Annotated in this window: 59 protein-coding genes (2 of these 59 cut by a window edge); 30 read left to right on the forward strand and 29 right to left on the reverse strand. The window is 67.0% G+C overall.

All coding sequences use genetic code 11. The annotated features are described in order from the left end of the window. The 3 genes from JNK84_RS11490 to JNK84_RS11500 form a co-directional block, all read left to right on the forward strand. Positions 1–1,891: the 3' portion of a glycosyl hydrolase 2 galactose-binding domain-containing protein gene (locus JNK84_RS11490; protein ID WP_293424169.1), read on the forward strand. The gene continues 569 nt to the left of window position 1, outside the view; the window shows 1,891 of its 2,460 coding nt (coding positions 570–2,460); the start codon falls outside the window, past its left edge; the stop codon is at positions 1,889–1,891. Then, a complete protein-coding gene (locus tag JNK84_RS11495; RefSeq protein ID WP_293424171.1) occupies positions 1,888–3,627 on the forward strand; it encodes a hypothetical protein in 1,740 nt (579 codons plus the stop codon). Before JNK84_RS11490 ends, JNK84_RS11495 begins: the two co-directional genes overlap by 4 nt. 65 nt (positions 3,628–3,692) lie before the next feature. Further along, on the forward strand, positions 3,693–5,135 hold the full coding sequence (locus JNK84_RS11500) for an undecaprenyl-phosphate glucose phosphotransferase (RefSeq protein ID WP_293424173.1): 1,443 nt from the start codon (positions 3,693–3,695) through the stop codon (positions 5,133–5,135). Between the two features lie 71 nt (positions 5,136–5,206). Here the strand turns inward: JNK84_RS11500 and JNK84_RS11505 are convergent, their stop codons facing one another. Further along, complete coding sequence (locus JNK84_RS11505; RefSeq protein ID WP_293424175.1) at positions 5,207–6,280, reverse strand: glycosyltransferase; 1,074 nt, start codon at positions 6,278–6,280, stop codon at positions 5,207–5,209. Between the two features lie 28 nt (positions 6,281–6,308). Beyond that, positions 6,309–7,313 carry a glycosyltransferase family 2 protein gene (locus tag JNK84_RS11510; RefSeq protein WP_441343241.1) on the reverse strand — a complete coding sequence of 335 codons (1,005 nt, stop codon included), beginning with the start codon at positions 7,311–7,313 and terminating at the stop codon, positions 6,309–6,311. Positions 7,314–7,545: 232 nt separating this feature from the next. Here JNK84_RS11510 and JNK84_RS11515 point away from each other — a divergent pair, with 232 nt between their 5' ends. The 4 genes from JNK84_RS11515 (at position 7,546) to JNK84_RS11530 (ending at position 11,981) form a co-directional block, all read left to right on the forward strand. Further along, positions 7,546–8,355, forward strand: a complete 810-nt coding sequence (locus JNK84_RS11515) for a polysaccharide deacetylase family protein (protein WP_293424179.1) — start codon at positions 7,546–7,548, stop codon at positions 8,353–8,355. Between the two features lie 115 nt (positions 8,356–8,470). Next, positions 8,471–9,949: a GumC family protein gene (locus tag JNK84_RS11520; RefSeq protein WP_293424181.1), complete on the forward strand. Its 1,479-nt coding sequence runs from the start codon at positions 8,471–8,473 to the stop codon at positions 9,947–9,949. A 2-nt stretch (positions 9,950–9,951) separates the two neighbouring features. Continuing rightward, positions 9,952–10,758, forward strand: coding sequence for a WecB/TagA/CpsF family glycosyltransferase (locus JNK84_RS11525; RefSeq protein WP_293424183.1), 807 nt, complete (start codon positions 9,952–9,954; stop codon positions 10,756–10,758). 89 nt (positions 10,759–10,847) lie between these two features. Next, a complete protein-coding gene (locus tag JNK84_RS11530; protein WP_293424185.1) occupies positions 10,848–11,981 on the forward strand; it encodes a hypothetical protein in 1,134 nt (377 codons plus the stop codon). Between the two features lie 50 nt (positions 11,982–12,031). Here JNK84_RS11530 and JNK84_RS11535 read toward each other — a convergent pair whose 3' ends face one another. Together JNK84_RS11535 and JNK84_RS11540 are read right to left on the reverse strand one after the other, a co-directional pair. Further along, the gene (locus JNK84_RS11535) at positions 12,032–13,459 is read right to left on the reverse strand and encodes a lipopolysaccharide biosynthesis protein (protein WP_293424187.1); all 1,428 of its coding nucleotides are present in this window, start codon (positions 13,457–13,459) and stop codon (positions 12,032–12,034) included. Next, entirely contained in the window at positions 13,459–14,562 is a 1,104-nt protein-coding gene (locus JNK84_RS11540) for an endo-1,4-beta-xylanase (protein ID WP_293424189.1), read from the reverse strand. The genes JNK84_RS11535 and JNK84_RS11540 overlap by 1 nt, the downstream gene beginning before the upstream one ends. Positions 14,563–14,741: 179 nt before the next feature. Here JNK84_RS11540 and JNK84_RS11545 point away from each other — a divergent pair, with 179 nt between their 5' ends. Beyond that, a complete protein-coding gene (locus JNK84_RS11545) occupies positions 14,742–15,716 on the forward strand; it encodes a quinone oxidoreductase family protein (RefSeq protein WP_293424191.1) in 975 nt (324 codons plus the stop codon). Between the two features lie 77 nt (positions 15,717–15,793). On the opposite strand, the gene JNK84_RS11550 is transcribed toward JNK84_RS11545, so the two are convergent. From JNK84_RS11550 to JNK84_RS11560, 3 genes are all read right to left on the reverse strand, one after another. Continuing rightward, complete coding sequence (locus JNK84_RS11550) at positions 15,794–17,311, reverse strand: TMEM43 family protein (protein WP_293424193.1); 1,518 nt, start codon at positions 17,309–17,311, stop codon at positions 15,794–15,796. 95 nt (positions 17,312–17,406) lie between these two features. After that, on the reverse strand, positions 17,407–18,129 hold the full coding sequence (locus tag JNK84_RS11555; RefSeq protein ID WP_293424195.1) for a response regulator: 723 nt from the start codon (positions 18,127–18,129) through the stop codon (positions 17,407–17,409). Positions 18,130–18,132: 3 nt separating this feature from the next. Beyond that, positions 18,133–18,687 carry a MarR family winged helix-turn-helix transcriptional regulator gene (locus JNK84_RS11560; RefSeq protein ID WP_293424197.1) on the reverse strand — a complete coding sequence of 185 codons (555 nt, stop codon included), beginning with the start codon at positions 18,685–18,687 and terminating at the stop codon, positions 18,133–18,135. Between the two features lie 192 nt (positions 18,688–18,879). On the opposite strand from JNK84_RS11560, the gene JNK84_RS11565 reads away from it, so the two are divergent. Beyond that, positions 18,880–19,767 carry a branched-chain amino acid aminotransferase gene (locus JNK84_RS11565; protein ID WP_293424199.1) on the forward strand — a complete coding sequence of 296 codons (888 nt, stop codon included), beginning with the start codon at positions 18,880–18,882 and terminating at the stop codon, positions 19,765–19,767. A 61-nt stretch (positions 19,768–19,828) separates the two neighbouring features. Here JNK84_RS11565 and JNK84_RS11570 read toward each other — a convergent pair whose 3' ends face one another. The 6 genes from JNK84_RS11570 to JNK84_RS11595 all read right to left on the reverse strand — a co-directional run bounded on the left by JNK84_RS11570 (position 19,829) and on the right by JNK84_RS11595 (position 25,453). Then, a complete protein-coding gene (locus tag JNK84_RS11570; RefSeq protein WP_293424201.1) occupies positions 19,829–20,185 on the reverse strand; it encodes a tRNA-binding protein in 357 nt (118 codons plus the stop codon). Positions 20,186–20,277: 92 nt separating this feature from the next. Further along, positions 20,278–21,036 carry a TetR/AcrR family transcriptional regulator gene (locus JNK84_RS11575; protein ID WP_293424203.1) on the reverse strand — a complete coding sequence of 253 codons (759 nt, stop codon included), beginning with the start codon at positions 21,034–21,036 and terminating at the stop codon, positions 20,278–20,280. Between the two features lie 54 nt (positions 21,037–21,090). Beyond that, complete coding sequence (gene proC, locus JNK84_RS11580) at positions 21,091–21,939, reverse strand: pyrroline-5-carboxylate reductase (protein WP_293424205.1); 849 nt, start codon at positions 21,937–21,939, stop codon at positions 21,091–21,093. Positions 21,940–22,008: 69 nt separating this feature from the next. Further along, a complete protein-coding gene (locus JNK84_RS11585; RefSeq protein ID WP_293424207.1) occupies positions 22,009–22,512 on the reverse strand; it encodes a YbjN domain-containing protein in 504 nt (167 codons plus the stop codon). A 560-nt stretch (positions 22,513–23,072) separates the two neighbouring features. Further along, on the reverse strand, positions 23,073–25,136 hold the full coding sequence (locus JNK84_RS11590; RefSeq protein WP_293424209.1) for an elongation factor G: 2,064 nt from the start codon (positions 25,134–25,136) through the stop codon (positions 23,073–23,075). Positions 25,137–25,294: 158 nt separating this feature from the next. Further along, positions 25,295–25,453, reverse strand: a complete 159-nt coding sequence (locus tag JNK84_RS11595; RefSeq protein WP_293424211.1) for a hypothetical protein — start codon at positions 25,451–25,453, stop codon at positions 25,295–25,297. A 296-nt stretch (positions 25,454–25,749) separates the two neighbouring features. On the opposite strand from JNK84_RS11595, the gene JNK84_RS11600 reads away from it, so the two are divergent. Together JNK84_RS11600 and JNK84_RS11605 are read left to right on the forward strand one after the other, a co-directional pair. Continuing rightward, positions 25,750–26,064: a hypothetical protein gene (locus tag JNK84_RS11600; protein ID WP_293424213.1), complete on the forward strand. Its 315-nt coding sequence runs from the start codon at positions 25,750–25,752 to the stop codon at positions 26,062–26,064. A gap of 28 nt (positions 26,065–26,092) precedes the next feature. Beyond that, the gene (locus JNK84_RS11605; protein ID WP_293424215.1) at positions 26,093–27,202 is read left to right on the forward strand and encodes a PQQ-dependent sugar dehydrogenase; all 1,110 of its coding nucleotides are present in this window, start codon (positions 26,093–26,095) and stop codon (positions 27,200–27,202) included. 1 nt (position 27,203) lies between these two features. On the opposite strand, the gene JNK84_RS11610 is transcribed toward JNK84_RS11605, so the two are convergent. The 3 genes from JNK84_RS11610 to JNK84_RS11620 all read right to left on the reverse strand — a co-directional run bounded on the left by JNK84_RS11610 (position 27,204) and on the right by JNK84_RS11620 (position 28,652). Further along, positions 27,204–27,959, reverse strand: coding sequence for a class I SAM-dependent methyltransferase (locus JNK84_RS11610; protein WP_293424217.1), 756 nt, complete (start codon positions 27,957–27,959; stop codon positions 27,204–27,206). Beyond that, complete coding sequence (locus JNK84_RS11615; RefSeq protein WP_293424219.1) at positions 27,956–28,315, reverse strand: DMT family protein; 360 nt, start codon at positions 28,313–28,315, stop codon at positions 27,956–27,958. Before JNK84_RS11615 ends, JNK84_RS11610 begins: the two co-directional genes overlap by 4 nt. Positions 28,316–28,388: 73 nt before the next feature. Beyond that, on the reverse strand, positions 28,389–28,652 hold the full coding sequence (locus JNK84_RS11620; RefSeq protein WP_293424221.1) for a SemiSWEET family sugar transporter: 264 nt from the start codon (positions 28,650–28,652) through the stop codon (positions 28,389–28,391). Positions 28,653–28,758: 106 nt separating this feature from the next. On the opposite strand from JNK84_RS11620, the gene msrP reads away from it, so the two are divergent. Continuing rightward, positions 28,759–29,724 (forward strand): protein-methionine-sulfoxide reductase catalytic subunit MsrP, encoded by a 966-nt coding sequence (msrP, locus tag JNK84_RS11625; RefSeq protein ID WP_293424223.1) that lies wholly within the window; start codon positions 28,759–28,761, stop codon positions 29,722–29,724. 19 nt (positions 29,725–29,743) lie between these two features. Then, on the forward strand, positions 29,744–30,163 hold the full coding sequence (locus JNK84_RS11630) for a hypothetical protein (protein ID WP_293424225.1): 420 nt from the start codon (positions 29,744–29,746) through the stop codon (positions 30,161–30,163). Here the strand turns inward: JNK84_RS11630 and JNK84_RS11635 are convergent. Both JNK84_RS11635 and JNK84_RS11640 read right to left on the reverse strand, forming a co-directional pair. Continuing rightward, positions 30,160–30,501, reverse strand: a complete 342-nt coding sequence (locus JNK84_RS11635) for a hypothetical protein (protein ID WP_293424227.1) — start codon at positions 30,499–30,501, stop codon at positions 30,160–30,162. The genes JNK84_RS11630 and JNK84_RS11635 overlap by 4 nt on opposite strands. Before the next feature lie 5 nt (positions 30,502–30,506). Further along, positions 30,507–31,385 carry an MBL fold metallo-hydrolase gene (locus JNK84_RS11640; RefSeq protein WP_441343232.1) on the reverse strand — a complete coding sequence of 293 codons (879 nt, stop codon included), beginning with the start codon at positions 31,383–31,385 and terminating at the stop codon, positions 30,507–30,509. A gap of 340 nt (positions 31,386–31,725) precedes the next feature. Between JNK84_RS11640 and JNK84_RS11645 the strand changes: the two genes are divergently transcribed. The 3 genes from JNK84_RS11645 to JNK84_RS11655 all read left to right on the forward strand — a co-directional run bounded on the left by JNK84_RS11645 (position 31,726) and on the right by JNK84_RS11655 (position 32,928). After that, positions 31,726–32,085: a septal ring lytic transglycosylase RlpA family protein gene (locus tag JNK84_RS11645; protein ID WP_293424229.1), complete on the forward strand. Its 360-nt coding sequence runs from the start codon at positions 31,726–31,728 to the stop codon at positions 32,083–32,085. A 152-nt stretch (positions 32,086–32,237) separates the two neighbouring features. After that, complete coding sequence (locus JNK84_RS11650; protein WP_293424231.1) at positions 32,238–32,555, forward strand: hypothetical protein; 318 nt, start codon at positions 32,238–32,240, stop codon at positions 32,553–32,555. 79 nt (positions 32,556–32,634) lie between these two features. Beyond that, on the forward strand, positions 32,635–32,928 hold the full coding sequence (locus JNK84_RS11655; RefSeq protein ID WP_293424233.1) for a hypothetical protein: 294 nt from the start codon (positions 32,635–32,637) through the stop codon (positions 32,926–32,928). Between the two features lie 181 nt (positions 32,929–33,109). Here JNK84_RS11655 and carA read toward each other — a convergent pair whose 3' ends face one another. Further along, the gene (gene carA / locus JNK84_RS11660) at positions 33,110–34,312 is read right to left on the reverse strand and encodes a glutamine-hydrolyzing carbamoyl-phosphate synthase small subunit (RefSeq protein WP_293424234.1); all 1,203 of its coding nucleotides are present in this window, start codon (positions 34,310–34,312) and stop codon (positions 33,110–33,112) included. A gap of 106 nt (positions 34,313–34,418) precedes the next feature. On the opposite strand from carA, the gene JNK84_RS11665 reads away from it, so the two are divergent. Together JNK84_RS11665 and JNK84_RS11670 are read left to right on the forward strand one after the other, a co-directional pair. Then, positions 34,419–34,871, forward strand: coding sequence for a GatB/YqeY domain-containing protein (locus JNK84_RS11665; RefSeq protein ID WP_293424236.1), 453 nt, complete (start codon positions 34,419–34,421; stop codon positions 34,869–34,871). 4 nt (positions 34,872–34,875) lie between these two features. After that, positions 34,876–35,343 carry a DUF6644 family protein gene (locus tag JNK84_RS11670; RefSeq protein WP_293424238.1) on the forward strand — a complete coding sequence of 156 codons (468 nt, stop codon included), beginning with the start codon at positions 34,876–34,878 and terminating at the stop codon, positions 35,341–35,343. 7 nt (positions 35,344–35,350) lie between these two features. Here the strand turns inward: JNK84_RS11670 and JNK84_RS11675 are convergent, their stop codons facing one another. Then, positions 35,351–35,701, reverse strand: coding sequence for a DUF6152 family protein (locus tag JNK84_RS11675; RefSeq protein WP_293424239.1), 351 nt, complete (start codon positions 35,699–35,701; stop codon positions 35,351–35,353). A gap of 139 nt (positions 35,702–35,840) precedes the next feature. Then, the gene (locus JNK84_RS11680; protein WP_293424241.1) at positions 35,841–36,722 is read right to left on the reverse strand and encodes a YiiG family protein; all 882 of its coding nucleotides are present in this window, start codon (positions 36,720–36,722) and stop codon (positions 35,841–35,843) included. Positions 36,723–37,010: 288 nt separating this feature from the next. Here JNK84_RS11680 and JNK84_RS11685 point away from each other — a divergent pair, with 288 nt between their 5' ends. Beyond that, a complete protein-coding gene (locus JNK84_RS11685) occupies positions 37,011–37,178 on the forward strand; it encodes a Flp family type IVb pilin (RefSeq protein WP_293424243.1) in 168 nt (55 codons plus the stop codon). A gap of 104 nt (positions 37,179–37,282) precedes the next feature. Here JNK84_RS11685 and greA read toward each other — a convergent pair whose 3' ends face one another. The 3 genes from greA to JNK84_RS11700 all read right to left on the reverse strand — a co-directional run bounded on the left by greA (position 37,283) and on the right by JNK84_RS11700 (position 42,013). Further along, a complete protein-coding gene (greA, locus tag JNK84_RS11690) occupies positions 37,283–37,759 on the reverse strand; it encodes a transcription elongation factor GreA (RefSeq protein WP_293424931.1) in 477 nt (158 codons plus the stop codon). A 104-nt stretch (positions 37,760–37,863) separates the two neighbouring features. Further along, a complete protein-coding gene (gene carB / locus JNK84_RS11695; RefSeq protein ID WP_293424245.1) occupies positions 37,864–41,178 on the reverse strand; it encodes a carbamoyl-phosphate synthase large subunit in 3,315 nt (1,104 codons plus the stop codon). A 265-nt stretch (positions 41,179–41,443) separates the two neighbouring features. Then, complete coding sequence (locus JNK84_RS11700; RefSeq protein ID WP_293424247.1) at positions 41,444–42,013, reverse strand: hypothetical protein; 570 nt, start codon at positions 42,011–42,013, stop codon at positions 41,444–41,446. A 187-nt stretch (positions 42,014–42,200) separates the two neighbouring features. On the opposite strand from JNK84_RS11700, the gene JNK84_RS11705 reads away from it, so the two are divergent. Continuing rightward, entirely contained in the window at positions 42,201–42,920 is a 720-nt protein-coding gene (locus JNK84_RS11705) for a response regulator (protein ID WP_293424249.1), read from the forward strand. Beyond that, positions 42,920–44,242 carry an ATP-binding protein gene (locus JNK84_RS11710; protein ID WP_293424251.1) on the forward strand — a complete coding sequence of 441 codons (1,323 nt, stop codon included), beginning with the start codon at positions 42,920–42,922 and terminating at the stop codon, positions 44,240–44,242. The genes JNK84_RS11705 and JNK84_RS11710 overlap by 1 nt, the downstream gene beginning before the upstream one ends. 27 nt (positions 44,243–44,269) lie before the next feature. On the opposite strand, the gene JNK84_RS11715 is transcribed toward JNK84_RS11710, so the two are convergent. The 4 genes from JNK84_RS11715 to JNK84_RS11730 form a co-directional block, all read right to left on the reverse strand. Continuing rightward, a complete protein-coding gene (locus tag JNK84_RS11715) occupies positions 44,270–45,043 on the reverse strand; it encodes an SGNH/GDSL hydrolase family protein (protein WP_293424253.1) in 774 nt (257 codons plus the stop codon). A gap of 14 nt (positions 45,044–45,057) precedes the next feature. Next, a complete protein-coding gene (locus JNK84_RS11720; RefSeq protein ID WP_293424255.1) occupies positions 45,058–46,257 on the reverse strand; it encodes an OpgC family protein in 1,200 nt (399 codons plus the stop codon). Between the two features lie 139 nt (positions 46,258–46,396). After that, positions 46,397–47,299 carry an alpha/beta fold hydrolase gene (locus tag JNK84_RS11725; RefSeq protein ID WP_293424257.1) on the reverse strand — a complete coding sequence of 301 codons (903 nt, stop codon included), beginning with the start codon at positions 47,297–47,299 and terminating at the stop codon, positions 46,397–46,399. Between the two features lie 31 nt (positions 47,300–47,330). Further along, positions 47,331–47,810: an Lrp/AsnC family transcriptional regulator gene (locus JNK84_RS11730; protein WP_293424259.1), complete on the reverse strand. Its 480-nt coding sequence runs from the start codon at positions 47,808–47,810 to the stop codon at positions 47,331–47,333. Positions 47,811–48,005: 195 nt separating this feature from the next. Between JNK84_RS11730 and JNK84_RS11735 the strand changes: the two genes are divergently transcribed. The 7 genes from JNK84_RS11735 (at position 48,006) to JNK84_RS11765 (ending at position 52,739) form a co-directional block, all read left to right on the forward strand. Next, the gene (locus tag JNK84_RS11735; RefSeq protein ID WP_293424261.1) at positions 48,006–48,644 is read left to right on the forward strand and encodes a 2OG-Fe(II) oxygenase; all 639 of its coding nucleotides are present in this window, start codon (positions 48,006–48,008) and stop codon (positions 48,642–48,644) included. A 248-nt stretch (positions 48,645–48,892) separates the two neighbouring features. After that, on the forward strand, positions 48,893–49,855 hold the full coding sequence (trxB, locus tag JNK84_RS11740; protein WP_293424263.1) for a thioredoxin-disulfide reductase: 963 nt from the start codon (positions 48,893–48,895) through the stop codon (positions 49,853–49,855). Positions 49,856–49,872: 17 nt separating this feature from the next. Next, on the forward strand, positions 49,873–50,763 hold the full coding sequence (locus tag JNK84_RS11745; protein WP_293424265.1) for a LysR family transcriptional regulator: 891 nt from the start codon (positions 49,873–49,875) through the stop codon (positions 50,761–50,763). 327 nt (positions 50,764–51,090) lie between these two features. Beyond that, on the forward strand, positions 51,091–51,321 hold the full coding sequence (locus JNK84_RS11750) for a hypothetical protein (RefSeq protein ID WP_293424267.1): 231 nt from the start codon (positions 51,091–51,093) through the stop codon (positions 51,319–51,321). Between the two features lie 47 nt (positions 51,322–51,368). Beyond that, positions 51,369–51,590, forward strand: a complete 222-nt coding sequence (locus JNK84_RS11755; RefSeq protein WP_293424269.1) for a hypothetical protein — start codon at positions 51,369–51,371, stop codon at positions 51,588–51,590. Positions 51,591–51,642: 52 nt separating this feature from the next. Then, positions 51,643–51,882, forward strand: coding sequence for a hypothetical protein (locus JNK84_RS11760; protein ID WP_293424271.1), 240 nt, complete (start codon positions 51,643–51,645; stop codon positions 51,880–51,882). A gap of 158 nt (positions 51,883–52,040) precedes the next feature. Next, positions 52,041–52,739: a hypothetical protein gene (locus JNK84_RS11765; protein ID WP_293424273.1), complete on the forward strand. Its 699-nt coding sequence runs from the start codon at positions 52,041–52,043 to the stop codon at positions 52,737–52,739. A gap of 3 nt (positions 52,740–52,742) precedes the next feature. Here the strand turns inward: JNK84_RS11765 and JNK84_RS11770 are convergent, their stop codons facing one another. Further along, positions 52,743–53,021: an accessory factor UbiK family protein gene (locus tag JNK84_RS11770; RefSeq protein WP_293424275.1), complete on the reverse strand. Its 279-nt coding sequence runs from the start codon at positions 53,019–53,021 to the stop codon at positions 52,743–52,745. Between the two features lie 119 nt (positions 53,022–53,140). On the opposite strand from JNK84_RS11770, the gene lgt reads away from it, so the two are divergent. Both lgt and JNK84_RS11780 read left to right on the forward strand, forming a co-directional pair. Then, complete coding sequence (gene lgt, locus JNK84_RS11775; RefSeq protein ID WP_293424932.1) at positions 53,141–53,953, forward strand: prolipoprotein diacylglyceryl transferase; 813 nt, start codon at positions 53,141–53,143, stop codon at positions 53,951–53,953. Then, a protein-coding gene (locus JNK84_RS11780) for a class I SAM-dependent methyltransferase (RefSeq protein ID WP_293424277.1) crosses the window boundary here: on the forward strand, positions 53,953–54,415 show its beginning. The gene runs 629 nt beyond the window's last position; 463 of the gene's 1,092 nt are visible here — the first part of the coding sequence; it begins with the start codon at positions 53,953–53,955; its stop codon lies off the right edge, out of view. Before lgt ends, JNK84_RS11780 begins: the two co-directional genes overlap by 1 nt.

Raw genomic sequence — 54,415 nt, forward strand, 5'->3', positions numbered from 1 at the left:
CGCGCCGTTCCGCGTGCGCTCAACCCGGTTGGTGGCGGGCCTGCACGACGATCTCGGCGTCCTGGACGCGAGCATCACGCTGGATGGTACGGTCACGGAACCGGTCGAACTGCTTTGCGCCGGCCACGCTCATGCATTGCACCGCTCGGACGAGGCGAGCTGGTCGGGCCGCCTGACCATGGACGGCATCGCGCCGTGGTGGCCATACACCCATGGTGAACCGGCGCTGCACGATGTGGCGATCCGCGTCGGCAGCACCGTCGTCGGCCTCGGCCGGGTGGGCTTCCGTGCGCTCGCGGTTGACCACGGCGCCGATGGCAAGGGCTTCGCGCTTGTCGTCAACAAGGAACGCATCTTCTGCCGCGGCGCGTCGTGGATGCCGGCCGATCCAGCCGCTCCCGCAGCCCGGGATCCGCGTCATCTGCTGACGCTCGCCCGCGACGCCGGCATGAACATGATCCGCCTGTCTGGCACGATGACGCCGGAATCGGACGCTTTCCACGATCTTTGCGACGAGTTCGGCATCCTCGTCTGGCATGACCTGCCGTTCGCCAATTTCGATTATCCAGCCGCCGATCCGGCCTTTGCGGCGCTGGTCGAGGCGGAAGTGCGCCAGTTGCTCGACCGACGGCAGGGAGCGCCTTCGCTCGCCGTCATCTGCGGCGGCAGCGAGATCGCCCAGCAGGCGACCATGCTCGGCCTGACGCCGCAGCAGGCCGCGATGCCGCTGTTCGAGGAGACCTTTTCCGCCATCACGGCCGAATCCGTGCCGCAGGCGGCCTATGTCCCGCACACGCCCTGGGGCGGCGCCCTGCCCTTCACCACGGATGAAGGCGTCACGCACTATTTCGGCGTCGGCGCCTATCGCCGGCCGCTGGAGGATGCACGCCGCGCCGAGGTGCGCTTCGCCAGCGAGTGCCTCGCCTTCGCCAACGTGCCCTCGCCCGCAGCGCTCCGTCGCGATGACCTGAACAACCCCGCATCGGTGGGATGGAAGCGCGGCGTTCCCCGCGACGCCGGCGCAGACTGGGATTTCGAGGACGTGCGGGACCATTACGTCCGCGCGCTCTACGGCGTCGACCCCGAAGCCCTGCGAAGCGCTGACCCCGCCCGTTATCTTGCTCTCGGCCGCGCCGCGCCGGCGGAACTCATGGAAGCGGTCTTCGCCGAGTGGCGCCGCGCAGGTTCGCCCTGCGGCGGCGGCCTCGTCTGGTTCCTCAACGACCTCATGCCCGGCGCGGGCTGGGGCGTTCTCGATCACGCAGCCATGCCGAAATCGACCTATCACGCCCTGAAGCGGGCCTTTCGCCCTGTGCACCTCGGCCTCACAGACGAGGGGCTGAACGGTCTCGGCATCCACCTCACCAACGAGACCGCCGAATCCCGCCGGTTGGTCCTGTCGCTCGCGAGCTACGGCGAGGGGCCGCACCCGCTCGCCAAAACCGCAACGGAAATGACCCTGACGCCCGGCTCCGCGACGAGCACGACCAGTCACGCTCTTCTTGGCCGCTTCTTCGATATCGCCAACGCCTACCGCTTCGGCCCACGCGCTCATGAGGTGACACTCGCGCGCCTGGCGGATGCCGAGACAGGCGCGCTGGTTGCCGAGGCCGCACACGTGCTGCCCGGTTGCGCCGCCGAGCCGCGCGATATCGGCCTTGCCGTCCAGACCGGCGGAACACCGGACGCCCCGATTCTGACGATCACCTCGGAGCGTCTGGCCCGGTTCGTCACGATCGACGACGAGCGGCTCTGCCCGGACGACGAGGGTTTCTGCCTTGCGCCGGGAGAGTCCCGTCTCGTGCCGCTGCGCGGCGCGCCCGGTCCTGCGCCCCGTGGTGCGGTTGCCGCCCTGAACAGCCACCCGGTCGCCTACGGGGTCGCCGCATGATCCCGGTCACGTTCGACGGCATGCTCGGCAAGCTGTATCTGCCGTCAGGTCCCGCCTCCGGGCTCGGGGTCGTTGTGGTGCCGCCCCACGGGCTGGAGGCGCTGGCGGCCACCAAGAGCCTGCGCATCCTCGCGGATGGGCTCGCAGCCGCTGGTCACGCCGTGCTGCGTTATGATCTGCCGGGAACCGCCGACTCGCTCGGCGGCGATGGTGATCCGGACCGCGTGCCTGTCTGGACGGCGAGCGTCGCGACCGCTGCCGGGATGCTGCGCGAATGCGCCGGCACCGGCGGGACTATCGTTCTCGGCCTGCGATTCGGCGCGCTGATCGGAACGCTCGGCTCTGAGGCGATCCCAGACCTCGCCGGCCTCGTCCTGCTCGATCCGGTCGTCCGCGGCCGTCTGTACGCCCGCGAACTCGCCATCACCGCCCGGGCGGTCGCCGAGGGCGCACGGCTTGACCCGGATGCGACCTCGACGCCGGAGGGCCTTCTGGTCGGCGGCCATCTGACCACGCCGGAAACGCTCAAGGCCATCGGCGGCCTCGACCTCGGCAAGATTCCGGCCCCTGCGGCTCCGGTCATGATCCTGCACCGCAAGGGCGCGGCCGATGCAGCCGCGCTCGCCTCTGTTTGGGCCACGCAGACCATCGTCACGGCGGCAGAAGCGACCGGATTCGACGGCATCTCCATCAGTCCCACCATGGCGACCACGCCGCACGAGGCTTTCGGGACGGCGATCGACTGGACCGAGACGCTGCCTCGCCGCGCCCTGACCACGCCGGGCGCGATCGGCGCTGCGAGCCTGTCCGGCCCGGAATTCGTCGAAAATGCGATCACCTTCGGCGAGGGCGGCCGATTGTTCGGCGTGTTCTGTGATCCGGTCGATCCCGATCCGGCGAAGCCGGCCGTCCTGATCGTCAATGCCGGCCGCAATCCGCATGTGGGCTGGGCCCGATCCGGCGTCGATCTTGCCCGACGGCTGGCGGCGGATGGCGTCGCATCCCTGCGCATCGACCTCGCGGGCATCGGCGACGGCGTCGACCGCCCGGGTGCCCCCGACGCCGTCGAAAGCGTGCTCTATCACCCCGCGACGGAGCTCGATACCGCCGCCGCCATCGACCTTCTCGCCGCGCACAGGCCCGGTCCTATCGTGCTTTCGGGCGCGTGCAGCGGCGCCTATCTCGCCTTCCATAGCGCCGCGCGCGATCCGCGCATCGCCGGGCTCGTCCTCGTCAACATCCAGCGCTTCGTCTGGCGCAAGGGCGAGACGGTCGCAGAGGCCATCGCCTCGGCCTATCCTCTTGCTTCCAGCTATGTCGCCAAGGTGTGGAGCGCGCGCTCCTGGCGGCGCGTGCTGACCGGCGAGCGCAAGCTCTGGCCGCTCGTGCGCGAGTTCGCCCGCCGCGCGACAAGCCGGCTGCGCGCGGTCGTGCCGTCGAGCGAGACCCGACGCGCCCGCGCGATGATGTCCCGCCTTCAGGCGCGCGGCGTACGCGTCGAACTGTTCTTCAGCGCGGATGATCCCGGCCTCGGCGACCTCGCGCTCCATTTCGGAGCAGGCGGACGCCGCCTCGCCAACGATCCGCGCATCGTCATGACGCTGGTTGCCAGTTCCGATCACGACCTGACGCCGCCGGCCGCAAGGCAGGCGCTGTTCGAGCGCGTTCTGGCAGCAACACGCGCGGTCCAGAGTTCGGCCGGAAAACAGGTCGCTCACGGCACAACTTCTGCTTGAGCTTAGGCGAACATGCGGTAGGCGTCCCACTCTGGGACGTTTCGCGAAGTCGTCGAGTATGTCTGATGACGCTGAAGGATCTTGAAGTTCCGGTCGGTTCCATCGCCTGGCGCAGCCGCGGGGGCTACGCCTGGTCGCGTTTCGGCCTGATGACCGCCACAGCCCTCCTCGACTGGATCGTGGTCGCCGGCTGCTCGTATGTTGTCTCGCTGCTCTACACCCGCCTGACCGCCGGCGAATTCTGGACCGCACAGCCGCAGGCCGACCTCGCGCTGCTGCTCGCGAGCCTTTTCGTTCTCCTCAGCGCGCTGAAGGGCCAGTATCAGGTCGCCAATTATGTCGGCGCGCGCCGCACCTTCGGCACCACGCTGACGCTGTGGGCGGCGACCTTCGTCACGCTGATGGCCTTCGCCTTCGCGACCAAATCCACCGACGTCTTCTCCCGCGTCGCCGTGGTCGCGACCTTCTTTGCCGGTCTGCCCGCCGTGCTGCTGGTTCGCGGCGGCGCCGGCCGGCTGATGACGCTCGGCTCGAAGATCGGGGTCATCCCGGCGCGCCGGGTCATGCTGGTCGGCCGAGAGAACGACGTCACCTCGTTCGCGTTGCGTTACCAGCCCTGGAACGCGGGCATGCACGTCGCCGGAACCGGCCTCCTGACGCCCGGCGAGACCGAACCCAGCCGGGGCGATATCGCCCGCATCGTCGCGCAAGCGCGCGAGATGCAGCTCGACGACGTCATGATCATCGTGCCCTGGTCGGAGGTCGGCACGATCGACATGCTGATCGAGGCCTTCATGCGCATGCCGGTAACCGTCCATCTCGGCCCGGAGCGCATCTTCGATCGTTTCGAGCACATTCACATCGCCAAGGCAGGCGGCATTGCCAGCCTTCAGCTCGGCCGGCCGCCGCTCTCCGCCGGCGAGATCATGGTCAAGCGCGCCCTCGACATCGCGCTCGGCTCGTTCGCGCTGTTCCTGTTCACGCCGGTCCTGCTGCTGGTCGGCCTCGCCATCAAACTCGACAGCCCTGGCCCGGTCCTGTTCCGCCAGCGGCGCCTCGGCTTCAATCAGCGCGCCTTCCAGATCGTCAAGTTCCGGACCATGACGGTCCAGGACGACGGCGACGTGATCCGGCAGGCGACCCGCAACGACCAGCGCATCACCCGCGTCGGCCGTTTCCTCCGCCGCTGGAACCTCGACGAACTGCCGCAACTGCTCAACGTGCTCGCCGGCCAGATGTCTCTGGTGGGCCCGCGTCCGCATGCCATCGCCCACGACCGCCAGTTCGACGACCGGATCAGCCTCTATGCCCGCCGCCACAATGTGAAGCCCGGCATCACCGGCTGGGCGCAGGTGCATGGGTTGCGCGGCGAAACCGACACCGAGGCGAAGATGCAGGCCCGCGTCGAGCACGACCTCTACTACATCGACAACTGGTCGATCATGCTCGACATCGAGATCCTGTTCCGCACCGTCTTCTCGCGGAAGGCCTACGACAACGCCTTCTGATCGATACATCGAGCACAACGACAAAAGCCCGGCGCAAGCGCCGGGCTTTTTGTTTGCCGGCTTTCTCGGGCCTACCGGGCGATGATGCGCTCGACGGCCTCGCGAGCGTCCTGCCACGCCGCCGCGACATCGACGCCACCCAGCGGTTGCCTGGCATCACGCGCAGCGACAATCGCATCGGCCAGCGCGGCTGGCGTCGCGTCGTACTGGGCGAGCACCAGCGACCCGTCCGCAATCAGCCGCTGATAGGTCGGATGATGATCGAAGGCCCCCGGCTTTTCCGGCGCATTGACGATGACCGGCCGTCCCGTCATTGCGCAGGCAAGGACGCTTCCACGTCGCGCCGTCAGCCCCTCCGTGAACGAGTAGAGGAACAGGTCGCAGGTATCGAGGATACCGAAAACCTCGGCATCGGTCGCGACATAGCCGGTGACCATCATCCGGTCGACGAGACCGAGTTCCGCCGCGCGCGCCCGGAACTGCTCCTCCACCCGGTCCTGCCCTTTCACAAAGGAGCCGACGAAGGCGCAGAACACATCGAGGCCCCGGCTGCGGAGCGCCGCGGCCACTTCCAGCACCGCCGTCGACTGCTTCTTCGGATAGATCGAGCCGAAATGACCAATCACCAACCGACCTGCCGCCTTCTCCGCCGCAACCCGCGCCGAGTGCGCCGTCGCCGTCGTGACCGCAGGCCGCGACAGGTTCGGCGGGATCGGCACGATGCCACGCATCCCGGTTGCGAGACGGCTCGCCGGGCTGGCGGCAAACTGCGCGGCGACCTCGGGTGACGAGAACAGGATCGCCGTCGCGAGCGGCAGCAGCGGCGCGTAGCTGGCGCGGCGCTTCCAGTCGAGATCGTCCCATTCGTGCAGGACGACGACCACGTCCGCGCAGCGCCGCCGGGCGACGGCAGCAGCGAGCGCGGGTTCGATCAACCTCTTCTTCCAGGCGACGACGGGTAGATTGAGAATCAATGCCTGGGCGCCCTCCAATGCCCGTGCGAGGCGGCTGGCGCTGGTGTCGAGCACATGGGTTCGCGCACCAGCGGTTTCGGCCAGGCGGCGTGCGAACGCCTCGACACCGCAGGGCGTCGCACTGTCCGATACCAGAACGAGCATGGATGTGGACGAAGCTGCCGCGTTCATGCCGCCTGCCCTGTCGACCGAAAGGTCATCAGCCCTTGTCCTTGGCGCGGTAGGGCTGCTGCTCGATGCCGGCCGCCGCCATCAGGCGACCGAACGAAACGGCGAGAGGATGCATGGCAACCAGCGGGTTGCGCGTCGCAGCGAGCTGGCCGACTGCGCGGAATAGCGCCAACGGCACGATCGCGACATCCTTGGAGAGGACCTTCAGCCGGCCGGCAAGGCCGTCCGTCTGCTTGACCTCGACCGCCCGATTGATCGAGCCGATCCTGAGACCGCGCTTCAGAACCCAGCCGAAGCGCGCCCGCTCTCCCGGCACCGTTTCGCTGATCAGCGCTTCCTGCACCCAGTGGGAGCGCAGCCCCGCCCGCTTCGCGCGTGTGAAGAAGTCGAGGTCGCCGCCACCGAGGAAATTGAAGCGCGGGTCGAGCGCGGGTTGGCCGAGGCGCTCAAAGACACGGCGACGGATCAGGCAATTGCCCGTGCCGTAGATCATCGGAACCGGCCCGGTACTGTCGTGGCTCGGCCAGAAGACAGGATGCCGGCGGAGCAGGCCGGGCGCGTCCTCGCGGAAGCGCGGCACTACAGGCCCGCCGACGATATCGGCGCCACTCGCCTCGGCGCCGGCCACCATGGCGTCGAGCCAGCCCGCCGACGCGATCTCGTCATCGTCGATCATCAGGAGATGCTCGGCATTCGGGAAATGCGCGAGGGCAGCGGCGAAACCGGCATTGATCGCATGGACGTTGCCCTGTCGCGGCTCCACCAGCGCAACCCCCGCGAGGGTTCCGGGCGTGAGCCACGAGGCGGCAACGCCGAACCCTTCGCGGCCGACCGCATCGTTCTCGACCACCAGCACGGCGAAGCGGACCGCCGTCCGCTGGGCCGCCAGCGATGCGAGCGTCTCGGCCAGCATGGCCGGCCGGCGGAACGTCGGCACGACCGCCACGGCCCGAACCGCGGCCGCGTCGAGACCGGGGCTGGCGACCGCACCCGGCGGCATGGCAACCGTCCGGTCGGTCCTCATCGGGGACATCTGCATCGTGGCAATCTCATTCTGGCGCAGCATGGGTCGCGCTCCGCTGCTCGATCAAGGGGCTCTGGCACGCGGGAGCAAGTCTCCTGCCGCGTGCCATGTGTCGTGACGCCGCCGCTGGCCCACGCCTTGCGAGGCCGGCGCAGGTCGGCTCGAATGATCCCGCAGCGGGACATCCGCGCCCGGACGCGAGAGGCGAAACCGCATCATGCAGGCGGACCACGAGACCCGAATGCAGCGAAGGCCCATTCCTCCAGCCGCCGCGCTGTCGCCGTTCGATGACGGCGACGATGCGACTTTCCGGCGCCTGTCCGACCGTATCGTTCACACGATCGCGCGGCGCGTCCCGTTCCGCACGGCAACAATCAACCTCGAACGCCCGATCGTCTCCTTCAGTTTCGATGATTTTCCCGCTTCGGCTCACGAGACCGGCGCCCGCATCCTCGGGGATCATGGTGCCCAAGGCACTTTCTATGCGGCGAGCGGCCTCATCGGCCAGAAGCGCGCCCTGTGGACCATCGCCGGAGCGGATGCGATCCGCGACCTCCACCATCACGGGCATGAGATCGGGCTTCACACGCAAAGCCACCGGCCGTCATTTCTGATGAGCCGTCGGCAGTTCGGCGCCGACCTCGCGGCCAATCGCGCGGCCCTGCGGCGCATCCTGCCGAACCTCGCGAACGAGACCTTCGCCTATCCGTTCGGCCTGTCCACGCTGTCGCAGAAGCGGGCTCTGAGCCGCCTCGCGCGCGCCAGCAGGTCCGTTCAGCGCGGGCTCAATGTCGGCACGGTCGATCTCGACTTCATCCGCGCCTACGAACTGACGGATCGCGGGCTCTCGCTCGATGAGCTGACGCACATTCTAGACGATGCGGCCGCCCGCAACGGCTGGCTCGTGTTCCTCACGCACGACATCGCCGACCGGCCGACCCGCTTCGGCGCATCGCCCGCGCTTCTGACCGCGGCCCTGCTGGGCGCCGCACGACGCGGCATGGACGTGCTGCCGATCCGCGACGCGCTGACCCGCATCGGCGTGTCCTGAAACGCCACTGCAACCGCTGGCCCCGTCCTTGCGCGGTAGGAACGGAGAACAATCTCCGTGTATCAATCCGGGACGGACGTCCCCGCACCGGATTGCGAGTCGAGGGGTCTGCCCCATGTACGAAGACGGTCGCACCAGTCCCGTTCCCGCGCGCCCCGCCGAGCCGAGGTCCGCTGCCACTGCCTCGCCGAACATCATCGCCGAGGTTGCCCGCCGCTGGATTCTGATCGCCGTCCTCGGGCTCGTTGGCTCCGGTATGGCCTACATGGCGTCCCGGATGATCGCGCCGCGCTTCATGTCGACGGCCCAGATCTTCGTCGATCCGCGTGGCCTGCAAGTCTTCGACAACGAGCTGACGCCGCGCCAGCAGGACTCCAACACGGCCATCAATTTCGTCGAGAGCCAGGCGCGCATCGTCACCTCGCAGAGTGTGCTCGCGCGCGTCATCGACGGCGAGCGGCTGACCGAGGATCCCGAATTCAACGGCCAGGGCGGCGCGTCGTGGGCGGCCAACCTGCTCGGCTCGCTCGGCTTGCGCCGCGGCGGCGAGGAGAGCCTCCAGGCCCGCGAGCGCCTCGCGCTGAACGCGCTCTATGACCGCGTCATCGTGCGCCGGCCGGAGCGCACCTTCGTCATCGAGGTGACCGTGCGCGCGGGCGATCCCGACAAGGCGGCGCGCCTCGCCAATGCGGTGGCCCACGCCTATATCGACAGCCAGACCGAGGCCCGCTCGGAGACGGCCCGCCGCGCGACGCAGGCGCTGACCAACCGCCTCGACGAATTGCGCTCCCGCGTTCGCACCGCCGAGGAGCGCGCCGAGGACTTCCGCCGCCGCAATGGTCTCGTCGGCACCCGCACGCAGCTCGTTTCCGAACAGCAGCTGACTGATGCGAACACCCAGCTCGCACAGGCGCAGGCGCGCGCGGGCGAAGCCCTCGCCCGCAACGAGCAGATCCAGCGCGCGCTCCGCTCGAACGGGGCAGCCAGCGCCCTGCCCGAGGCTGTCATCTCGCCGACCATTGCCGCGCTGCGCGGCCAGCAGGCGGAAGCGCGCCGGCGGCTTGCCGACGCCTCCACCGAATACGGCCCGCGTCACCCGACAGTGCGGAACGCGCAGGCGCAGGTTTCCGACCTCGATCGCGCCATCACCGAGGAACTCGCCCGCATCGCCCAATCCGCCCGCGCCGACCTTGACCGCGCGCGCGCCGCCGAGACGAGCCAGCGGCGGGCCGTCGACCAGCTGATCACGCAGGCCTCCGACGCCGGCCAGGCCTTCGTGCAATTGCGCGAGCTGCAACGTGAGGTCGACGTCAACCGTAACCTGCTGAATGCCTTCCTTGCCCGCTCGCGCGAGACCAGCGAGCTTGAGCGCCTCGACACCAACAATGCCCGGATCATCACGGTGGCCCAGCCGCCGCGCGACCGCGTGTTTCCGCCCCGTGGCGTGGTTCTGGCGATGGCCGGTTTCATCGGCGGCGCCGGCCTCGGCGTCGGCATCGCGCTGCTCCTTGCCCTGCTGAAAGCCGGGTTCGGCGTGACGCCCGCCGGATCGTCTTTCGTGCGGCACCAGCCGCCGGTCGCGCGGCTCGTCTGACCATGACCGGAACGCTTGCCATGGCCGATGCGCTGATAACCCCGCCGGAGCATGATACCGCCCTGCCGACCGTCACGGTCGGCGGCCTGCCCATCGCCGTGCTCGACCGCGCGGCGGCGGCGGACTGGATGATCCGCGTCGCGCGCACGCGCCCGCGCGGGCAGCGTCCGCTCTATCTGACCTCGGCCAATGGCGAGGTGATCGCCAGGGCGGCCGCCGATTCCGCCTTCGCCGGGCAGATTCTCTCTGCTGACCAGATCGTCGCCGACGGCCAGCCGCTGGTCGTCGCATCGCGGCTGCGCTGCCGCATGCCACTGCCCGAGCGCGTCGCAACCACCGATCTGTTCCACGATGTCGCCGAGCGCGCCATCGCCAGCGGCACCACCTTCTACATGCTGGGCGCAACCCGGGAAGAGAATGCACGGGCGGTCGCCAATGTCCGCCTCCGCTATCCCGGCCTCGCCATTGCCGGCGCGTGCCACGGCTTTCTCAAGGACGCGGCCCTCGATGCGAAGCTCGCGGAGATCAATGCCTTGAAGCCGGATATCCTCTGGCTCGCGATGGGCGTGCCGCACGAGCAGAATTTCGTTGCGCGTCATGCGGCGAAACTGCCGAATGTCGGCATGATCAAGACATCCGGCGGCCTGTTCAACTTCCTGTCCGGCACCAACAGCCGCGCCCCCGAATGGATGCAGCGGGCATCGCTCGAATGGGCCTATCGGGTCTGGCTCGAACCGCGCCGCCTGTTCTGGCGCTACGCCGTGACCAATCCGAAAGCGCTCTACCTGATGGCGACGCGGTCCGCCTGAGGAACATGGCTCCGATGGACATGCCCCCGCTTCCCATCCGGCCTCCGTTCGCGGTTCCGCGGACCGACATCGTCCGGCCGGCTCCAGTCATGCTGCCGGCCGGCGTCCGGCGCGAGCCGACGCGGCCCCTGGCGCACCGCGAGGATGATTTCAACGCGAAATTCGACGCCGAGACGCTGTTCTACGACGCATTCCGGGGCGCTGACGGCCGCATCGCTCTGCTCGGCCCGCCCTTCCTCAACCTCAAGCCGGCCCTCGAATCCATGGCGATCACGGCACGCCCGTCGGGTGCCGCCTGCCGCTTCGCGCTGCGCGAATGGGACCGCCACGGCCAGGTTCTGGTCGATGCACCGGACGACACGACCCATCTCTCCCTCGAAACCTCGTTCGGACGCCTCGACATCGCCGTCGGGCCGAGCGAGGTCGATCTGTTCTTCGGCCGGCGGGTGCTGTTCACGCTGTCGAAGAACAACCGGCTGAGCTGGATTCAGGATTGGATCCGCTTCGCGCGCGACGCCCATGGCGCCGACGCCGTGCTGTTCTACGACAACGGCTCGACGCGCTATTCGACCGAGGAACTGGCGGAGGCCATCGATGCGGTCGGCGGCATAGCCGTGGCACGGGTCGTCTCCTGGCCGTTCAAATACGGTCCGCAGGGTCTCGACGCCAGGCGTTTCTGGGATTCCGACTATTGCCAGCACGGCGCATGGGAACATGCCCGCCGCCGCTTCCTCGAGGCGGCTGCCAGCGCCCAGAACGCCGATGTCGACGAAATGGTGGTCTCGCCCGATGGCCGCAGCGTCTTCGAGGCAGCCGAGAACGACCGGTTCGGCATCGTGCGCTATCGCGGCCGCTGGGTCGTCGGCATCGGCGAGCCTGCGCAGGCTCCGCCTGAGGACGTGCGCCATACCGATTTCAACACGGTCCAAAGGGCGCAGATGCACCGCCGCTTCGGCATTCTGCCGCGCGATGCCCTCGCCTGCCCGCCGAAATGGACGCTTGTGCCGTCCCGCTGCCCGGACAATGCCCAGTGGCGCGTCCACACGGTGGACCGCTGGCCGGCGGCGCTGAGGACGAGCGAAGCCTTCGGCTATCGCCACTTCCGCGAGATCAACGACAACTGGAAATACGCCCGCACGCGCGCCGAGCGCTTCGACCCGGCGGTGCATGAGGCCGACGATCTCCTGAAGGCGCATTTCGCCCGGATCGACTGGTCAGTCTGAGCAGTGCAGGCCGGCGCTGCGCGCCGCGCCTCAATCCTCTCATCGCAGTATCAGGACGGGCCCGCGCTCCAGCCCATGCGGCGCATCAGGATGCCCCGTATGCCGGCAATGTCGAGCGCGAAGGTCGCCGCTCCATAGACCAGCACGCCGACACTGACCGACGCGGCGAGGCTGACGAAACTGTCGGTCGGGTCGCTCCATTCGATCAGGGCGGTCGGCACAGCCATGACGAGGACGGCGGCGGCGACCTTCAGCGCCGGGCGCCAGAACAGTGGCAGCGGATGGGCGCGCTGGGACAGCATGTAGCCGGCGACGACCCCCGCAAACTCCGCGATGACCAGCGACCAGGCCGCGCCTTTGAGCCCGAAGGGCCGCACCAGCAGCGCCATGGCCACGACGTTGACGACGAGGATCACCGTGCCATGGGCGACCATCAGTGACGGCTTCTTGGCGAGATGAAAGCTCACCTGCACGAATTGCTGGGAAATGGTCTGGAACAGCCAGGCAAAAACCAGGATCGGAATAAGCACGGCTGCCGTGTCGCGGAATTCCGGGCCGAGGATCAGCGCCGCGAAATGCGGGGCGACGATGGCGAGCCCGACAACCGCGGGCATGACCACCGCCAGCAGCAATTCGCCGCTGCGGGTCAGGTGCTCGTCGGCAGCCGCCGCGCCCTCCTCGGCGAGCGAACGGATGGCGAGCGGCACGACGGCGGAAGCCACCGACAGGGCCGGGAACAGGATGATCTGACGGACGAGATCGGCCGCCGCGCCATAGACGCCTGCCGCCGCATCGCCGAGCAGCCATGCGACCAGCAGCCGGTCGAGCGCCGCGTGTAGCGCGAAGACGCCGCCCGACAGGGCCATGGGAATGCCGAAGCCGAGCATGATGTTGAAGGTCGCCCGGTCGAAGGGCTTTCGCGGCCCCTTCCAGACAACTGGCGAAAACAGGAGAGCCGAGACGACGTAGCCGGCGACCACGCCGGCGACGAGACCGAGCCCGCCGAAGCCGGCCTGCACCAGCGCATAGGATACCGCGATGGCCGAAAAGGCGCGGACCACGGTGGCGCGCATATAAGCGGTGGCATCGAGCCGCGCGCGCAGGATCTCCTGCCCCAGTTCGAACAGCCCCAGAGCCGCTGCCAGCACGACGGCGGCAAGCCCCCGGTCAAACGAAATGCCGAGCGCCAGCGTGGTCACGGCCAGCACCACGGGCATGGTCAGAACCGACGCCAGATAGGCTGCAAGCGCGGTCAGCCGGATATCGGCCGCCTCCCCCTCGGATTCGAACCGCAGCACGGAAAGTCGCACCCACGTGAACAGCAGCGCCGAGATGACGCCGGCAATGCTCAGGGCAATGACGTAGAAACCGTATTCCGCCGGCGTCAGCAGGCGGGTGAACAGGATGACCGACAGAAAACCCAGCGCGGCGGACGTACCGTGCGCGACCATGTAGGTGGAGGTCTGGCGAATGAGCATCAGCGGCCGCCCCTGGCGAAATGCTCGATCACCTGCATCAGAGGCTTCGGGCGGTAGTTCTCGTCGAGCGGCAGCGGCCGGTTCCGTAATCCGTCAGTGCGCTTGAAATAGATCGGAACCCAGGTGTGCCGGTCGGTGATACCCCAGGTGAGGATGGCGGCCGGCCGCTTCGCCGACGCGATGGCATCGAGAAAGTCATAGGCGCGCGAGGCGACGAGGATGTCGCGAACCTCCGGCGGGCCGGGCAGCTTGTCGTCGATGACGTCGAGCTCGGTGACAAGCACGTCGAGGCCCATGGCGCGGCACTCGGTCACGAAGGCCGAGACGCCCTCCTTGTCGATGGCGAGATCGCCGCGCAGATGGCCCTGCAGGCCGATGGCGTGAAGCGGCACGTTGCGCAGCTTCAGGTCGCGGATCAGGCGCAGGAAGGCCTCGCGCTTGCGCCGGAAGCGCGGCCCGACGAACTCGATGTCGTATTCGTTCATGACCAGCTGCGCGCCGGGATCGACGCGCGCCGCTGTCCGCAGCGCCATGACGATATGCGCCTCGCCGAGGCGCTGCTGCCAGATCGACGAGCGGATGTCGGAGCGGCTGGCGGGGTCGTCGGGGATCGGCTCGTTGACGATGTCCCAGCTCTTGATGCGGCCCTTGTAGCGGGTCATCACCCGCTCGATATGGCCGGTCAGCTCGCGCTCCGCCTCGGCGGCCGAACCGATGGTCTTGGTCCAGTCGGGCATGGCGCCGTACCAGACGAGCGTGTGGCCGCGCAGCTCCATGCCGTAGCGGGTGGCGAAGTCGATCTGCCGGTCAGGCCCGTCAAAAACGAACTGTTCGCGCGTCGGGCGGATGTCGAACCATTTGAGCCCGCCCTCCCCGACAATCTGCCGGCAATGCCGGACGAGGGCCGCGCGGTAGTCCGGCTCGTTTGCCAGCGGGTCATCGCGAACGGCCGCACCGAACGGCACGACCCAGTCGGCCGATAGCGGGCGCGGCTGCGCTTCGGCGCGGGACAGGAGCATTGTGCCAAGCGGGGACGCGACGCCGCCGGCAAGGCCGACGGCGGCGGTCAGGGCAGCGGCAAGCGTTTCGCGACGGGACGGCATAGGCACCTCGCCCTTGATGTCGCAAGAGCTATACCGCGATGCGGGAGGCGCAAAGAGGGCGGAACGCCGCGCAAGCAATCTGCGCCGCGCCATATCGACGGATCGCGGCCGATCGCATTACAAGTGCATGACATGCCGGCAGGATCGGCAATGGCATCGGATTCTCGAGAGGACGGCAGATGGTGAAGGCGATCCGCATCCACAAACCGGGCGGACCGGAGGCGATGGTCTACGAGGACGTGTCGCTGAAGCCGCCGGGTCCGGGCGAAGCCTATATCCGCCAGACCGCGATCGGCGTGAACTTCATCGACATCTACCAGCGCACCGGCGTCTATGCGATGCCCTCGCTGCCGCACGGCATCGGCATGGAAGCCGCCGGCATCGTCGAGGCGATCGGCGAAGGCGTGACGGAAGTCGCCTATGGCGACCGCGTCGCCTATGCCGGCGGACCGCCGGGCGCCTATGCCGAAAAGCGCCTGATCCCGGCTGCATCGCTGGTGAAGCTGCCGAAGGCCATCGACGACAAGACGGCCGCCGCGATCATGTTGCAGGGCATGACGGCGCGCTATCTCCTGAAGGAGACCTACCAGGTCAAGAAGGGCGATTTCGTCCTCGTGCAGGCAGCGGCCGGCGGCATGGGCCTGTGGCTCTGCCAGTGGGCGAAGGCGCTGGGCGCAACCGTCATCGGCACGACCTCCACCGAGGAAAAGGCGGCGCTGGCCAAAAAGAACGGCTGCAAGTTCCCCATCGTCTACACCAAGGAGGACTTCGTCGCGCGCGTGAAGGAGATCACCGGCGGCAAGGGCGTGCAGGTCGTCTATGACGGCGTCGGCAAGGACACGTTCCTGAAGTCGTTCGAGTGCCTCGCGATCCGCGGCCATCTGGTGCTCTACGGCGCGGCCTCGGGCCCGCCCGATCCGATCGCTCCCTCGATGCTCGGGGCGAAATCGGCCTCGCTCACGCGGCCGACGCTGTTCCAGTATGTCGCGACGCGCAAGGAACTGCTGGCCAATGCCAAGGACGTTTTCGCTGTGGTTCAGGACGGCACGGTGAAGGTGCAGAAGCCCGCCGAATATGCCCTCAAGGACGTCGCAAGGGCCCACAAGGACCTGACCGGCCGCAAGACCACGGGGTCGATGATCCTGATCCCCTGACCGCCCGAATACGCGCTCCATATGAAACGCCCGGCCGATGAAGCCGGGCGTTTTTCATTCAACGCAGTAGCAGCCGTTCAGCCGCCCTGCCCCGGTCTCAGCCCCGGCGGCACATTCAGGAAACCGCCCCCCTGCGGCGCGGGCTGCTGTGGCGGATAGGTCGGCTGGCCGTAGCCGCCTTGGGGGTATCCCTGCGGGGGCTGCGGTGGATAGGCGTTCGGATCATAGGCCGGCTGCGCTGCATAGGCCTGCTGGGGTTGGCCTTGCTGCGGATAGCCGCCCTGATAGCCCGGCGGCTGGTAGTCCTGACCGCCCTGCGATGGGTGCCCGGCATAGGCTGGCTGATGGCCCATCGCCTGCCCGCCGCCGGCCGGAGCGCCCGCCTTCGCCGCGCGGCGACGCTCGCCGAGCATGCGGAAACCGTAGGCTCCCGCAAAGCCCGCGACGATCAGTGCGATCGACATGACCGGACGATGCCAGAACCAGGCGATCGCGATGGTCGGCAGGAACACCAGGAGAGCCAGCGCCACCGAGACAAGGCCGGCGCCGGCCGCCATCGCGCTGCCGAAAATCGGAATGACGTCCGCCAACACCACGAAGGGTCTGAGGATCAGGAAGAAACCGAGCCAGACCGCGAACAGCATCACGCCGCGCAGTACCCAGGTGATGATGCGGTTGGTCTCGTGGGCGCCCTGATAGAGCTCCTGCGCCGTCCGCGCCCCTGTGGCGCCGAGGAAAACCTCGCGGCCGTTCGAGGCCGTGTACGGACCGAAGCCATCGCCGTTCTGGCGCGCGACGATGCTGGCCAGCCCCTCCGGCAGGATCGAATAGGTGATGCGCAAGTCGCCGATCTGCGGATTGCCCGGATCGGAGCCGACATAGATGCCGCCATCGTTGAGCTGCGCCCGGCCGCTGAAGCGGCTCTGGAAGACACCGAGCTGTGCCTGTGTCACGTCAAGCCGACGCTCGGATGACGAGCCAAACAGGCCGATCACGCGCGAGTCGGCGCGGAATGCGCCTAGCATGGCGCCGCTCGCCGTTTCCGTGCGACCGGTAATTGGCATGGCCGGATTCTGGTGCCCGTCGCGCTGGCGGAAGTTCTGCGAGGAAATCGGCTGGTTGGACCACGTCCGCTCGTAGGTATAGGTCGTGGTGCGCGTCTGCGAACCGCCGGCATTCGACCTGTTTTCGGTGCGGCGCTCCTCCTTCCACTGGTACATCTCGACCTTGCGGACGAGACGCACAGCCTGCGAGCGGATCTGGAACTCATTGTCGGCGAGTTGTCCGCCGCTGAGGTTGCCGCTGGTGTGGACCAGCTTGCCTTCGTTCGCGGGGTCGACCCGCGCCGCCGGCACGGAAACGGTGACGCCCGCGCCCTCGTTCAGCGCCCGGGTCGTGCCGATGGCGCGCCCCTCGTTCCAGAAAATTCCCCAGATCGTCGCGGCGATCAGGCCGAAGCCGATCAGGATCCCGACCAGCGACTGCCATAGCCGCTCCAGGAAGCCGACATGTTCAGTGGTCGAATCGCCGTCGGCGAAGGTCTCGCCATCCGTCGGCGGACCGGAGTTCCAGCCACCATCAGAATCCGTGCTCATGCGGAATCCCCCTATCTGCCCCGCATACCGCCACCGCCATGTTTCAACCGGACCGCGCGGGCCGCGTCGAACATTTCAATAGCTCACGGAGCATTTCAAGGGGTGGCGATCAGCCGATAGCCGATGCCGCGAACGGTCTGGAGATGGACGGGATTGGTGGGATCGACCTCGATCTTCCGGCGCAGGCGGTTCACCTGCACGTCAACGGTACGCTCGTTGATGTCGCCACCGGGCGCGGCAAGGTCGTAGCGCGGCACGGTCTCGCCGGGCTTCACCGCCAGCACGCGCAGCATTTCCTTTTCGCGATCAGTGAGACGAACGACCTCCTCGCCCTTTTTCAACTCCAGCCGGGCGAGCTGGAAATGGAAGTCGCCGAACTTCACGGATTCCACCACCGGCTGCGGCGCGGGCATCGCCCGACGCAGGATGCCGCCAATGCGCAGCAGGAGTTCGCGAGGCTCGAACGGCTTGGCCAGATAGTCGTCGGCGCCAATCTCGAGCCCGGTGATGCGGTCGGACAGATCGGACCGCGCCGTGAGCATCAGGATCGGCACCGCCGCGGTCGGCCCCGCTCCGCCCTGGCGGATCGCGCGTGCCAGCTCGAATCCGGTCTCGCCCGGCATCATCACGTCAAGGATCAGGAGGTCGAAAGTCAGGCCATCGAGCTTCTTGCGGGCAGCCCGGGCATTCTCGGCAGTGGTCACCCGGTAGCCATTGTTGGTCAGGTAGCGCGCCAGCGTCTGGCGGATCACCCGGTCATCGTCCACGACGAGCAAATGCGGGGCATCGTCCGCCAGCGGTTTGGGCGGGGTCGTCATCGCTCAGCGGTCCTTCTGCGGGCCAGCGCGGCCGGCCTGCGTGATCATGCGCGTCACCTCCTCGCGGGCATCCGGGTCGATCATCGCATAGAGGAAGCGCACCGCCTGGTCGCGCGGCGTGCCCGAGGCCGCAATGGCGCGGGTAAAGCGCTCGGTCTGAAGCCGTGCGAGTTCGAGCGCCAGTGCCTGCCCCTTCTCGGTCACGGTCAGAAGGCGCTGACGCCGATCCGCCTGCCCTTCCTTCTGGAGGATGAACCCCTGTTCGATCAGGTCGCGCAGCACCCGGGCGAGGCTTTGCTTGGTGATCCGCAGGATATCCAGCAAATCCGCAACCCTGATCTCCGGGTGGCGATGGACAAAGTGGATCACCCGGTGGTGCGCCCGCCCGAACTGGAAGCGCTCCAGCACGTGGTCGGGATCGCTGACGAAATCCCGATAGGCAAAGAACATCAATTCGATGAGGTCGTAGGCGGGCTCCCGCGCGCCACCCTCGCCTGCCGCGCCCGGCACGCCGTTCATGGGCCGGCGCTGCGCCGGTGAGACATTTATGTCAGCCATGTTGACATATTCGATGCCGATTGTTACTCATTCGCCCGCATTCACGAAACGATCGTACCCAACGGCCACCGGCCTCATCGGGAATCGTCGCTCAGCGCCGCCTCTCGCTTGACAAGGTTAGCCGGACCCGGCCCGCTTCGCAAAACGCCAGGCTGACCGATCCAGGCCCAAGGCGTACAGGAGGAAAAGACGATGTCACTGGTCCCGTTCCACGACCGCGACGGCTTCATCTGGATGGACGGCAAGCTCATCCCGTGGCGCGACGCGCAGGTTCATGTCCTTACCCATGGCCTGCACTATGCCTCGGCCGTATTCGAGGGCGAGCGGGCCTATGGCGGGGTCATTTTCAAGGGCACCGAGCATTCGGCGCGCCTGAAGCAGTCGGCCGCGCTGCTCGACTTCGAGATTCCCTATTCGGTCGCCGAGATCGACGCCGCCAAGGAGGCGACGCTGAAGGCTAACGGCCAGACCGATGCCTATGTGAGGCCGGTGGCCTGGCGCGGCTCCGAGATGATGGGCGTCTCGGCCCAGCAGAACAAGATTCACCTCGCTATCGCGACGTGGGAATGGCCGAGCTATTTCGACCCCGCGACCAAGATGAAGGGCATCCGCATGGACATGGCCGAGTTCCGCCGCCCCGATCCGGCGACGGCGCCCTCGACCTCCAAGGCGGCCGGCCTCTACATGATCTGCACCATCTCGAAGCACAAGGCCGAGAAGAAGGGCTATGCCGACGCCCTGATGCTCGACTGGCAGGGCCGCGTCGCCGAATGCACCGGCGCCAATGTCTTCTTCATCAAGGATGGGCAGATCCACACGCCGACGGCCGACTGCTTCCTTGACGGCATCACCCGCCGGACGGTCATCGACCTCGCCAAGCGGCGCGGCTTCGACGTGATCGAGCGCCGGATCATGCCGGAGGAGCTCTCGACCTTCAACGAGTGCTTCATCACCGGCACGGCCGCCGAGGTGACGCCGGTCTCGGAGATCGGGCCCTATCGGTTCACGCCGGGCAACATGTCGAAGACGATCATGGAAGACTACACGGCCGAAGTGACGCCGAAGGCCGCGGCGGCCTGAGCACGTCCCTCGCGGTGTCGTTCGAGAACGGCCGGGTTCGCCCGGCCGTTTTCTTTTGCGCTCAGAACAAGCGGCCGCCCTCGGGCACCTCGTGGCCAGGGCCGATCAGCACGACCTCGCCGTCGGCATCCGGCACGCCGAGGGTCAGCACCTCGGACATGAATTTGCCGATCTGGCGTGGCGGGAAGTTGACGACGGCAAGCACCTGCCGGCCGACCAGCGCCTCCGGCTGATAGTATTTGGTGATCTGGGCCGAGGATTTCTTGCGGCCGATGGCGCCGCCGAAATCGATCACCAGCTTGATCGCCGGCTTACGCGCCTCCGGAAAGGGCGCGGCTTCGACGATTCGCCCGACGCGGACGTCCACCTTCATGAAGTCGTCGAAGGCGATTGGGGCGGGGCGGTCGGCGGACTGCATGGCGAAACTCCGGAATGCCCCGGCGCAATGCCAAAAGGCCGGGCAAGCCCGGCCTTCCACGGCATTTCTGCGATCAGGTCAAGCCGTCGACGTCAGACCGGCGTCACGCGCGGGTCGCGGAAATCGTCCCCGCGCCAGCCTTCGTCGCGGGTGGGGCGCTCCTCGCCGCGATCCCGGTCGCGCCGCGAACGACGTCCGGCGCAGAAGGCGGCTGGCGCGCAGAACAGGGTGCGCAGCGGCGCCGTGAGTTGCTCGACGCTCCGAAGCACACTGGCGGCGCGGCCGGCGCGGGCCAGCTCCTCGTCCATGGCGCGCATGGTCTTCGCCAATGCGGGATCGTCGTCGTCGAGCCAGACGCGCACGACACGGCCGAAAGCCACGGCCAGCCCCTGTGCGCGGATCGCACCGCCGGGGCCGGCAACCTCGACGCCGGCCGCCGCCAGCATCCAGTGATGCGAGCGCACCGCCAGCCGGTTCAGCGCCATGGCGAGCGCCGGGCTACGCATCGCGGCCCTGGAAATGTTGCGGATCGCAGCCTTGTGCGGGCCAAGCACATCGAGCCGGCGCATCAGCACATCGAAGAGCTTCTCCTTCGCGTCTTGATCGGCAAGGTCAGCGTCGATGCCGTCGAGCACCGCGCGGTCGACACCCTTCACGAAGGCCGCGATGATGTCGAGGCGCGAGCCGAACGCGTCACGCAGCTCGCCAAGCGTGACGCCCGCGCGCTCGGCCACCTCGGCCAGCGTCAAGTCAGGGAGATCCTTCTCGGCGGCGAGCGCCATGAAGGCGGCGACGATAGCGTCGCGCGGCGTTTCCGACGGTGTTCCGGAGGTCTTGGACGCTTTGGCCATGGCGATCTCGGTTCCTGGTCTGGCTGCCCCGCTCCGAAGATAGGCGCGGGGCCGTCAGCCCGCCAGTTCCCGCGACCGTTTTGCCGCCGCCGCCACCGCCTCGACAAAGGGCTGATCGATGCCGTGGGGGCCGGTCAGCACCTGCAGGGCGGCGTAGGTCGTGCCATTCGGAGAGGTGACGTTCTGGCGCAGCGTCGCGGGCTCGACCTCCGGAGACAGATGCATCAGCTCGGCGGCGCCCTCGACGGTCGCGCGCGCAAGACGCGCGGCAAGGTCCGCCGGCAGCCCCGCGGACGCGCCCGCGCGCGCAAGCGTCTCGGCCAGCAGGAAGACATAAGCCGGCCCCGAGCCGGATACGGCTGTAACGATGTCGATCCAGTCCTCGCGCGCAAGCCATTCGACCCGACCGACCGCCGCGAGCAGACGCTCGACCGCCTGGCGCTGGGCCGGCGTGACATTGGCGCTCGCAGCGGCGCCGGTAATGCCGCGTCCGACCGCCGCCGGCGTGTTCGGAATGGTGCGCACCACGGCCGTTCCAGCACCGAAGACCTGCTCGATCCGCTGGATCGTCTTGCCGGCCATGACCGAGACGACCACTGTGTCCGGCCCGACAAACTGCTTCACCAGCGGCATGACATCGTCGGCGATCTGCGGCTTCACCGCCAGGATCAGTACGCCGGCAGGCTTCGGATCGGTCGGATTGCACGCGATTCCGTGGGCATCGATGACCGCCTGGATGTTGGCAGGCGGGCGCGGATCGGAAATGGCCATCCGCTGCGGCGCGAGCCCGTGTTTCAGCCAGCCGCGCATCATCGCGCCGCCCATCTGGCCGGCGCCGACCAGGACGACATGACCGGAGAAATCGGCAAGGGAGAGCGGTTCGTCGCGGTGCGGCTCGGTCATCATGTCCTCAGCGGCTGTCGGCGCGAACCGATAGCCGCCGGAACGCCCGCTGTCACGCGGCGCGAGGCATCAGGCCTCGCCGGAAGTCTCGAAGAGCGCCGAATCCATGGCCTCGCGCGCCGACTTGCCCGCCCAGACCACGAACTGGAAGGCCTGATAGTAGCGGTCGCAAGCTTCCATCGCAGCGTCGAGCTGCGCTTCGCACTGGCGACCCGAGGCTTCGGCCCCACCAGCAAGCAAGAGCGCGTGGCGGAACATCACCACCCCTTCCTGCGGCCACAGGTCGAAATGACCGAGCCACATCTGCTCGTTGGCGAGCTGGATGAGCTCCCTCACCTCGCCCCTGCGGCGCTCCGGCACCTTGAGGTCGAAGGCACAGGCCAGATGAAGGGATTCAATATCGTCCATCCATGTGAAGGAGGCATGATAGTCAGCCCAACGACCCGTGACCGAAAGGGTGATCTCGTCATCTCCCGAGCGGTCGAACGACCACTCGTTGAGGGCCGCCAGATTTTCGACCAGGTCCACAGGATTAACCTGCCGGTCGGTGGTGTCGATATCGATCAAGGACATTCCGCCCCCGTGCGGTTCGCTCGGTTGTCGGACAGACGCGACGGGACGCAACCGGACAGGAGACCGGGTCATGGCGAGCAAAGCTCGTCGCCTACAACCTTTTGATTCGATTGCCCGAATCGATCTCTGGACCAAACCCTAACGCAGGACGACGACGCTGCCTACTGACCCGCCTAGCGATCTTGGATTCGTCATCCATCCGCAATCGGACTGTTGCAATTATCCACCGTCCGGCGTTCCGGGCGCTGCGTCATCCACCGCTTCCGACAGCCTCTGATCCGGAACCGCCGAGACTCCGTTTTGCTCAATTTTGATGCATCCGAACAAGGCGTGCGGGTGGGTCTGCCCAGCCATGCAGCGATCCCGGTTGTGCGCTGCACACGGTCGCGGCATATCAGGCGGGTCGACGGTTTTGGCGGGTCACGCCTCCCTGTGATCTCGTGTCGCTGTCGGCGTTCCCCTCTGGAAGGCGGCTTCCAGGTGCTCTGCATCGGAAGCCGAAACTTATAAGGCCGGGCTTTTCAGCCCGGCCCTTTTTTTGTCTGGTGATCGTGGCCGGATCAGGCGGCCGCACGCGCCTGAACGATCTTGTCGGCATCGCGGCCAGTCAGTTCGGCAAGGTGGTCGAACTTCGACGTGAACGAGCCGACGCCAGCCGTCGCCGAGCGAATCTCGACAATGAGGTCGCCGATCTCCGATTCCGGCATCAGGGCCGAGACGATATCCCAGCCCTGCCAGCCCTCGCGCCCGTCGAATCCAAGGATCTGGCCGCGCCGCCCAGAGACAATGGCGTTGACCTTGGCGGTCGCGTCCGAGGGCACCGCGACATCGACCCGGTGGATCGGTTCGAGCAGCACGGGATGGCAGGCGGATAGCGCCTCCTGGATCGCGATGCGCCCCGCCTGCTGGAACGCCATGTCGGAGCTGTCCACCGTGTGGTAGCTGCCATCGGTCAGCGTCGCGCCCACATCGACCACGGGGAATCCCAGCGGCCCCTTCCTGAGCGTGTCCTCGATGCCGTGCTTCACCGCGGGAATGTACTGCTTCGGCACGACGCCGCCGGTGATCCTGTCATCGAAGACGAAGCCGGCGCCACGTTCCAGCGGCTTCACGTCGATGACCACGTCGCCGAACTGGCCGTGACCGCCCGACTGCTTGCGGTGGCGACCGCGCACGCCATGCGCCGCCTTCTTGATCGTCTCGCGGTAGCCGACGCCGGGCTTGCCCTGATTGACCTGCACACCGTAGCGATTGGCGAGCTTCGTGATGGCGACGCGCAGGTGCATCTCGCCCTGCCCCGACAGGATGATCTCGCCGGTATCGGCCAGATGCACCACCGACAGAGAGGGATCCTCGTCGGTCAGCTTGGCGAGCATCAGCCCGAGCTTGACGTCGTCCTTGCGGTCGCGGGCGCTGAGCGCGACAGACAGAACCGGTTGCGGCGGCCTGGCGGTCGCGAGCCGTGGTGGAGCCTGACGGCCGGTGGTGATCGCCTCGCCGGTGGCGACGTGATCGAGCTTGCCGAGCGCCACCGTATCGCCGGCCGACACATCGCGCAGCTTGTCGACGCCGGGCCCGAACATCTTGAAGAGCCCCGATGTTCGCTCCTGCGTGGCGTCGGCGCCCGTCAGGATCGCCCCATCGCCGAGAGTGCCCGTCAGTACGCGCGCGACCGAGAGCTTGCCGCCATGGGCCGTGTGGATGGTCTTCATGACGTGAGCCATGGCGTCACCGGCCTTCACGCCGAGACGCCGCGCCGCAACCTCCACAGCCGGCACGTCGTGGCGCAGCGCCTTCAGAAGTCGCAGGACACCATTGGTGCGTGTCGCCGAGCCGAACAGGACGGGCACGATCGCGCCATCGCTCAGATCGCGGCCGAGATCGTCGAATACCTTGTCGCGCGGCGGTTCGAGGTCGGAGAGAAGCGTCTCCATCAATTCGTCGTCGTGATCGGCGAGCGTTTCGAGCATGGTGAAGCGCGCTTCCTTCTCACGGTCGAGATTGTCGCCGTCGAGCGGTACGACTTCGGAGGCCGCGTGCTCGCGATAGACGAAGGCCCGCTCCAGCGCGAGGTCGACGAAGCCAGAAACGATTCCGTTCGACCAGATGGGGATCTGTCGCAGCAGCAGCGGCACACGCGAGGCCGGCCGCAGAAGCTCCAGCGTCTCGCGGATCCGCTTGTCCGCCTTGTCGATCTTGTTGATGAACAGGATGCGCGGAATGCCCCGGTCCTCGAGCTCGCGCAGGATGAGGCTGAGGGCCGGCACCTTCTTCTCGTCGGCCTCGCAGACGACGACCGCCGCGTCCACCGCCGGAATGACGTTGCGCATCTCGTGGAGGAAGTCGATCGAGCCGGGGCAATCGACGAAGGTGTAGCTGTCGCCCATGAAGCTGGTCGTGGCGAAACCGGCCTCGACGCTCATCTTGAACTGATGCGCTTCATCGCTCGCGTCGGAAACGGTGGTTCCGCTCTCGATCGAACCCATGCGCTGGATCGCGCCGGTGCGCTCCAGTATCGCTTCGAGCAGGGTCGTCTTGCCGCTCTGGAACGGGCCCACCAGCGCGATGCACCGGGGACCCGCCTGCCTTCTGCCGCCTTGTTCGCCTGCGTTCTTGTCGCCCATGCCCGTATCCCCTTGTGTCCGGGGCCCGGGCGAGAAGGTCGACCCGGAAGTGACAGGTCAAGCGGAGGGTCTTGTTGGCTGGACCTCGCGCGCCGGTATCGTCGCGCCGGCAATCGGCCGGCGCAAGGGCGCTGTCTCGCGATGCAGCGAAAGGGCGCTCAGCGACGCGGCTGGCGGATCGAGCCGGTGGTCATGGCGTCGTCGCCGCCATTGCGGGCGATCTCCTGGCGCTCCGCGAGCCAAGATGAGCCGCGATCGACATATTGCGCGAGCACCACCGCTCCAGCGGCGACGGCAAACAGAATCCAGCGGGACATCGAGGACCTCGAAACGCAACAGCCAGTCTTCGGCAATTCCTTATGGAACCGTTGTGGTTAAAACCGCGTTCACGGTTCGCGAGCGCGCGCCCAAACCTCCCTGTCCAAGGCCTCCCTGTCACGGCATCGTGACCCTCCGCCACGATTTTGCCTGCAACAATCGCGGCAACACCATTGTTTCAGCGAGGCTCGACCCCAGTTCGGTGGCAGACAGGATCTGTACCAGCGAGCGAGTGATCGGCCTGCGTGAGTTCGGCACGGCACCACGACATTTTGGAACCAAGGAGTTCTGAAACATGCCGCGAGCGCCCCATTCCTTCCGCGTGAAGCCTCCGCGCCCGGGCTTCCAGAAGGCTCATCCGCGCGTCCCGACCATCATCTCCGCCGGCGTGGTGCTGGCGCTGCTGGCCGCGCTTATCGTGGCGGGCATCTTCCTTTCGGCCGAACTGGTCGATCCCTCGACCTTCGAGGATGGCGCGGATGCCGAAACGCTGGTCACATCCGGCGCGGTCGTCGTCATGTCGATCGGTCTCGGGCTCCTGCTGACCTATCTGCTCCGGCGCTTCATCGGCGGCGGCCACCAGCGCAAGGAACCGCCGGTCGCTGCCTGAGGCGCTGCCCCGCGCGACAGGAACCTGCATGCGCATTGTCGCCGCCATCCTCGCCCTTGCCGCAATGGCCGGCGCGGCCTTTGGCCAGCCGGCGCCCTCGCCGCCGCTGGACGTCGCCACCGTCGCGCGGGGGTTGCAGAATCCGTGGGGCATGGCCTTCCTCCCCGACGGGCGGGTGCTGATCACTGAACGGCCAGGCCGCCTGCGTGTCGTCGAGCGCGACGGCCGCCTGTCGCAGCCCATCGCAGGCGTGCCGGCGGTGCATGCGGTCGGACAGGGCGGACTTCTCGGCATCGCGCTCGATCCGGCCTTCGCCGAGAACCGGCGCGTCTATCTCAGCTTTTCTGAGCGCGCGAGCGGCGAGATCAACAACACCGCGGTCTTCCGCGGTCGTCTCAATGCCGATGCCACAGCACTCGAGCAGGGCCGCGTCATCTGGCGGCAGGAACCCGCCATCGCCAGTCGCCTGCATTTCGGCTCGCGCCTTGTCTTCGACCGTTCCGGGCACCTGTTCGTCACCACCGGAGACCGCTTCAGCCAGATGCAGGAGGCGCAGAACCCGGCGAACACGCTGGCCAAGGTCGTGCGCATCACCACGGACGGCGCACCGGCTCCCGGCAATCCCGGTGGCGGCTGGAATCCGGTCGTCTGGTCCATCGGGCTGCGCAACGCGCAGGGCGCGACTCTCCATCCGACCACCGGCGAGCTTTGGGTCTCGAACCACGGTCCGCGCGGCGGCGACGGGCTCTATGTCGCGCGCGCCGGCCGCAACTACGGTTGGCCGCTGATCTCGTGGGGCACGCACTACGACGGCCGTCTGGTCAATGGCGGCTTGCGCGAGCGCGAGGGCCTGGAGCAGCCGCTGGTCTACTGGACGCCGTCCATCGCGCCTTCCGGGCTCACCTTCTACACTGGCAACCTGTTTCCGATGTGGCGGGGCAATCTGTTTTCCGGCGCGCTGGCCGGCCAGATGCTGGTGAGGGTCGTGCTCGATGGCGAGCGCATCGTGTCACAGGAACGGCTGCTGGCCGATCTCGGTCACCGCCTCCGCGACGTGCAGCAGGGCCGGGACGGCGCGCTCTGGCTCCTGACTGACGCTCCGGACGGCCAGCTGCTGCGGATCACGCCCAGGCCCTAGGTCATACCTCGGCGATCCTCGGGTTTGGGGTCAGCACCACGCAGTGATGGCCCATCGCGTCACCGCCGAGGATGAAGTGCTGGTCCTTGAAGGTCGCCATCAGGTCGGTTTCGTAAAGTCTCACGGCATCTGCGCGGCAGATCAGGAATTTCGGCGCTGCCACGATATCCTCGCGGTCGATCACGCACATCAGCCGCATGTCCGGATGCGCCCGCAGGTAGTCGTGGACGGTGACGACCAGGAACGGGTAGCCGGGATGCAGCATGTCGTCGAGGCAGATCAGCCCCTGCGGATGCAGGCTGGCATGGGCGAGCCGGAGGTCATGGCCAAGCGCCTCCGCCGAATGCTCACCGTCGACATGGATGAAGCGCAGCGGCGCCCTGCCCGTCAGCCCCGCGAAGGTCTCGGCATCGAGCGTTCCGGTGTCGAAGGGGCGCGGCGTGAAACGCTGTTCGGCAAGGCCGTTGCGGCGGGCATTGCCGGTGAACCGGTCGAGCACCTTGTCGTCGGGCCAGGTGAACAGGTCGAAGCCGTAGGCATGCTCCCGCTCGGCCAGCGCCAGTCCGAGCGCGATGAAAAACCGCCCCTCGAAGGTGCCGATCTCCGCGACGGAGCCGCGAATGCCCATCTCGCTCTGCCGGCGCATCAGATGGGCGCAAATCGTCGCGGCGAAGCGCGAGGACATGCCCCTCACGCTCTCGAAGCCCTCTTCCAGATAGGCGTCGACCGCGGGAATGCCGCTCTTGAAACCGGTCATGCCGAGCGCCCCTGAAACACGAAGAACGCGCCGGCCGCGATCAGCGCAAAGCCGATCGCGTAGTTCCAGGTCAGTTGCTCCTTCAGATAGACGACCGAGAAGATGGCGAAGACCAGGAGGGTGATCACCTCCTGGATCGTCTTGAGCTGCGCGGCGCTATAGACCTCGTGACCGATCCGGTTCGCCGGCACGGCCAGGCAATATTCGACGAAGGCGATGCCCCAGCTCGCCAGGACCACCAGTGCCAGCGGCGCCGCCTTGAACTTCAGGTGGCCGTACCAGGCGAGGGTCATGAACACGTTCGACGCGATCAGCAGCAGGATCGGTGAAACGAAGGGGGATGTCAGGGCGGCCATGCATGTCTCCGGCGGGGCCCGATCATGGGCACCGGACCATGACACGCCGATTGGCGTCGCGAGAAGCCGCCCGTCAGCCGTAGCGCAGTTTCAGGCCGACAATGGTGAGTTGCAGCGCCAGCGTGATCGTGTTGGCGAGGATGAGCGGCGCATCGCCCAGCGCGATGCCGTAGATCAGCCAGAGGGCGATGCCGGTCGCGAAACCACCGTAGGCGAAGAGCGAGATGGCCTGCGTGTCGCGCGTCCGGATGATCCGCCACGCCTGCGGCACCCAGCACACCGTCGTAACAAAAGCAGCGGCCAGACCGATAAGGGAGATGAGCGACGGCGCTTCCATGGATCCTCCGCAGCCGGCTGTGGTCGATACCGAGTCGCCGGAGCGTGATTTGGTCAAACGCGGCAAGCTCTATACGCTTCTTGGGAAACTGGAAGGATATTCGCCCATGCTGATCCGATCGAAACGCGGGTGGGAACTTCCCGATAGCGCGGCGACGCCGGAAAGCGCGTTCCTCACGCGCCGCAACATGATCGCCGCCGGCATGGGGCTCGCGGCCGCCGGCATTTCCATTCCGGCCAGCGCGCAGCGCGCCGCCGACGCGCCCGACCCGACCGCCGACCTTTACCCGGCACGGCGCAACGAGCGCTACACGGTCGAACGACCGCTGACCGCCGAACAGGTGGCGGCCAGCTACAACAATTTCTACGAGTTCGGCGGCTCCAAACAGATCGCTCGCGCGGCGCAGTCGCTGCCGCTCCGTCCGTGGACAGTGAAGATCGACGGCATGGTCGAGAAGCCGCAGACGATCGACATCGACAAGCTGATCCGCGCCATGCCGATCGAGGAACGCGTCTATCGCTTCCGCTGCGTCGAGGCTTGGGGCATGACGGTTCCGTGGACCGGCTTCCCGATCAAGGCTCTGATGGACATGGTCCAGCCGCTCGGCTCCGCGAAGTTCGTCCGGATGGAGACCTTCGACACCCAGCCCTGGGCGCCGGGGATGCGCTCGCCCTGGTATTCCTGGCCCTATGTCGAGGGTCTCACCATCGACGAGGCGGCCAACGACCTCGCCATTCTCGTCACCGGCATCTACGGCAAGCCCGTGCCGCGCCAGCACGGCGCGCCGCTGCGCCTCATCGTGCCGTGGAAATACGGGTTCAAGTCGGTGAAATCCATCGTCCGCATTTCCTTCGTCGCCGAGCGGCCGATGTCGTTCTGGGAGCGGCTTCAGGGCGGCGAATACGGTTTCTGGGCCAATGTGAACCCGGCGGTCGCCCATCCGCGCTGGAGTCAGGCAAACGAGGAACTGATCGGCGGCGGCGGCCGCGTCAACACCCAGATCTTCAACGGCTACGGCGAGTTCGTCGCACCGCTCTACAAGGACCGGCAGAACGAACGGCTCTGGGCCTGAGCGCATGGCGGAAAGAGCAGTGCATCGGTGGTCGGCTGGCCTCATCGTCTGGATGGGGCTGGCGGTATCCTCGCCTGTCCTGTCGCAAGGGTTGACCGCCGAGCAACTCGCCCTGCGCGATCATCAGGGTCGTCTCGACGCCATCACGGAGCGCCTGTTCACCGGGGCCGTGGCCGAGCGCTGCCAGCGACGGCCGCTTGAATGGCTCGCGCTGCTCCTGCGCAAATCGCAGGCGGACTATCAGCGCGAGGAGGCGGCGTTCCGCGCGCGGCATCCGGATATCGGTCCCCGGCCGGATACGGCCAGCGCCGGCTTCGCCGCGCTGTTCCTCGGGCAGCGGCTGGTCGAGCGGATGGGCGATGCGCCGTGCGGCACGATCGCGGCGCCAGCGGTCCTCGGCGAGATCGACCGCCACCTCTACACCCGGACCGATGACTAGCGGCAGCCCGCGCGGCACCGCGCGCCGTTCACCACAGGCCGCTCGCCGACCGTCAGCACCTCGATGAGCGTGTCCCCGCGCCTCCATGTGAAGGCGCAGGGCGCAAGCCCGGTGCCGGAGCAGGCGTGCATTTCCGGCCGGCCCGCGCAGCGTTCGTCGTTGCGGGAACAACGGTCCGATCCCGGCAGGGTCACGGGCGACCAGCCGAGCCCGATCAGGCTGTCCCGCGCCTCGGAATAGCTCGTGCCCGGCGGAAATGACGGCGCTCCGCTCTGAGCCAAAGCGGGCGCGACCGAAAGACCGACAGCGATGAACGGTATCAACAAGCGCATCCGCATCGATGCTACTCCGCCGCCACCGGCGAGCAGGCGAATCCGTCACCGAAGCGGGTGATACGCCCGACCGAGGGCGACGGGAAATGCGCCATGCAGCAGAGCGTGGCCGTGTCGCAGAAGCGCTCCAGCACCGACCGGCGGGTGCGCGCCGCCTCCATTCTGTCCGTGTCGAACTTGGTCGACAGTTCCGGCAGGCGGGCCTGCAGGGGCGAATGAATGAGGTCGCCGGGAGCGATCGCATCGACCGTCTCGCCTTTTCCGAACAGCACGGAGACGTGGCCGGGCGTATGGCCCGGCGTCGGCATCAGCCGGACGTGGTCGCCGATGGCATGATCGCCAGAGACAAGCTCCGCCCTGCCCGCTTCGACCACCGGCAGTACGCTATCCTGGAACGGGAATACGGACGCCTTGGCGTTCAGCGCCTGCCAGTGCTCGTATTCCGTTGCACCGAACAGGTAGCGCGCCTTCGGGAAGGTCGGCACCCAGCGTCCGTTCTCCAGCCGCGTGTTCCAGCCGACATGATCGGAATGGAGATGGGTGCAGACGACGAAGTCGATGTCATCCACCGTCAGCCCCGCAGCCTTCAGCCCGGTCATGAACCGGTTGTCGCTCTTCATGTGCCAGTTCGGCCGCGTCGCCGAGCGCTTGTCGTTGCCGATGCAGCTGTCGACCAGCACGACATGATCAGGCGTGCGCACGATGTAGGTCTGGAAGGCCATGAGCAACCTTCCCTCGGCATCGAGGCCGCTCGGAGCGAACCAGCCGCGATGGGCCTCCAACATGTCCGGCGTCAGATCTGGCAGCATGTCGAAGGGGTCGAGAAAGCCGAACTCCATTTCGACGATGCGGTGGATCGTCAGATCGCCGGCGCGAAAGAGCGTGGTCACGTGGCATTCTCCGGCTGAGGCGGGAGCGGGGTGGCCCCGGAGCTTTGCCCCAACCCGGCGCCCGCGCAACGCGAAAACGCAGCACCTTCGTCCGGCCCTGCCACACCGTTCATCCCATGCAGTCGAGCCAATTGCCGATAGCGTTCAAGCCATGAATTGCAACCACCGTAGATGACGCTACGTCATGCCGCTATTGATCCGGCTGACCGCATTCTGGTCTTATTTTGCCTCTACGTGATCGTCTGCCGCTTGCAGACAGATGTGCTATCGCCGCCGTCTGCGGAACCCACCGCGCTGTTGGGCGTTAGCCTCGCGCGAGAGACGGAAACCGACCACTTCCATGAACAATTCGACCCGCATCGCGGCGCTTTCGGCCGCCATCACCGCTTTTGTGCCCGCTGTTGCCACCTCGGCCTCGGCCGCCGAAGCCGTCGGCATGGCTTCGTGGTACCAGTTGCCGGGCCGGACGGCCTGCGGCGGTCGCCACAACCCCGAGGCGATGACCGCCGCCCATCGCTCGCTTCCCTGCGGTTCGAAGGTGACCGTCACCAACCTGTCGAACGGCCAGTCGGCCGTCGTGACAGTCGTCGACCGCGGCCCGTTCGTGCGCGGCCGCATCGTCGATGTCTCGCGCGGCGTCGCGCGCCGGATCGGCTTCATCAACCGCGGCGTCGCCCGCGTGCGTGTCGCCCGCCTGTAATTCAATACCGCTGCATTTCAGCGACGATACACAAGTCGATCCGTTTCGACATGCGGTAGAGACTGTCCCCCGGCAATGGCTGGGGTCCGGCGGGTTCGCCGGGCCCGCCCCTCCGGCAGCGGGTGGCATTCTCTCGCATGGAACGACACCGCATGACATTCCGCCATATCCGTCGCGGCCTGCTCGGCGCAGCGCTGACGGCTCTCGCGGGCGCCGCCTTCGCCCAGTCCTCGATCGACACCGGGATTCCCGCCTGCGACCGCTACTACCGCGCCTACGAGACCTGCATCATGCAGCGCCTTCCCGAGGCCCAGCGCAGCATCTTCCAGCAGACCCTCGAGCGTAACCGGGCGGACATCCGCGAGCAGGCGGCCGATCCCGAGGACAGAGCCTCGGCCGAGCGCACGTGCCAGGAGCAGCGGCAGCAATCCGCCCGCTTCTTCGCGCCCCACGGCTGCACCTTCGACTGACATCCGCACGCAACCGGGGCACACCGAGGCCGAGGCCGCCCGGCCCAACCTTCCGTTCCCACCAGACAGGGTCATTTCCATGAAGAAGCTCATGGTCGTCGCTGCACTCGCAGCACTGCCGTCGCTGGCCAGCGCACAGGATATGGGCATCGCGCTTTGCGACACGTTCTATCGCCAGTACGAGGCCTGCGTGTCGTCGCGCATTCCCGAGGCGCAACGCTCGGCCTTCCGCGACGCGATCGAGCAGACGCGCTCAGGGCTTCGCCAGCTTGCCGCCGACCCCCAGGCGCGCCCCCAGGTCGAGAATCTGTGCCAGTTGCACAAGACCCAGATGACCCAGGCGCTGGCCGCCTACGGCTGCACATTCAACTGAGTTCAATTGACAGCCACAGAATAGGATACTGGTTCAATATCTACCTGTAACTAACTGATATTGTAGGTATTTGACGTATTCCTAGGTGTAAACGCAAGCAGGCGCCCGAAATCGGGCGCCTGTGGGTAACGTGGATAACATGACGCAAGGGAAGGTTCGCCCGAGGCGCCGCCCCGGTGTCTCAGCCGGCCTTTTCCGGCGTCCTGGCCTTGTCCATCAGCGCGACGAACCGATCGAACAGATAGTGGCTATCCATCGGCCCGGGGCTCGCCTCCGGGTGATACTGCACCGAGAAGGCCGGCCGGTCGGTCAGCGCGATACCGGCGTTGGAACCGTCGAACAGACTGATATGGGTCGGGCGCGCATGAGCGGGCAGCGTCGCTTCGTCCACGGCGAAACCGTGGTTCATCGAGGTGATCTCGACCTTGCCGGTGTCCATGTCCTTCACCGGGTGGTTCGCCCCGTGATGGCCCTGATGCATCTTCTTGGTTTTCGCGCCGACGGCGAGACCGAGCATCTGGTGGCCGAGGCAGATGCCGAAGGTCGGGATCTGCCTGTCCAGCACCGCCCGGATGACCGGCACGGCATATTCACCCGTCGCGGCCGGGTCACCAGGACCGTTCGACAGGAAGACCCCGTCCGGCTTCAGAGCGAGCACGTCTTCGGCCGATGCGCTGGCGGGCACGACGGTGACCTTGCAGCCGGCATTGGCGAGCAGACGCAGGATGTTGCGCTTCACGCCATAGTCGAGCGCCACGACATGGTATTTCGGCTCGCCGGCTGCGCCATAGCCCTCGTTCCACTCCCAGATCGTCTCCGACCAGGGATAGCGCTGCGAGGACGTGACGCCCGGCACGAGGTCCAGTCCGTCCATGAGTGGCAGGCCGGCCGCGCGGCGCTTCAGGGCCTCGACGTCGAACACGCCATCGGCGGCGTGGGCGATGACAGCGTTGGGCATGCCCTTCTCGCGGATCAGGGCCGTCAGGGCGCGCGTGTCGATGCCGCAGAGGCCGACAATGCCGCGGCGCTTCAGCCAGGCGTCGAAATGGGTATGCGAGCGATAGTTCGAAGGCTCGGTGATCGCCGCCTTCAACACCACGCCGCGGACGCCCGAGGCGGCGGCCATGTTGACCGTCTCGATGTCTTCCTCGTTCGCGCCGACATTGCCGATATGCGGGAAGGTGAAGGTGATGACCTGGCCGGCATAGGAGGGATCCGTGAGGATCTCCTGATAGCCGGTCATGGCGGTGTTGAAGCAGACTTCGCCATCGGCGACGCCCTCTGCGCCGAGCCCGAAGCCCTCGATGACTGTGCCGTCCGCCAGGACAAGCAAAGCGGTCGGCTTCGGATCGCTCCAGCCGGATTGGTCTTGTGTGTGTGTCATGAGGCGCCTAGATAGCGACGACTTGGCCGGCGGTCAAAGGAATGCGGCCGGATTCTCCGGCTTTTTTGCCGCACTGCTCCCCATCCTCCCCGAAGAGAGGCACGCCATGCTGCGCGACCAGTTCATGTCCGACCTGAAAGCGGCGATGAAGGCCGGCGAGAAGGACCGTCTCGCGACGATCCGCCTCATCCAAGCCGCCCTCAAGGACAAGGACATCGAGGCGCGCGGGCTCGGCAAGGAGCCGCTGGGCGACGAGGACATCCTCCAGCTGCTCCAGAAGATGGTGAAGCAGCGCGGCGACAGCGCCAGGATGTATCTCGACGGCAATCGCCCCGAACTCGCCGCCAAGGAAGAGGCCGAGATCGCCGTCATCGCCGGCTACATGCCGCAGCAGATGGACGAGGCCGAGGCCAGGGTTGCGATTGCCGCGCTGATCGCCGAGATCGGCGCCGCCGGCATGAAAGACATGGGCAAGGTGATGGGCGAGCTCAAGGGTCGCTTCGCCGGGCGCATGGACTTCGGCAAGGCCAGCCCGCTGGTCAAGGAACTCCTGAGCTGACGGCATGGATGCGCTGATCACGGCCCTCTCGGAAGCCGGCCGGATCAGCGGCATCGCCCTCTCCTCGCCGCTCTACGCGGCGGTCTCGGCACTGCACATCCTGGGCATGGCGCTGCTCGTCGGGAGCATCGTGCTGGTCGACCTGCGTCTCGCAGGCGTCCTGCGACGCCTCGACCTCGACGCCATGGCGCAGATGCGCCGCGTGGCACGCCTGGGAGCGGTTCTGGCGGTCACGACCGGCATCCTGCTCGCCTCGGCCCGGCCGGCCGAATATCTCGCCAACCGCGTGTTTCTCGCCAAGATGGCCGTGGTGGCACTGGCGCTCGCCAATGCCCTCGCCTTCGAGGCCATGGCGCGCGCCAGACCGCTCGCTGCGTTGGTCGATACGCCCTATGGGCGCGCGGCGGGATTGTTGTCGCTCGCCTGCTGGCCGGTCGTCATCGCGCTCGGGCGCTGGATTGCCTTCGTCTGAGCCCGGCTCAGCGCAGTTCGACGCGCTTGCCGCCGGCCTCCACCCATTCGGCACGATAGACTTTAGGGTTGCCACGGTTCTGGTAGGCGTAGACGCGCACCGTCTTGCCCGCGGCGATGTCGTCGGCGGCAAGGCCGCGCGCCTGCATGCGCGAGGTGGGGGCGAGTTCCACGGTCAGTTCCTCGCCGCTCTTGACCATGTAAAGCGTGCCGTGCGGGTTGGCGTAGGTCGATCGTGCGACGGGACCGGTATGGTCGAGCACTTTCGACGTGTCGAAGCCACCCCAGCCGTGATGGGCGGAGGCTGCGGCCGGAACCGCCGCGATGCCGGCGGCGACAAGGGTTCGGCGATCGATCATGATATCCTCCAGACTTTGGCGGGCCGCAGGACATTCAACGCCGCGCGCCTGTCGCAGGTCCATGCGCGCAAGCATCGCAATCGCGTGATCAGCGGCGCATCCGCAAGGCGGTGTCGGCCATCGACACCATCATGTTGAACTAGCGGAAGACCCAGTTCGCCTCATTGGCCGCGCGGCGGACGTCGCCGCGCGAGCGCCCGAGCTTCTCGCGCAGTTCCCGCACCTGACCGAGCCAGGAACTCGCCTGGCTGTCGATGATCGACAGGGCGCCGGGATTGGCCTGTTTGAACGCGTCCATCTCGCGCACTGCCGCGCTGTAACGGCCGACCGCGGCATCGAAAGCCGGCATGTCGGCGATGGGACGCTCGTTCGTCGGCATGACGTCGATGACCTCGCGGGCCGACATCATGATGTTCCGCATCTGCCAGGCGGCCGATTTGCCCTCGCGCCGCTCGATCGCGGCAAGCTCCTGCCCGTTCAGTCGCTCGCGCAGCTTCTTCATCTCTGCTTCGAGTTCGGCGCGGTCGGCGAGGAATGCCTCGGCCAGCGGCACCATCTGGCGGTGCAGATCGCGGCCCTCGGCCATGTTGTCGTCGCGATAGTCCTTGCGCTCGTAATAGCGCTCCGCGCGTTCGATCAGCGGCGCCAGCGCCTGGTAGGCCTGAATGTAGCGGCGCACCACGTCGTCGAGGTTCGGGAAGGCCGGCTCCTGGGTCGCGGCCTGCGAGGCCTTCTCGATCTCGCCGCGCACGTCATAGAGGCTGTAGAGCCCGTAGGAGATGTAGCGTTCGCGGCCAGTCGGCCCGCGACGCATGTCCACCCAGCTCCTGTAGCGGTTCCACGACTGTACGGCCCTCATGGTTCGGTTCATCAGGTCGACATAGGCGCGCGACTTGCCGAGCGCGGCCTGAAGCGCGGCATCGTCCGGCAGGGGCTGGTTCTGGGCCGTGGCGGGAACTGCCGTAGTGAGCGCGAGAAGACCGGCCAGCGCCATGGCGCGACGTGAGATGGCTGTGGTCATGATCAGCGATCCTCCGGCCTCCACGGAACCATCGCCGCGTTTCCCTATCGTGACGACCCGACCGGCAGGACATTGCGTCCTCCCGCCCAGCGGACCTTGATACCCCCCGAATCCAATCGTTCAGACTTTACGCATGATCTAATAAATCAACGCGCAATATTACGCTAAAATATCGAATTGGCACTTCCGTATTCGTCGATATCTGTCGTGTACATTCATTCCCAGAAGATCGATTGGTCTTCTCTTCGCAGACCATGCAAAGACACAACTGACACTGGGGGTTCTTCCATGAAGTCGCTGTTCGCTCGTTTCGCCAAGGACAATTCCGGCGCCACCGCCATCGAGTACGGCCTGATCGCCGCCGGCATCGCCGCCGTCGTCATCGTCGCGGTCAACACCATGGGCACGAACACGCTCAACGCGTTCGAGAAGGTCAACACGAACTTCAAGCAGTAATGCCTGCGCCGGGCCTCGCCCCGGCCTGAAACGACGAAGGCGCGATGCAGGGGCCTGCATCGCGCCTTCTTCTTTTTGGAACCGGAATATGAGGCTTCGGGGGCTCAACCCCAGCGGACCTCAAGCACCTCGTAGCTCTGCGCGCCCTTCGGCGTGTTGACCTCGACGACCGTGCCAGCGGCCTTGCCGATCAGCGCGCGCGCCAGCGGCGAGGAAATCGAGATGCGGCCTGCCTTGGCGTCCGCCTCGCTGTCGCCGACGATCTGCCAGACCCGCTCTTCCTCGGTATCCTCATTGACGAGCTTCACGGTCGCGCCGAATTTGACGGTGTCGCCGGACAGTTTGGTAACGTCGATGACCTCGGCGCGGGTGATCAGGCTCTCCAGTTCCGCGACGCGGCCCTCGTTGAGCGACTGCTGCTCCTTCGCCGAATGATATTCCGCATTCTCCGACAGGTCGCCATGCGAACGCGCCTCGGCAATTGCCGCGATGATGCGCGGCCGCTCCACCTGCTGGCGCTCCTTCAGTTCGGCTTCGAGCTTCGCGAAGCCACCGACGGTCATCGGAACCTTTTCCATGATGCTCGCCCTTGCCTTTCATGACGAAGAAAGGTTCGCGCGACCGAGGACGCCGGTCCCGCGAACCTTCATGGATGAAACAAACGCTCCGGCAGTGCCCGAACGGATCAGGAATTGCCGAAATAGCTCTGCAGCGCGCGCACTTCGAGGTCGCCCTCGAGATAGGCCTTGATGCCCTGCGCGGCCGCGATGGCTCCCGCAAGAGTGGTGTAATAGGGGACCTTCTGCAAGAGGGCCGCACGCCGTAGCGAACGCGAGTCCGCGAGCGCCTGGGCACCCTCCGTCGTGTTGAAGACGAGCTGGACCTCGCGGTTCTTGATCGCATCGACGATATGCGGGCGGCCTTCCAGCACCTTGTTGATCTTGCCGCAGGGGATACCCTCCTCGGCGAGATAACGCTGGTTGCCCGATGTCGCGATGATCTTGAAGCCGAGCTGATGCAGGCTGCGGATCGACTCGAGAATGCGCGCCTTGTCGTCGTCGCGCACCGAGACGAAGACCGTGCCCTTGGTCGGCACGATCACCCCTGCCCCGAGCTGGCTCTTGGCGAAGGCGGTGGCGAAGGTGCGGTCGAGGCCCATGACCTCGCCGGTGGAGCGCATTTCCGGGCCGAGCAGCACATCGACGCCGGGGAAGCGCGCGAAGGGGAACACCGCCTCCTTCACGCCCATATGGCCGAGGTCCTGTTTCGTGAGCCCGAACGAGGCAAGGCTCTCACCTGCCATGATCCGCGAGGCGATCTTGGCGATGGGCTGCCCCACCACCTTGGCGACGAAGGGTACGGTGCGCGAGGCGCGCGGATTGACCTCGAGGACGTAAACGTCGCCGTCCTTCAGTGCGTACTGGACGTTCATCAGGCCGCCGACATCGAGCGCCAGCGCCAGCGCCTTGGTCTGGCGCTCCAGTTCCGCGATGGTCTCGGCCGATAGCGAATAGGGCGGCAGCGAGCAGGCCGAATCGCCGGAATGGATGCCGGCTTCCTCGATATGCTCCATGATGCCGGCGACGAACGAGGTCTTGCCGTCCGCGAGGCAATCGACGTCCACCTCGATGGCGTCCGACAGGTAGCGGTCGAACAGCAGCGGGTTCTTGCCGAGCACCGTGTTGATCTGGCCGGTCTTGTCGTTGGGGTAGCGTGCCTTGACGTCGGCCGGTACCAGTTCGGGCAGCGTGCCGAGCAGGTAGTCGCCGAGCTGGCCTTCCTCGCGAATGATCTGCATGGCGCGGCCGCCAAGCACGTAGGACGGGCGCACAACCAGCGGATAGCCGAGCTCGCCGGCGATCAGGCGAGCCTGCTCCACCGAATAGGCGATGCCGTTCTTCGGCTGTTTGAGGCCGAGCTTGTCGAGCAGGCGCTTGAACCGGTCGCGGTCCTCGGCGAGGTCGATGGCGTCCGGCGAGGTGCCGAGGATCGGGATCTTTGCCTCTTCCAGCGCCCGCGCCAGCTTGAGCGGCGTCTGGCCGCCGAACTGGACGATGACGCCCTTCAGCGTGCCGCGAGTCTTCTCGCGCTCCAGGATCTCGATCACGTCCTCGGCAGTCAGGCTCTCGAAATAGAGCCGGTCGGAGGTATCGTAGTCGGTCGAGACCGTCTCCGGATTGCAGTTGATCATGATCGTCTCATACCCGGCGTCGCTCAGCGCGAAGCAGGCATGGCAGCAGCAATAGTCGAACTCGATGCCCTGACCGATCCGGTTGGGGCCGCCGCCGAGGATCACCACCTTCTCGCGGTCGGAGGGGCGCGATTCATCCGCCAGCACACCGGCGAAGGGTGTCTCGTAGGTCGAGTACATATAGGCTGTCGGTGAGGCGAACTCGGCCGCGCAGGTATCGATGCGCTTGTAGGCCGGTCGCACGTCAAGCCCGCGCCGGGCCTTGGCGACATCCGCTTCGGACGCGTCGACCAGCACGGCGAGCCGTGCATCGGAGAAGCCCATGGCCTTCAGGCGGCGGAAGGCGCCGGCGGTCCGCGGCAGGCCTTTGGCGCGCACCTCGGCCTCGGCGTCGACGATGCCGCGGATCTGCTCGAGGAACCACGGATCGATCTTGCAGTAGCCGTGGATCTCGTCGTTGGAGATGCCGAGGCGCATGGCCTGCACCACCTTCAGGAGCCGATCCGGGGTCGGCGTCCCGAGCGCGGCGCGAATGGCGTTCTTGTCGTCGCCCTTGCCGAGGCCCTCGATCTCGATCTCGTCGAGGCCTGTCAGCCCGGTTTCCAGGCCGCGCATGGCCTTCTGCAGCGACTCCTGGAAGGAGCGGCCAATCGCCATGACCTCGCCGACCGATTTCATCGACGTGGTCAGCACCGGATCGGCGCCCGGGAACTTCTCGAATGCGAAGCGTGGAACCTTGGTGACGATGTAATCGATGGTCGGCTCGAACGAGGCCGGCGTCGCGCCGCCGGTAATGTCGTTCTTCACTTCGTCCAGCGTGTAGCCGACGGCGAGCTTCGCCGCGACCTTGGCGATGGGGAAGCCGGTCGCCTTCGAGGCGAGCGCCGAGGAGCGCGACACGCGCGGGTTCATCTCGATGACGACGAGGCGGCCGTCCGCCGGATTGACGGCGAACTGCACGTTCGAGCCGCCGGTCTCGACGCCGATCTCGCGCAGCACGCGAATCGAGGCGTCGCGCATCATCTGGTATTCTTTGTCGGTCAGCGTCAGGGCCGGCGCGATGGTGATCGAATCGCCGGTATGGACGCCCATCGGATCGACGTTCTCGATAGAGCAGACGATGATGGCATTGTCCGCCTTGTCGCGGACGACCTCCATCTCGAACTCCTTCCAGCCGAGCACCGATTCCTCGACCAGGACTTCCGTCGTCGGCGAGGCGTCGAGGCCCCGCTCGCAGATCTCGATGAACTCGGCCTTGTTGTAGGCGATGCCGCCGCCGGTGCCGCCCATGGTGAAGGACGGGCGGATGATGGCCGGCAGGCCGATATCGTCGAGCACGTCGATAGCCGCGCCCAGCGACTGGACGACATGGCTCTTCGGGGTCTGCAGGCCGATCTTGGTCATGGCCTGCCGGAACCGCTCGCGATTCTCGGCCTTGTCGATAGCGTCGGCCTTGGCGCCGATCATCTCGACGCCGAATTTCTCGAGGACGCCCATTTCCTCAAGCTTCAGCGCGGTGTTGAGCGCGGTCTGGCCGCCCATGGTCGGCAGCAGCGCGTCGGGGCGCTCCTTCTCGATGATCTTGGCGACGATCTCCGGGGTGATCGGCTCGATGTAGGTGGCGTCCGCCAGTTCCGGATCGGTCATGATCGTCGCCGGATTGGAGTTGACGAGGACGATCCGGTAGCCCTCCTCCTTCAGCGCCTTCACGGCCTGGGTGCCGGAATAGTCGAACTCGCAGGCCTGTCCGATGACGATCGGCCCCGCGCCGATGATCAGGATCGAGGAGATGTCGGTGCGTTTCGGCATGGGTCTCCGGCCTTGTGCAGGCTCGTTCGTGCTTCGCGAGGGCGCGCGGCGCAAAAAAAGAGGCCGGACTCCTCAAGAGCCAGCCTCCCGCAACCGCATACCCTCGAACTGGGTCGCGTGATTAAGCGGCCCCTATAGACGGGTTTCCCCCCGATGGGAAGCCGTGTGACATCGTGCCCACAGAAGCGCGGCGCCCTCTCGATGCGGAACGGCCGCCGCGAGGGTGTCGCGGCGACCGTCGATACGCTTCCGGAAAGCCTTCCGGTCAGGCCGAGATGTCGAACAACACCGACGAGCTCGACGACGAGGACGACTGGCCCGACGCGGAATAGCCGGAGCCCAGCTTGTCCTGCAGCTGCTTCAGGAAGTCCTGAAGAGCCTTGGTGACATCGGAATCGTTGCTTGTGATGGTCAGCGAGGTGGTCGCCCCCTCCTCGCCTTCGCCCGGAGGCGGGCCGGGCGGCGGGCCGCCATGCCGCGGACCACCCGGGCCGCCGGCGCCCCCCGGACCGCTCGCGAACGTATCGGAAAACAGCTGCTTCAGTTCGTCCGCCTGTTCGCTGGTCAGCGACCCGGCCTCGACCTGCGCGTCGATCAGGCCCTCGACCTTGGCCCTGGCTTCATCGGGGCTCGGCGGCGCGGCGCGCGCCGAGGAAAACGAGCCGCGCCCGGACTTCATCGCCGCGTCGATCGTGTCGAGCGCGGCGGACAGGGCATCCTGATCGGATGCATCGATCTTGCCGGACGCGATCTGCGACGTCAGGCTGTTCTGCATGAGATCGCGCGGCGACAGACGCTGCGATCCGAACGAGGACGAGGAGATCGTCGTCGTCATGGGGCCTCCTGGGGAGTTCGGGGACGGGTTACGCGTTCACGTCCAGGACCAAGGCGTCGGCGCGATTAACGAGGCGTTATCGACGTTTCCCGATGTGTTTCGTTGCATTTCCCGACCAAGCCCGGGAAACATCCGGAAACAAAATTCCGGTGCGACGGATCGGATTTCCTGACTATTTGGTGCCGTCATGTCGCCCGAACCACATATTCTGATCGTCGAGGACGACCGCGAGATTCGCGCCCTCACCGCGCGCTTCCTCAAGGCCAACGGCTTTCGCGTCTCGACGGCCGGCGACGGCCGCGAAATGGACCGCATGCTCGCAGACAGCCGGATCGACCTCGTCATTCTCGACCTGATGCTGCCGCGCGAGGACGGCCTGTCGATCTGCCGGCGCCTGCGCGCGACGACCAGGCTGCCGATCGTCATCGTCTCGGCCAAGGGCGAGGAACTCGACCGCGTGGTGGGGCTGGAACTCGGCGCCGACGACTACATCGTCAAGCCGTTCGGCTCGCGCGAGGTACTGGCCCGCGTTCGCGCGGTCCTGCGCCGTAGCGCGAGCCAGCCCGCCGACACCGGCCCGCTCCATTCCGGCGCCTTCAGCTTCCATGGCTGGGTGCTCGATTCGCTCCGTCGCACGCTGGTCGACCCGGCGGGCGCGCGCATCTCGGTCACCGATGGCGAGTTCGACCTGCTGCGCGTCTTCTGCCAGCGCGCCGGGCGGCTGCTCAACCGAGACCAGCTGATCGATCTGACGCAGGGCCGCGCCGCCGGCCCCAACGAACGCAGCGTCGATGTTCTGGTGGTGCGCCTGCGCCGCAAGATCGAGGCAGACCCGCAGAACCCGCAGTTCATCCGCACAGTGCGCTCCGGTGGCTATCTGTTCACGCCGGACGTGGAGGTCCTTTGATGGTGCCGCCCGCCCCGTCGCGATGGCGCCGGTTCTGGCCGTCCGGCGTCGCCGCGCAACTGGCACTCCTCGTGATCCTCGCGATCATCGCCATCCACGCGCTGCTGACTGCCTCGTTCCGGCTCGCCGACCGCACAGTCGCGTCACCGGGCGAGACCACAGGCCGGCTGGCGGCGGTTGTCGAAATCCTGGACCGAGCCCCTGTGGACCAGCGCCCGGGCCTTCTCGCCGCAGCCGCGGCCGGCCTCCCGCAGCTTCGGCTCGGTCTCGCTTCCGCCAGCGCCACACTGCATGAGGACGCGCGCGGCGGACCGGACGCGCGCCATCTCGGGCGAGCGCTCGGCCCCGCCTTCACTGTCAGCACGCTTCTCCCTGACGAGCCCCAGCCCTCGGCGGTAACGACCTTGGCCGTCAGGCTGCGCGACCTGTCCTTCGTCGTCGCGACCCTGCCGCGCCCCCCGCCGCCGCCTGCTGGTCCGCTGACGGCGACCATCGCCTTCCTGATCATCTGCGCCGTCCTGCTCGGCGGCTGGGCCGGGCTGGCCCTGACAAGGCCGCTGCGGCGCATCGCGGCGGCGGTCGAATCCTACGGGCCCGGGCGGGAAACATCTCCGCTCGCCGAGGACGGCCCGCGCGAGGTCCGCATCGTCGCCCGCGCCTTCAATCGGATGCAGGAGCGCATCGCCCGGCTGCTCGACGACCGCACGCGAGCACTCGCGGCCGTCAGCCACGACCTGCGGACTCCGATCACGCGGTTGCGATTGCGCGCCGAGGCCATCCCGGACGCCGGTGAACGCGCCCGGACGATCGCCGATCTCGACCAGATGGCCGCGCTGGTCCAGAGCGCGCTCGCACATCTGCGCGACGGCCAAAGCGACGAGGCCCTGACGGTCGTGGACCTCGCGAGCCTCGTGCAGACCGTGGCCGATCAGCAGGCCGATCTCGGTCGCGACATACCAGTCACGGTCGCAGAACGCCTCGCCGTTCGCGGCCGGCTGCTGGAGCTTGAACGGGCCGTCGCCAACCTCGCCGACAATGCCGGCCGCTATGGCCGCGCCCCCCGCATCGCCGTTCGCCGGGACGACGACGCGGCGCTGGTCGAGATCATCGACCAAGGACCCGGCATCCCCCGGGAACGCCGGTCGGAGTTGCTGGAGCCCTTCGTGCGCGGCGACGCCGCTCGCACCATGAACGATCACGACGGTTTCGGTCTGGGTCTGACGATCGCTCGAACGGTCGCGGAGGCGCATGGCGGCGCGCTGGAGCTGGCGGACGGGGTCGACGGGGCCTTCGTCGCCCGGCTGCGGCTACCGCTCGCCTGACCGAACTTCGCTCCGCCGCGCCTGATGCTAGCGCTGCGGCTCGGGGGCCGCGCGCGGCGAGAGCTTGGCAGCCAGCGTCTGGGCGAGGTTGGCCGCGATGCAATAATAGCCGCGATCAACGGGATTGAGCGTGTCGGTCGTGAAGATCTCGTCCATCCGGAGCCGGCCCGAGCCGACGAGTTCGCTCAGCACATCGTAGCGGCGGAACACCGGAACACCCGTCTCGGCCGCGACCTCCCGGAGGGCGGCCATGTAATCGCGGTAGAGAGCGTAGCGGGCGCTGTTGGGAAGCGGCTGGTGGTCCATCAGCACCACGTCGATCTCCGCCTCGCGCAGGCGCGCGATGCCCTTGCGGACGATCCGCTTGAAGCGGTCGATGCCGACGTCGTGGATGGCGTCGATCATGCCGGTCTGCCAGACGACGAGCTTCGGCTCCTCGCCGATCACGTCGTGCTCGAGACGCAGATACATCTGATGGGCCGAGTTGCTGCCGACGCCGGCATTGACCACCTTGATGTCGCGGCCCGGCAGGAGGCGGTTGAGCTCTCCCTGGAGCAGCGCGGGATAGGTCCGCTCGTCGGAGGACGCGCGCGCACCTTGCGTCGAGGACGAGCCGAGCGCCACGATGTTCAGCACCTGTCCCGCGGCGAGCGCGGCGCGGGCACGCGGCAAATCCTGCGTGAAGCCGCGGATTTCCTCTCCCACCACGCAGGGCGCAGGCTCGAACCCGTTGCCCGTGCCGGTCGCCAGAACCGGGATCGCGGCCATCGAGACGGCAAGACCAGCCAGTGCCAGTCTCATTCTGATCGATACGCTCACGCCGGTCGTGCCTCGTCCAGGGGGCTGTTCTTCTGCGGCTGCACTTTCTGCGTCACACGTCGATACCATTGAAGCACCTGCGCGCTGGCAAGCAAAATGGTAATCCCGGCGACATTGACAACAACCTGCATCAACCCGTCACGCCCGATCTCGAAGAAAGCGAACGTGCCGAGCAGCGACAGAATCACGCCAAGGCAGAACAAGGCCAGCGAATGGCGCCCGGCTTCCTCAAGCAGGCGTCCGGGCAGGCTCTTCATCCAGTTGGCATCGGTCGGCACGAAGCGCGCGACGATATAGGCCAGCGACAGGGCATGGGCGAGCCGCCAGAGCGACAGGTTGGTCTTGTCGAGGTCGAGGCGGAAATCGTCGGGCAGAACGACATTGCCCAGTCCCGGAATGATCGACCAGGGCGCCGCGCTGGCGAAACCGTAAGCGACCACTGCGATGGCTGCCGCCGCCAGCGTCCAGTGGCGCGGCAGGCTGACGCCGCGCAGCGTCGCATGCCCGCAAACCAGCCCGATGGCGAAGATGAGCTGCCAGGCGAAGGGATTGAAGAACCAGGAGCCGCCGGTCGACAGATTCGGCAGCGACCATTCCAGCACCCAGGCGGCCACGTAGAGGCCGGCCGAGGCCAGCAGCGCCACCACCGGTGCAATGCGCGCCAGCACCCAGAGCGCCGGCAGCATGGCCAGCAGCACGACATAGAGCGGCAGAATGTCGAGATAGTTCGGCAGGAACAGCAGCGCCGCCGTCTGGAGGATCGCAGTGGCCGGGTCCTGGAAGAACGGCAGGATGGCCACGTGCTCGTAATAGAGCGGATTGCCGAACTTCACCGCCATGAAGGCGACCGCGACCGCCATGAACACGAACAGGGCGAGGTGGGCGGAATAGAGCTTCCAGATGCGGGCGATGACCTGCGCGGAGCCGGGCAGGAAGCCACGGCGGTCCATCACCGAGCCGTAAGCGAAGGCCGCGGAGTAACCGGCGAGCAGCACGAAATACTCGGCTGCGTCCGAGAAACCCATGGCGGAAGGCGTGATCCGCGACAGCCAATTGCCGGCCACGTGGTCGATGAAGATGACCAGCAGCGACAGTCCGCGAAAAATGTCGACGCGGGGATCGCGCGGCACCGCCACGGGCGCCGGTGGCATGGCACCGAGCCAGAACCAAGCATTGAGGGTGGGCGCGCTCGCCATGGCCGTCACGGGTCTCTGGAAATACTGGTCCCTGGGGATGCAAGGCACTGCCTGCCGTTTCGCGTACCCTAGCACGCCCGGCCCTGCGGGGGACCATGGCTCCGTCAATTCCGCGCCGGGGACCGTCACGTCTGCGCGATCAGCGCGTCCGATCCAGCATATCCGCGAGCGCCTGGCGGATCACCCCCGGGCGCTCCATCGGAATGAAATGCGAGGTGCCGGGCACCATCGACGCCTCGACCTTCGGCGCCGCACTGGCGAGCCGCGCAAGACCGCCGGAGACCGTCGAGCCGGTCTCGGCCATGAACAGCCTGACGGGCATGGCGAGCCGGGCGAGCGCGCTCCACGAGCTGTGCCGGTGCGCGGCGAAGTTCGCGGCCTCCCATTCCGGCGCGCAGGCCAGCCTCACCCCGTCCGGATCATCGACGAAGCCACCTTCGACATAGCCTTCGAGGAAACCCGGCTGCCAGGTCGAGAAGGCCTTGCGGGTGGCATAGGTCGCCAGCGCCTCGGCCTTCGAGGGGAACACAGCCCGGCGCTTGAGCGCCCCGGAGGCAAGCGGCGTCTGTCGCGCCCGCGCCCGCGCCCACGGCATGTACAGGGCCCAGCGAAGCATCGGCGGCATGAGCACGGGATCGGCGAGGACGACGCCCCTCACCGCTTCCGGCCGGCGCGAGGCGGCGAGAATCGCGGTGATGCCGCCCATGGAATGGCCCGCGAGCACGACCGGCGGCGCGCCCTTCGGCACCCACTGGTCGAGCACGGCGACGAGGTCGCGCGCATAGGGCCACCAGTCGGTCAGCGAGTCCGGCGTGGTCGGCAGGCGCGACAGCCCGTGACCGCGCATGTCGAGCGCCACGACCGCGGCGCGCTCGCCGAGCGGCGCGAGGAGCGGTGAATAGGCCTCGGCGTTGAAGCCGTTGGCGTGGAGGAAGATCAGGTCGGGAGGCGTCCTGGCGCCCCCCCAGCGCAACGCCGACATGGCTCCGTCGCCAAGCATCAGGGTCACGCGACGGCCAGCGTCGATGGAGGTCTCGGTCATGCTCTCGCGCCCCTGCCTTCCGGCAACTGTCTCAATCGGCCGGGGCGATTTCCATGGGGACGTTCGGCTCATCCTTGACCTGTGCCAGCGTCAGCACGGTGCGCACGTTGCGCACGTTGGGCGTCGCGGTCAGCGCGCCGACGAAGGTCTGGAAACTGGAGAGATCCGGGGCGACGCATTTCATGACGAAATCGAAATCACCGGAGACGGTGTGGCACTCGCGGATGATCGGCCAGGTGCGAACCTTCTCGACGAAGGCGTTGAGGTCGGCCTCGGCCTGACTTGCCAGATGCACCATGGCGAAGACGGTAATGCCGTAGCCGAGCTTCTCGCCCGCGACGAGCGCGCGATAGCCTTTGATGACGCCCATCTCCTCGAGCGCGCGCACGCGCCTGAGACAGGGGGGCGCCGAAATGCCAACCCGGCTCGCCAACTCGACATTGGTGATGCGCCCGTCGGTCTGAAGTTCTTTGAGGATTTTCCAATCGATGGCGTCAAGGCGGGCCTTCACGGGGGCGCGTCTCCGGGCAAATGCGGCTGAAGGCGGGGCGGTTGATCCGCGATAGCCCAGCGCCGGGAAGCGCGCAACAAAATTTCGCGCATCGCCCCTCGGGCGCAACGACCGCTCCAATTCCACCCCTGCGCGTGGACAAGCCCGGGAGGCCAGCGCATATAGGTCGTCTTTCAGCCCTGACGAGGCATTCCGATGAGCTTCATCGATATTGACCGCTTGCGCTCCACTCCCCTCGAAACCAAGCCTTACGACTATGTGGTCGTGCGGAATTTCGTGATGGCCGAGCGCCTGCAGGACGTCCTGAAGGACTATCCGGACGTGCCGGGTCCCGGCTCGCATCCGCCCTCGGTTCTCGACATCCGCGGCGATTTCAAGGGGCTGATGGACGAGCTCGATCAGGAGCCGTTCCGCAAGGCGGTCGAGGAAAAATTCGGCATCGATCTCGGCGGTCGCCCGACCATGTACACGGTGCGCGGCTTCACCCGGCAGACCGACGGCAAGATCCACACCGATTCCGAAACCAAGATCATCACCGTCCTGCTCTACATGAACGACGCCTGGGACTCGGATGGCGGGCGCTTGCGCGTGCTCAACAACGGCACCGATCTCAACGACTACGCGGCCGAGATCCCGCCGGATGGCGGCACGCTGCTGATCTTCAAGCGCTCGGACAAGTCCTGGCACGGCCATGAGCCTTTCGCCGGCAAGCGCCGCGCCATCCAGATGAACTGGGTGACGACGCAGTCAGTGGTCGACCATGAGCAGGGGCGGCACGCGCGCTCGTCGCGCTTCAAGAAGTTCATCCGGCTCATCACCGGCAAAGCCGCCTGAGCGGCACGGGCGGCGACCTCCCGCGTTGCGCGGGGTCGCATCGCCTGCGCGACATATTGTTGCGCCTAGCGATACGGCTCTATCGCGATCCATTCGTTTCCGTGACGATTCCCATCACTCCATTTCGTCTACAATTCGGGGGAGTGGGGGGAATGAGCCTTGCGCGGAGTGCATAGCTACTCCACATTGCGTAACCGCGGAAGCGAGTCCCCTACCCCATTCCTCGCCTTCCGCCGGCCAGGAACCTCATGGGCATCCATCGCGAGCGCGTCGTCATCATCGGATCCGGTCCTGCCGGCTATACGGCGGCCATCTATGCCGCCCGCGCGATGCTGAAGCCGGTGCTGCTGCAGGGCATCCAGCCGGGCGGCCAGCTCACCATCACCACCGACGTCGAGAACTATCCGGGCTTCGCGGACGTCATCCAGGGCCCCTGGCTCATGGAGCAGATGCAGAAGCAGGCCGAGCATGTCGGCACGCGCATCGTTTCCGACCATGTGAACAAGGTCGATCTCAAGACCCGCCCGTTCCGTATCGAATGCGAATCCGGCGAGGTCTATCTCGCCGAGGCGGTGATCGTCTGCACCGGTGCCCAGGCCAAGTGGCTGGATCTTCCCTCCGAGCAGAAGTTCCGCGGTTTCGGCGTGTCGGCCTGCGCCACCTGCGACGGCTTCTTCTACCGCAACAAGGAAGTGGTTGTGGTCGGCGGCGGCAACACCGCCGTTGAGGAAGCGCTGTTCCTGACCAATTTCGCCTCGAAGGTGACGGTGGTCCATCGCCGTGAAGAATTCCGCGCCGAAAAGATTCTGCAGGAGCGGCTGTTCGCTCATCCGAAGATCGAGGTGGTCTGGAATTCCGCCGTCGACGAGATCCTTGGCCGCGACGATCCGATGGCGGTCGCGCGCGTGCGCCTGAAGAACGTCAAGACCGGCGAGACCGAGGAACGCGCCGTCGATGGCGTGTTCGTCGCCATCGGCCACGCCCCGGCCGTCGAGCTTTTCGTCGGGCAGTTGAAGCAGAAGCCGTCGGGCTATCTGTGGACCGCGCCCGATTCCACCGCCACCGACGTTCCCGGCGTTTTCGCCGCCGGCGACGTCACCGACGACATCTACCGCCAGGCGGTCACCGCCGCCGGCATGGGATGCATGGCCGCACTCGAAGCAGAACGGTTTCTCGCCCACCACGCGACGATCCGCCAAGCCGCAGAATAAGACGGACCGGGGGACCGATGGACTGGGACAAATTGCGCATTTTCCACGCGGCCGCGGCCGCCGGAAGCTTCACTCACGCGGCCGACACGCTCGGCCTCTCGCAATCGGCGGTATCGCGCCAGGTGTCGTCGCTGGAGCAGGACCTCAAGGTTCCGCTGTTCCACCGGCATGCCCGTGGCCTCGTGCTCACCGAGCAGGGCGAGCTCCTTTACCACACCGCGCAAGACGTGCTGATGAAGCTCGAAAGCGCCAAGGTGAAGCTGACCGACTCCAAGGAGCGTCCCAATGGCGAGCTGAAGGTGACCACCACGGTCGGCCTCGGCACAGCCTGGCTCGCGCCGCGCCTCGGTGAATTCCTCGACCTCTACCCCGACATCCAGATCAAGATGATCCTCACCGACGAGGAACTCGACCTGTCGATGCGCGAGGCGGATGTCGGCATTCGCGTGCGCCAGCCGGTGCAGCCGGACCTGATCCAGCGCAAACTGTTCCAGATCAAGTTTCACGCCTTCGCGCACTCCGACTACCTCAAGCGCAACGGCACGCCGAAATCCGGCGCCGACCTCGACGGCCATCGCCTGCTGGCCTTTGGCGGGCGCGCGCCGAACTACATGCAGAACCTGACCTGGCTGGCGACCGCCGGGCGCAACGGCATGGCGCCGCGCCCCTTCGCCATGTCGATCAACAACATTTCCGGTCTCGTCTCGGCCGTGGAGAACGGCATCGGCATCGCCGTGCTGCCGGATTACCTGATCCGCGACGGCTCGGGCCTCGTCCAGATCCTCGAGGACGAGGAAATGCCGCTGCTCGACGCCTGGTTCGTCTATCCCGAAGAGCTCAAGTCGGTCGCGCGCGTCCAGGTGTTCCGCGATTTCCTGGTTTCGAAGGCCTCGCGCTGGCCGGGCTAACCCTTTCGATTCGTTAAATCTTCCTGACGGGCGCTGGAGTGAACCTCCGGCGCCCGTTGCGTTTCGGCACACCCTGGTCAGCCGGCTCAATTTCAAGAGGCAGGGCGTTCACGGCCGCGCGACCAATGCTCACGAAATTGCGACTGTGCAATGATGCAATCTCGCGCTTGCCGACATTCTTGCATTTTCTCATTTTCGTGATTGGCAATTGAACCGACCGGGGTCCATTTCAGCCCCGTCGACGGCGGACACCTCCCGCCGACAAGCAAACACCTCACCGGGTGTCGCGTGTCCCTCCCCGCCCGGTCGCATATCAGGAGAAGTCCCATGACCCGTTCGGTCCGCACCCTTGTTCTCGCCGCGGCCCTCGCCGCTCCCCTCGCCGGCTCGGCCCTCGCTCAGGAAGCCGGTAGCGGCTTCTTCGGCACCCCCGAGCAGTCGGTCACGACACAGGCCCCGCGCGAGTTCACCGCTCGCCGCATGGTCGAAACCCGCAGCGCCGTCGAGGCGCCGACGAGCCAGATCGACCGCAACGTCGTTCCCTCGTCGGCCTTCTGATCCCCCGGCCTGACGTTTTCATTTCCCCCAATCCAAGGAGAATTCCCATGAAGAAGCTCATCCTCGCCGCCGCCCTGATCGCCCCGCTCGCGGGCCCGGCTCTCGCCCAGGTTGGCGATGTCGGCGGCGGTTCCGGCAACTCGTCGCCGGCCTACTCGACCTCGGCTCCCCGCGAGTTCACCTCGCGCCGCCTGATCGAGACCCGCAGCGCCGTCGAGGCGCCGGCGACCCAGATCGACCGCAACGCCGTCCCCTCGTCGGCGTTCTGATCAGACCGCCGTTCGCAACTTACCAAGCATCTGCAAGAACAGGAGAAATCCCATGAAGAAGCTCATCCTCGCCGCCGCTCTGATCGCCCCGCTCGCGGGTCCGGCCCTCGCCCAGGTTGGCGATATCGGCGGCGGCTCCGGCAACTCGTCGCCGGCCTATTCGACCTCGGCTCCCCGCGAGTTCTCCTCGCGCCACCTGTCGGATCGCGGCCTCGCTCACGAGACGCGCCAGACGCCGGCCGGCATCGACCGCAACGCGGTCCCCTCGTCGGGCTTCAGCAGCTCGAACTGAGCTGGATGATCATAGGCATCTCCACGGGAGATGTTCGCTGCCAACGCCGGGGGCCTGCCCCCGGCGTTTTCTTGCGCACCATCCGCCACAGCGCCTGTTCCGGCAGTCTCCGCGCGCTGATAGTCTAGGCCGCTCTGACAGAGGTCCGAGGAAAGACGATGGCCCTGATCGATAGACGCGCGGCAATCGGGGCGCTCTTTCCGCTTGTCGTGACACTGGTGGCTGCGGTGTGGGTCCATGCCGCCGGCGTGACGAGCCGGATGATCGAGGCGGCAGTGGACAGCCCCTGGCTGATTCTCGGCGTCTATGCCGACCGGTTTCCCGTGCTCGCCTTCGCTGTCATCTTCGCAATCGCGCGGCTCTTCGTGCTGATCTTCGTGGCGCAGCGGCCGATGATCCTGTTGCGGCTCATCCTTTTCGTTCCGGCCGCATTGCTGGTGCTGGCCGCCACGCTCTATCCGACATTCGGCGGCATCGTCGCGCGGCCGGGCTTCATCGCCGGCGGATTCTCGCTGGTGAATTCGGCGGTGACGGGGGCCGAGGCAGGCTTCCTGCTTGGCGGCGCCATTGCGGGCGCAATGCTGGGCCTCGTCACCGGCCTTGCGCGGGCATTGATGGACTGGTCCTGGGGTTTCACCTGGGGCAAGCCGCTGCGCGCGATCCTCGCGCTTGTCGCCTATGCCTTCATGGGCGCGGTGCTCGCCATCGGCTGGTCGACGCTGTCGGCGGCCGGCGCGCTGTTTCCCCGCGCGCCGCTGACGATCATCGAACTGATCGGGCTGGTCGGGCTGACCGTGGTGGCGACCGCGCCGCAGATCGCGGTCGCGGCGCTCGCGGACCGGGCCCGGCGGGCCTGAGCCCTACTTCTCGCCCTTCCGGGTCTTGGCGGCGGACTGGAGCTGCGCCTCCAGCGCGTCGAGCCGCTCGCGCAGCGCCTCGTTCTCCTCGCGCGCCTTGACCGCCATCTCGCGGACGGCCTCGAACTCCTCGCGACTCGGCAGGTCCATGTCGCGCAGGAACCGCTCGGCCTGCGTCTTCACGAATGTGTCAGCCTCGCGCTTCATGCCCTGCGCGAAGCCTACCGCATCGGTCATGAACTTAGCGAATTCGTCGGCGATCCGGTCGGTGGTCTGGGTCATGGGTGAAAATCCTCTCGGCTGCTCCCGGTATGGGGGCGCTCGGCGCAAGGCGCAAGGGCGGGCGGTTCCGCCGGGACGCCAGCCTTGACCTGTCCGGCCGTGGCGGGCACATCCCGGCCATGATCCTCGCACTGCCCTTCCCCGTCATCGATCCGGTGCTGATCGAGGTCGGGCCGCTCGCCATCCGCTGGTACGCGCTCGCCTATATCGCCGGTTTCCTGTTCGGCTGGTGGCTGGCGAAGAAGCTGGTGGCCAGCGCCACGCTCTGGCCCGGCAACAATGCGCCCTTCGCGCCGACGGCCATCGACGACGCTATCGTCTGGGCGGCGCTCTGCGGCATTCTCGGTGGCCGCATCGCTTTCGTGCTGATCTACAATCTCGATTTTTACCTCGCCAACCCGCTCGCGATCCTCGCGGTCTGGGAGGGCGGCATGGCCTTCCACGGCGGCATTGTCGGCGCGGTCGTGGGTCTCTGGATCTTCGCCCGGCGCAACAGCCTGCCGGTCCTGCCGCTGATCGACCTCGCCGCGATCGTTGCGCCCATCGGAATCGCGCTCGGCCGCCTCGCCAATTTCATCAAGCCTGAGCTCTGGGGCCGCGTCGCGGACGTACCGTGGGCGATCTATTTTCCCGGTGCCGGCCCGCTGCCGCGCCACCCGAGCCAGATCTACCAGGCTCTGACCGAGGGTTTGCTGCTGTTCGCGGTGCTGCTCGTCATCGCGCGTCTGGGCGGCCTCAAGCGCCCCGGCTTCATGGCCGGCTGTTTCGGCATCGGCTATGGCCTCGCGCGCTCCTTCGGTGAGCTGTTCCGCGAACCGGACCCGCAGCTCGGCTTCCTGTTCGCCGGCGCGACCATGGGCCAGCTGCTGTCTGTGCCGCTCGTCGTCGCGGGCCTGTGGCTGGTGATCCGCGCCCGCCGTCAGCCGGCCTGATGGACACGCCGCTCGCCGCCGAGATCAGAGAACTGATCGCCGCCGACGGGCCTGTCCCGGTCTCGCGCTACATGGCGCTCTGCCTCGGCCACCCGCGCCATGGCTACTACATGACGCGCGATCCATTCGGGACGGGCGGCGATTTCACGACAGCCCCGGAGATCAGCCAGGTCTTCGGCGAACTGCTCGGCATCTGGGCTGCCTCCGTGTGGGACTCGTGCGGCCGACCGTCACCCGTTCGCCTCGTTGAACTCGGTCCCGGCCGCGGCACGCTCATGGCCGACCTCCTTCGCGCTGCCGGCGCCCTGCCGGCCTTCCACGCGGCGCTCGACATCCATCTGGTCGAGACGTCGCCGGTGCTCGCAGCCCGCCAGCGCGAAACACTGAAGGGGGCACCGGCCTCATGGCATGCCGACATCGGCACGGTGCCGCCCGGCCCGACGATCCTGATCGCCAACGAGC

This window comes from Phreatobacter sp., assembly GCF_016793595.1.
Taxonomy (GTDB): Bacteria; Pseudomonadota; Alphaproteobacteria; order Rhizobiales; family Phreatobacteraceae; genus Phreatobacter.

Coding starts and splice junctions, on each gene's coding strand:
- JNK84_RS11495 (WP_293424171.1), top strand. CDS start 1,888: ATGATCCCGGTCACGTTCGACGGCATGCTCGGCAAGCTGTATCTGCCG.
- JNK84_RS11500 (WP_293424173.1), top strand. CDS start 3,693: ATGACGCTGAAGGATCTTGAAGTTCCGGTCGGTTCCATCGCCTGGCGC.
- JNK84_RS11505 (WP_293424175.1), bottom strand. CDS start 6,280: ATGAACGCGGCAGCTTCGTCCACATCCATGCTCGTTCTGGTATCGGAC.
- JNK84_RS11510 (WP_441343241.1), bottom strand. CDS start 7,313: ATGTCCCCGATGAGGACCGACCGGACGGTTGCCATGCCGCCGGGTGCG.
- JNK84_RS11515 (WP_293424179.1), top strand. CDS start 7,546: ATGCAGCGAAGGCCCATTCCTCCAGCCGCCGCGCTGTCGCCGTTCGAT.
- JNK84_RS11520 (WP_293424181.1), top strand. CDS start 8,471: ATGTACGAAGACGGTCGCACCAGTCCCGTTCCCGCGCGCCCCGCCGAG.
- JNK84_RS11525 (WP_293424183.1), top strand. CDS start 9,952: ATGACCGGAACGCTTGCCATGGCCGATGCGCTGATAACCCCGCCGGAG.
- JNK84_RS11530 (WP_293424185.1), top strand. CDS start 10,848: ATGCTGCCGGCCGGCGTCCGGCGCGAGCCGACGCGGCCCCTGGCGCAC.
- JNK84_RS11535 (WP_293424187.1), bottom strand. CDS start 13,459: ATGCTCATTCGCCAGACCTCCACCTACATGGTCGCGCACGGTACGTCC.
- JNK84_RS11540 (WP_293424189.1), bottom strand. CDS start 14,562: ATGCCGTCCCGTCGCGAAACGCTTGCCGCTGCCCTGACCGCCGCCGTC.
- JNK84_RS11545 (WP_293424191.1), top strand. CDS start 14,742: ATGGTGAAGGCGATCCGCATCCACAAACCGGGCGGACCGGAGGCGATG.
- JNK84_RS11550 (WP_293424193.1), bottom strand. CDS start 17,311: ATGAGCACGGATTCTGATGGTGGCTGGAACTCCGGTCCGCCGACGGAT.
- JNK84_RS11555 (WP_293424195.1), bottom strand. CDS start 18,129: ATGACGACCCCGCCCAAACCGCTGGCGGACGATGCCCCGCATTTGCTC.
- JNK84_RS11560 (WP_293424197.1), bottom strand. CDS start 18,687: ATGGCTGACATAAATGTCTCACCGGCGCAGCGCCGGCCCATGAACGGC.
- JNK84_RS11565 (WP_293424199.1), top strand. CDS start 18,880: ATGTCACTGGTCCCGTTCCACGACCGCGACGGCTTCATCTGGATGGAC.
- JNK84_RS11570 (WP_293424201.1), bottom strand. CDS start 20,185: ATGCAGTCCGCCGACCGCCCCGCCCCAATCGCCTTCGACGACTTCATG.
- JNK84_RS11575 (WP_293424203.1), bottom strand. CDS start 21,036: ATGGCCAAAGCGTCCAAGACCTCCGGAACACCGTCGGAAACGCCGCGC.
- proC (WP_293424205.1), bottom strand. CDS start 21,939: ATGACCGAGCCGCACCGCGACGAACCGCTCTCCCTTGCCGATTTCTCC.
- JNK84_RS11585 (WP_293424207.1), bottom strand. CDS start 22,512: ATGTCCTTGATCGATATCGACACCACCGACCGGCAGGTTAATCCTGTG.
- JNK84_RS11590 (WP_293424209.1), bottom strand. CDS start 25,136: ATGGGCGACAAGAACGCAGGCGAACAAGGCGGCAGAAGGCAGGCGGGT.
- JNK84_RS11595 (WP_293424211.1), bottom strand. CDS start 25,453: ATGTCCCGCTGGATTCTGTTTGCCGTCGCCGCTGGAGCGGTGGTGCTC.
- JNK84_RS11600 (WP_293424213.1), top strand. CDS start 25,750: ATGCCGCGAGCGCCCCATTCCTTCCGCGTGAAGCCTCCGCGCCCGGGC.
- JNK84_RS11605 (WP_293424215.1), top strand. CDS start 26,093: ATGCGCATTGTCGCCGCCATCCTCGCCCTTGCCGCAATGGCCGGCGCG.
- JNK84_RS11610 (WP_293424217.1), bottom strand. CDS start 27,959: ATGACCGGTTTCAAGAGCGGCATTCCCGCGGTCGACGCCTATCTGGAA.
- JNK84_RS11615 (WP_293424219.1), bottom strand. CDS start 28,315: ATGGCCGCCCTGACATCCCCCTTCGTTTCACCGATCCTGCTGCTGATC.
- JNK84_RS11620 (WP_293424221.1), bottom strand. CDS start 28,652: ATGGAAGCGCCGTCGCTCATCTCCCTTATCGGTCTGGCCGCTGCTTTT.
- msrP (WP_293424223.1), top strand. CDS start 28,759: ATGCTGATCCGATCGAAACGCGGGTGGGAACTTCCCGATAGCGCGGCG.
- JNK84_RS11635 (WP_293424227.1), bottom strand. CDS start 30,501: ATGCGGATGCGCTTGTTGATACCGTTCATCGCTGTCGGTCTTTCGGTC.
- JNK84_RS11645 (WP_293424229.1), top strand. CDS start 31,726: ATGAACAATTCGACCCGCATCGCGGCGCTTTCGGCCGCCATCACCGCT.
- JNK84_RS11650 (WP_293424231.1), top strand. CDS start 32,238: ATGACATTCCGCCATATCCGTCGCGGCCTGCTCGGCGCAGCGCTGACG.
- JNK84_RS11655 (WP_293424233.1), top strand. CDS start 32,635: ATGAAGAAGCTCATGGTCGTCGCTGCACTCGCAGCACTGCCGTCGCTG.
- carA (WP_293424234.1), bottom strand. CDS start 34,312: ATGACACACACACAAGACCAATCCGGCTGGAGCGATCCGAAGCCGACC.
- JNK84_RS11665 (WP_293424236.1), top strand. CDS start 34,419: ATGCTGCGCGACCAGTTCATGTCCGACCTGAAAGCGGCGATGAAGGCC.
- JNK84_RS11670 (WP_293424238.1), top strand. CDS start 34,876: ATGGATGCGCTGATCACGGCCCTCTCGGAAGCCGGCCGGATCAGCGGC.
- JNK84_RS11675 (WP_293424239.1), bottom strand. CDS start 35,701: ATGATCGATCGCCGAACCCTTGTCGCCGCCGGCATCGCGGCGGTTCCG.
- JNK84_RS11680 (WP_293424241.1), bottom strand. CDS start 36,722: ATGACCACAGCCATCTCACGTCGCGCCATGGCGCTGGCCGGTCTTCTC.
- JNK84_RS11685 (WP_293424243.1), top strand. CDS start 37,011: ATGAAGTCGCTGTTCGCTCGTTTCGCCAAGGACAATTCCGGCGCCACC.
- carB (WP_293424245.1), bottom strand. CDS start 41,178: ATGCCGAAACGCACCGACATCTCCTCGATCCTGATCATCGGCGCGGGG.
- JNK84_RS11700 (WP_293424247.1), bottom strand. CDS start 42,013: ATGACGACGACGATCTCCTCGTCCTCGTTCGGATCGCAGCGTCTGTCG.
- JNK84_RS11705 (WP_293424249.1), top strand. CDS start 42,201: ATGTCGCCCGAACCACATATTCTGATCGTCGAGGACGACCGCGAGATT.
- JNK84_RS11710 (WP_293424251.1), top strand. CDS start 42,920: ATGGTGCCGCCCGCCCCGTCGCGATGGCGCCGGTTCTGGCCGTCCGGC.
- JNK84_RS11715 (WP_293424253.1), bottom strand. CDS start 45,043: ATGAGACTGGCACTGGCTGGTCTTGCCGTCTCGATGGCCGCGATCCCG.
- JNK84_RS11720 (WP_293424255.1), bottom strand. CDS start 46,257: ATGGCGAGCGCGCCCACCCTCAATGCTTGGTTCTGGCTCGGTGCCATG.
- JNK84_RS11725 (WP_293424257.1), bottom strand. CDS start 47,299: ATGACCGAGACCTCCATCGACGCTGGCCGTCGCGTGACCCTGATGCTT.
- JNK84_RS11735 (WP_293424261.1), top strand. CDS start 48,006: ATGAGCTTCATCGATATTGACCGCTTGCGCTCCACTCCCCTCGAAACC.
- trxB (WP_293424263.1), top strand. CDS start 48,893: ATGGGCATCCATCGCGAGCGCGTCGTCATCATCGGATCCGGTCCTGCC.
- JNK84_RS11745 (WP_293424265.1), top strand. CDS start 49,873: ATGGACTGGGACAAATTGCGCATTTTCCACGCGGCCGCGGCCGCCGGA.
- JNK84_RS11750 (WP_293424267.1), top strand. CDS start 51,091: ATGACCCGTTCGGTCCGCACCCTTGTTCTCGCCGCGGCCCTCGCCGCT.
- JNK84_RS11755 (WP_293424269.1), top strand. CDS start 51,369: ATGAAGAAGCTCATCCTCGCCGCCGCCCTGATCGCCCCGCTCGCGGGC.
- JNK84_RS11760 (WP_293424271.1), top strand. CDS start 51,643: ATGAAGAAGCTCATCCTCGCCGCCGCTCTGATCGCCCCGCTCGCGGGT.
- JNK84_RS11765 (WP_293424273.1), top strand. CDS start 52,041: ATGGCCCTGATCGATAGACGCGCGGCAATCGGGGCGCTCTTTCCGCTT.
- JNK84_RS11770 (WP_293424275.1), bottom strand. CDS start 53,021: ATGACCCAGACCACCGACCGGATCGCCGACGAATTCGCTAAGTTCATG.
- lgt (WP_293424932.1), top strand. CDS start 53,141: ATGATCCTCGCACTGCCCTTCCCCGTCATCGATCCGGTGCTGATCGAG.